This window comes from Paenibacillus lacisediminis (assembly GCF_046567315.2).
In genome coordinates, this window is the sequence record NZ_JBKIAX020000015.1 from 57,672 (window position 1) to 115,342 (window position 57,671).

General features: G+C 52.3%; 47 protein-coding genes (1 of these 47 only partly in view). 15 read left to right on the plus strand and 32 right to left on the minus strand.

Going from position 1 to position 57,671, the window contains the following annotated elements; genetic code table 11:
* Positions 1 to 64 precede the first annotated feature (64 nt).
* Both ACLD72_RS23965 and ACLD72_RS23970 read right to left on the minus strand, forming a co-directional pair.
* A complete protein-coding gene (locus tag ACLD72_RS23965; protein WP_411001872.1) occupies positions 65 to 631 on the minus strand; it encodes a TetR/AcrR family transcriptional regulator in 567 nt (188 codons plus the stop codon).
* A gap of 4 nt (positions 632 to 635) precedes the next feature.
* Positions 636 to 1,373, minus strand: a complete 738-nt coding sequence (locus ACLD72_RS23970) for an MBL fold metallo-hydrolase (protein ID WP_411001949.1) — start codon at positions 1,371 to 1,373, stop codon at positions 636 to 638.
* 150 nt (positions 1,374 to 1,523) lie between these two features.
* Here ACLD72_RS23970 and ACLD72_RS23975 point away from each other — a divergent pair, with 150 nt between their 5' ends.
* The gene (locus ACLD72_RS23975) at positions 1,524 to 2,156 is read left to right on the plus strand and encodes a LysE family transporter (protein WP_411001873.1); all 633 of its coding nucleotides are present in this window, start codon (positions 1,524 to 1,526) and stop codon (positions 2,154 to 2,156) included.
* A 36-nt stretch (positions 2,157 to 2,192) separates the two neighbouring features.
* Here ACLD72_RS23975 and ACLD72_RS23980 read toward each other — a convergent pair whose 3' ends face one another.
* Complete coding sequence (locus ACLD72_RS23980; protein ID WP_411001874.1) at positions 2,193 to 2,909, minus strand: hypothetical protein; 717 nt, start codon at positions 2,907 to 2,909, stop codon at positions 2,193 to 2,195.
* A gap of 107 nt (positions 2,910 to 3,016) precedes the next feature.
* Between ACLD72_RS23980 and ACLD72_RS23985 the strand changes: the two genes are divergently transcribed.
* The gene (locus ACLD72_RS23985; protein WP_411001875.1) at positions 3,017 to 3,292 is read left to right on the plus strand and encodes a hypothetical protein; all 276 of its coding nucleotides are present in this window, start codon (positions 3,017 to 3,019) and stop codon (positions 3,290 to 3,292) included.
* A gap of 296 nt (positions 3,293 to 3,588) precedes the next feature.
* Here ACLD72_RS23985 and ACLD72_RS23990 read toward each other — a convergent pair whose 3' ends face one another.
* Positions 3,589 to 4,974, minus strand: a complete 1,386-nt coding sequence (locus ACLD72_RS23990) for a GerAB/ArcD/ProY family transporter (RefSeq protein WP_411001876.1) — start codon at positions 4,972 to 4,974, stop codon at positions 3,589 to 3,591.
* A gap of 149 nt (positions 4,975 to 5,123) precedes the next feature.
* Here ACLD72_RS23990 and ACLD72_RS23995 point away from each other — a divergent pair, with 149 nt between their 5' ends.
* A complete protein-coding gene (locus ACLD72_RS23995) occupies positions 5,124 to 5,450 on the plus strand; it encodes a hypothetical protein (protein ID WP_251595323.1) in 327 nt (108 codons plus the stop codon).
* Between the two features lie 420 nt (positions 5,451 to 5,870).
* Complete coding sequence (locus tag ACLD72_RS24000; RefSeq protein ID WP_411001877.1) at positions 5,871 to 7,124, plus strand: MFS transporter; 1,254 nt, start codon at positions 5,871 to 5,873, stop codon at positions 7,122 to 7,124.
* Between the two features lie 115 nt (positions 7,125 to 7,239).
* Here ACLD72_RS24000 and ACLD72_RS24005 read toward each other — a convergent pair whose 3' ends face one another.
* Positions 7,240 to 8,172, minus strand: coding sequence for a manganese-dependent inorganic pyrophosphatase (locus ACLD72_RS24005; RefSeq protein ID WP_411001878.1), 933 nt, complete (start codon positions 8,170 to 8,172; stop codon positions 7,240 to 7,242).
* Between the two features lie 299 nt (positions 8,173 to 8,471).
* Between ACLD72_RS24005 and ACLD72_RS24010 the strand changes: the two genes are divergently transcribed.
* Positions 8,472 to 9,158: a response regulator transcription factor gene (locus tag ACLD72_RS24010; RefSeq protein ID WP_411001950.1), complete on the plus strand. Its 687-nt coding sequence runs from the start codon at positions 8,472 to 8,474 to the stop codon at positions 9,156 to 9,158.
* 32 nt (positions 9,159 to 9,190) lie between these two features.
* Positions 9,191 to 10,756: an ATP-binding protein gene (locus tag ACLD72_RS24015; RefSeq protein ID WP_411001879.1), complete on the plus strand. Its 1,566-nt coding sequence runs from the start codon at positions 9,191 to 9,193 to the stop codon at positions 10,754 to 10,756.
* A 1,059-nt stretch (positions 10,757 to 11,815) separates the two neighbouring features.
* On the opposite strand, the gene ltrA is transcribed toward ACLD72_RS24015, so the two are convergent.
* The 3 genes from ltrA to hflX form a co-directional block, all read right to left on the minus strand.
* Positions 11,816 to 13,129 (minus strand): group II intron reverse transcriptase/maturase, encoded by a 1,314-nt coding sequence (ltrA, locus tag ACLD72_RS24020; RefSeq protein ID WP_411001880.1) that lies wholly within the window; start codon positions 13,127 to 13,129, stop codon positions 11,816 to 11,818.
* Positions 13,130 to 13,770: 641 nt separating this feature from the next.
* On the minus strand, positions 13,771 to 14,241 hold the full coding sequence (locus ACLD72_RS24025; protein WP_411001881.1) for a GNAT family N-acetyltransferase: 471 nt from the start codon (positions 14,239 to 14,241) through the stop codon (positions 13,771 to 13,773).
* A 47-nt stretch (positions 14,242 to 14,288) separates the two neighbouring features.
* Positions 14,289 to 15,566, minus strand: coding sequence for a GTPase HflX (gene hflX / locus ACLD72_RS24030; RefSeq protein WP_411001882.1), 1,278 nt, complete (start codon positions 15,564 to 15,566; stop codon positions 14,289 to 14,291).
* A gap of 565 nt (positions 15,567 to 16,131) precedes the next feature.
* Here hflX and ACLD72_RS24035 point away from each other — a divergent pair.
* Positions 16,132 to 16,509, plus strand: coding sequence for a DUF2500 domain-containing protein (locus ACLD72_RS24035; RefSeq protein WP_411001951.1), 378 nt, complete (start codon positions 16,132 to 16,134; stop codon positions 16,507 to 16,509).
* A 373-nt stretch (positions 16,510 to 16,882) separates the two neighbouring features.
* On the opposite strand, the gene ACLD72_RS24040 is transcribed toward ACLD72_RS24035, so the two are convergent.
* A complete protein-coding gene (locus tag ACLD72_RS24040; RefSeq protein WP_458476186.1) occupies positions 16,883 to 17,770 on the minus strand; it encodes an SDR family oxidoreductase in 888 nt (295 codons plus the stop codon).
* Between the two features lie 137 nt (positions 17,771 to 17,907).
* On the opposite strand from ACLD72_RS24040, the gene ACLD72_RS24045 reads away from it, so the two are divergent.
* Complete coding sequence (locus ACLD72_RS24045; protein WP_411001884.1) at positions 17,908 to 18,876, plus strand: helix-turn-helix transcriptional regulator; 969 nt, start codon at positions 17,908 to 17,910, stop codon at positions 18,874 to 18,876.
* Between the two features lie 20 nt (positions 18,877 to 18,896).
* Here ACLD72_RS24045 and ACLD72_RS24050 read toward each other — a convergent pair whose 3' ends face one another.
* The 12 genes from ACLD72_RS24050 to ACLD72_RS24105 all read right to left on the minus strand — a co-directional run bounded on the left by ACLD72_RS24050 (position 18,897) and on the right by ACLD72_RS24105 (position 34,160).
* Positions 18,897 to 19,781 carry an MBL fold metallo-hydrolase gene (locus ACLD72_RS24050; protein ID WP_411001885.1) on the minus strand — a complete coding sequence of 295 codons (885 nt, stop codon included), beginning with the start codon at positions 19,779 to 19,781 and terminating at the stop codon, positions 18,897 to 18,899.
* A gap of 18 nt (positions 19,782 to 19,799) precedes the next feature.
* A complete protein-coding gene (locus ACLD72_RS24055; protein WP_411001886.1) occupies positions 19,800 to 21,560 on the minus strand; it encodes a glycoside hydrolase family 2 protein in 1,761 nt (586 codons plus the stop codon).
* A 39-nt stretch (positions 21,561 to 21,599) separates the two neighbouring features.
* On the minus strand, positions 21,600 to 22,406 hold the full coding sequence (locus ACLD72_RS24060) for a carbohydrate ABC transporter permease (RefSeq protein WP_411001887.1): 807 nt from the start codon (positions 22,404 to 22,406) through the stop codon (positions 21,600 to 21,602).
* A 1-nt stretch (position 22,407) separates the two neighbouring features.
* Positions 22,408 to 23,295, minus strand: a complete 888-nt coding sequence (locus tag ACLD72_RS24065; protein ID WP_411001888.1) for a carbohydrate ABC transporter permease — start codon at positions 23,293 to 23,295, stop codon at positions 22,408 to 22,410.
* 82 nt (positions 23,296 to 23,377) lie between these two features.
* The gene (locus ACLD72_RS24070; protein ID WP_411001889.1) at positions 23,378 to 24,718 is read right to left on the minus strand and encodes an ABC transporter substrate-binding protein; all 1,341 of its coding nucleotides are present in this window, start codon (positions 24,716 to 24,718) and stop codon (positions 23,378 to 23,380) included.
* Between the two features lie 568 nt (positions 24,719 to 25,286).
* Positions 25,287 to 26,228 carry an ArsR/SmtB family transcription factor gene (locus ACLD72_RS24075; RefSeq protein WP_411001890.1) on the minus strand — a complete coding sequence of 314 codons (942 nt, stop codon included), beginning with the start codon at positions 26,226 to 26,228 and terminating at the stop codon, positions 25,287 to 25,289.
* A gap of 156 nt (positions 26,229 to 26,384) precedes the next feature.
* The gene (locus ACLD72_RS24080) at positions 26,385 to 27,350 is read right to left on the minus strand and encodes a family 43 glycosylhydrolase (protein ID WP_411001891.1); all 966 of its coding nucleotides are present in this window, start codon (positions 27,348 to 27,350) and stop codon (positions 26,385 to 26,387) included.
* Positions 27,351 to 27,415: 65 nt separating this feature from the next.
* Positions 27,416 to 29,194: a sugar-binding domain-containing protein gene (locus tag ACLD72_RS24085; RefSeq protein WP_411001892.1), complete on the minus strand. Its 1,779-nt coding sequence runs from the start codon at positions 29,192 to 29,194 to the stop codon at positions 27,416 to 27,418.
* Positions 29,191 to 30,966, minus strand: a complete 1,776-nt coding sequence (locus ACLD72_RS24090; protein WP_411001893.1) for a glycoside hydrolase family 2 protein — start codon at positions 30,964 to 30,966, stop codon at positions 29,191 to 29,193. The genes ACLD72_RS24085 and ACLD72_RS24090 overlap by 4 nt, the downstream gene beginning before the upstream one ends.
* 21 nt (positions 30,967 to 30,987) lie before the next feature.
* Entirely contained in the window at positions 30,988 to 32,409 is a 1,422-nt protein-coding gene (locus tag ACLD72_RS24095) for an ABC transporter substrate-binding protein (protein WP_411001894.1), read from the minus strand.
* Positions 32,410 to 32,451: 42 nt separating this feature from the next.
* Positions 32,452 to 33,285, minus strand: a complete 834-nt coding sequence (locus tag ACLD72_RS24100) for a carbohydrate ABC transporter permease (RefSeq protein ID WP_411001895.1) — start codon at positions 33,283 to 33,285, stop codon at positions 32,452 to 32,454.
* A gap of 14 nt (positions 33,286 to 33,299) precedes the next feature.
* A complete protein-coding gene (locus ACLD72_RS24105) occupies positions 33,300 to 34,160 on the minus strand; it encodes a carbohydrate ABC transporter permease (protein WP_458476187.1) in 861 nt (286 codons plus the stop codon).
* A 395-nt stretch (positions 34,161 to 34,555) separates the two neighbouring features.
* Here ACLD72_RS24105 and ACLD72_RS24110 point away from each other — a divergent pair, with 395 nt between their 5' ends.
* Positions 34,556 to 35,599, plus strand: a complete 1,044-nt coding sequence (locus tag ACLD72_RS24110; protein ID WP_411001897.1) for a GntR family transcriptional regulator — start codon at positions 34,556 to 34,558, stop codon at positions 35,597 to 35,599.
* Positions 35,600 to 35,884: 285 nt separating this feature from the next.
* Here ACLD72_RS24110 and ACLD72_RS24115 read toward each other — a convergent pair whose 3' ends face one another.
* The 10 genes from ACLD72_RS24115 to ACLD72_RS24160 form a co-directional block, all read right to left on the minus strand.
* Positions 35,885 to 36,478, minus strand: a complete 594-nt coding sequence (locus ACLD72_RS24115) for a TVP38/TMEM64 family protein (protein ID WP_411001952.1) — start codon at positions 36,476 to 36,478, stop codon at positions 35,885 to 35,887.
* Positions 36,479 to 37,660: 1,182 nt separating this feature from the next.
* Positions 37,661 to 37,885: a hypothetical protein gene (locus ACLD72_RS24120; RefSeq protein WP_458476188.1), complete on the minus strand. Its 225-nt coding sequence runs from the start codon at positions 37,883 to 37,885 to the stop codon at positions 37,661 to 37,663.
* A 668-nt stretch (positions 37,886 to 38,553) separates the two neighbouring features.
* A complete protein-coding gene (locus ACLD72_RS24125) occupies positions 38,554 to 39,906 on the minus strand; it encodes an MFS transporter (protein ID WP_411001953.1) in 1,353 nt (450 codons plus the stop codon).
* 109 nt (positions 39,907 to 40,015) lie between these two features.
* Positions 40,016 to 41,176, minus strand: a complete 1,161-nt coding sequence (locus ACLD72_RS24130; RefSeq protein ID WP_411001900.1) for a winged helix-turn-helix domain-containing protein — start codon at positions 41,174 to 41,176, stop codon at positions 40,016 to 40,018.
* A gap of 603 nt (positions 41,177 to 41,779) precedes the next feature.
* Positions 41,780 to 43,858 carry a beta-galactosidase gene (locus ACLD72_RS24135; protein ID WP_411001901.1) on the minus strand — a complete coding sequence of 693 codons (2,079 nt, stop codon included), beginning with the start codon at positions 43,856 to 43,858 and terminating at the stop codon, positions 41,780 to 41,782.
* Between the two features lie 29 nt (positions 43,859 to 43,887).
* Complete coding sequence (locus tag ACLD72_RS24140; RefSeq protein WP_411001902.1) at positions 43,888 to 45,486, minus strand: DUF3502 domain-containing protein; 1,599 nt, start codon at positions 45,484 to 45,486, stop codon at positions 43,888 to 43,890.
* Positions 45,487 to 45,535: 49 nt separating this feature from the next.
* Positions 45,536 to 46,471: a carbohydrate ABC transporter permease gene (locus tag ACLD72_RS24145; protein WP_411001954.1), complete on the minus strand. Its 936-nt coding sequence runs from the start codon at positions 46,469 to 46,471 to the stop codon at positions 45,536 to 45,538.
* A gap of 60 nt (positions 46,472 to 46,531) precedes the next feature.
* Positions 46,532 to 47,452: an ABC transporter permease gene (locus ACLD72_RS24150; RefSeq protein WP_411001903.1), complete on the minus strand. Its 921-nt coding sequence runs from the start codon at positions 47,450 to 47,452 to the stop codon at positions 46,532 to 46,534.
* Positions 47,453 to 47,778: 326 nt separating this feature from the next.
* Entirely contained in the window at positions 47,779 to 49,353 is a 1,575-nt protein-coding gene (locus ACLD72_RS24155) for a response regulator (protein WP_411001904.1), read from the minus strand.
* Positions 49,354 to 49,492: 139 nt separating this feature from the next.
* Complete coding sequence (locus tag ACLD72_RS24160; RefSeq protein WP_411001905.1) at positions 49,493 to 51,208, minus strand: sensor histidine kinase; 1,716 nt, start codon at positions 51,206 to 51,208, stop codon at positions 49,493 to 49,495.
* A gap of 169 nt (positions 51,209 to 51,377) precedes the next feature.
* Between ACLD72_RS24160 and ACLD72_RS24165 the strand changes: the two genes are divergently transcribed.
* Genes ACLD72_RS24165 through ACLD72_RS24185 form a run of 5 tightly spaced genes read left to right on the plus strand, consistent with a single transcriptional unit; the run spans position 51,378 to position 56,726 of the window.
* A complete protein-coding gene (locus tag ACLD72_RS24165) occupies positions 51,378 to 53,303 on the plus strand; it encodes a BglG family transcription antiterminator (protein WP_411001906.1) in 1,926 nt (641 codons plus the stop codon).
* 14 nt (positions 53,304 to 53,317) lie between these two features.
* Entirely contained in the window at positions 53,318 to 53,656 is a 339-nt protein-coding gene (locus ACLD72_RS24170) for a PTS lactose/cellobiose transporter subunit IIA (protein ID WP_411001907.1), read from the plus strand.
* 2 nt (positions 53,657 to 53,658) lie between these two features.
* Entirely contained in the window at positions 53,659 to 53,952 is a 294-nt protein-coding gene (locus tag ACLD72_RS24175) for a PTS sugar transporter subunit IIB (protein ID WP_411001908.1), read from the plus strand.
* A gap of 19 nt (positions 53,953 to 53,971) precedes the next feature.
* The gene (locus ACLD72_RS24180) at positions 53,972 to 55,264 is read left to right on the plus strand and encodes a PTS sugar transporter subunit IIC (protein ID WP_458476190.1); all 1,293 of its coding nucleotides are present in this window, start codon (positions 53,972 to 53,974) and stop codon (positions 55,262 to 55,264) included.
* Complete coding sequence (locus tag ACLD72_RS24185) at positions 55,254 to 56,726, plus strand: glycoside hydrolase family 1 protein (RefSeq protein ID WP_411001910.1); 1,473 nt, start codon at positions 55,254 to 55,256, stop codon at positions 56,724 to 56,726. Before ACLD72_RS24180 ends, ACLD72_RS24185 begins: the two co-directional genes overlap by 11 nt.
* A gap of 105 nt (positions 56,727 to 56,831) precedes the next feature.
* Here ACLD72_RS24185 and ACLD72_RS24190 read toward each other — a convergent pair whose 3' ends face one another.
* Positions 56,832 to 57,005, minus strand: a complete 174-nt coding sequence (locus ACLD72_RS24190; RefSeq protein WP_251595274.1) for a hypothetical protein — start codon at positions 57,003 to 57,005, stop codon at positions 56,832 to 56,834.
* A 149-nt stretch (positions 57,006 to 57,154) separates the two neighbouring features.
* On the opposite strand from ACLD72_RS24190, the gene ACLD72_RS24195 reads away from it, so the two are divergent.
* A protein-coding gene (locus ACLD72_RS24195; protein ID WP_411001911.1) for a Uma2 family endonuclease crosses the window boundary here: on the plus strand, positions 57,155 to 57,671 show its 5' portion. It continues 77 nt past the right edge of the window; only the first 517 of its 594 coding nucleotides appear in the window; its start codon is at positions 57,155 to 57,157; its stop codon lies off the right edge, out of view.

Sequence of the window (57,671 nt, forward strand, 5' to 3'; positions counted from 1 at the left end):
GTTTATGCCTAAATTATCACCGTCCCCCGTAAGGTTGTCAATGGATGGAATGACGGAAGAATCTCTATTCCAGCCGCTCCAGTCCCCCAAGCAGCAGATCGAGATTGAAATGCAGGCTGTCCCGCACCTCCAGCGGCAATCCGAAGCCTCCCTGCCGCTTCAGCGAAGCGAAGCCGTGTATGAGGCTGCGGAGGCCACGAACGGTGTGGAGCGCCTGCTCCTCGGTCAGCGGATAGCAGCCGAGATAACGCAGCGTCAGCTCGACGAGCCGGTTGCCGGCTTCCTGCAGCTGGCGGTCCTCCGGGCCCGGGGCCATTTGCACGGCCTCGTACAGCCCAGGGTGCTCGTGCGCGAAAGCGAGGTAGGCGTCGGCAAAGCGGCGGATGGCATGTTCGCCGCTGAGGTCTCCGACCGCGCCCACGATGTGGTCGTACAGCCGTTCCAGCGCGTATCTGGCCAGCCCGGCGCGGATCTCCTCCAGCCCGCTGACGTGATTGTACAAGGAAGGCGGGCGGATCCCCAGCTTCCGGGCGACCGATGAGATGCTGACGGCAGCGGCTCCCTCGGCGTTCGCCACCTCTACGGCAGCCAGCAATACGGCGGTGCTGTCAAGACCGATTCTTGGCGACATGCCGCTACACCTCCCGCTGCCGGTGCTGCGCGCCGTCCGAAACGGCGCGCTCCGCCGCCCGGATCGCCCGCTCCATTGCGGCTCCCGGCCGCTCAAGCACATCGCCGTGCCCGGCCGCCAGCAGCGCAGGCCTCAAAGCGGCCAGCTTGCGCGCGCTGGCCAGCGCGGCCGGCTTGTTCCAGGTGGCCAGCGCCGGGAACGGGAACAGCGGGCGGACGGTGCCGCTGACCGCAATGCCGGCGCGCGTCTGGAAGGCGTCGCCCACGATCAGCGCGCCGCTGCGCGTGTCCAGCAGCGAAAACGAGCCGGGCGTATGCCCCGGCGAGGCCACGGCGAGCAGAGAACCGATCCGCTCTCCGTCCGTGAACAAGACGTCGGCGCGCGTGTTCAGCTTCTTGGGGACGCCGCCGCGGATCGGCGTTTGCGGCTCGCCTTCATCGAGCGTTACGTCGCCGCTCATGAGCCGGGCGTCCCGGGCCGAGACGTACACCGGAACGTCCGGCTGCTTCGCCTTCAGCGCGTCCAGCGCCCCCACATGATCGTCGTGAACATGCGTCAACACGATGCGGGCAAGCGGCTTGCCGGTCGATTGCACCACCCGCAAAATCCCTTCGGCACTGTAAGGCAAAGCGGCGTCGATCAGCGTGACGCCATCCTCCTCCTCAACCAAATAGCAATTGACCGGAAAAAAACGCGGCAGGAACGACAACTGCGTTAACTTTTCATATTTACGGATTCTCATCATTAATCGCCTCTTCCCAAAAACTAAAGTATTTAGTTTTAATTTAAACTAATACTATTAGTTTTTCAACCGTTTTTTTAAGTCGTACTAGCCGCGTCTTGCGAATAAGATGTACAAGCACGATAAATCACAGTCTGGAGGGAAATTGGAATGCACAGTTTCATCAGCTACGTGCTGCTGGGTATATCCCTGTCCGCACCAATCGGTCCGGTCAATGCAGCCCAACTCGACAAAGGCATCCGCGGCGGCTTTTTCCACGCCTGGCTGGTGGGAATCGGGGCGCTGGCGGCCGATATTTTATACATGTTGCTCGTTTATTTCGGCGTCGTTCATTTTTTAAACACCCCGTTTATGAAAACATTCCTGTGGCTGTTCGGCTTTTTCATCCTAACTTACACCGGTATCGAAAGTTTGAAGGAAGCGGGGAAAGTTGAGCTGAATGAAATGCGGGGCGGCGAACCGCTGATGAAATCTCTCTTGTCCGGATTTATGATGTCGGTCAGCAATCCGCTGTCCATTTTGTTCTGGCTTGGCATCTACGGCTCAGTGCTGGCCCAGGCGGCATCCACCGCCGGAAAGCCTGAATTGATTGTCAACAGCTGCGCCATCATTACCGGCCTGATCCTTTGGGATTTGACGATGGCCGGGTTTGCCAGCATGTTCCGCAGATTTCTGACCAACCGGATTCTCGTCGTCATCTCCGTATTGTCCGGCCTGTCCCTGATCGGCTTTGGGCTGTACTTCGGTTACGAAGCTGCGCTCCTGCTGGTATTAAATCGATAAAAAAAGCCAGCAATAGCTGGCCTGACGAAAGTAATTTCAATATTTTGTTTTCTTTATCAACGTACCATTAGGTTCATATGCCTCTCCTTTATAGGTTTTCCATTCAGTGATAAGGCTATATGTCACCCAATGGTGGGTTTTATATAATTGAAAACGTACCTTTTCTCCATCTTTGATTTTGGTTGTACTCTTCCAATCAAGAGTGTTCTCATGGCCTATTTCAAAGCCTATTTCAGCTTCTAACGTATCTTTTTTTACAATACCAAAAGTCCCATCCCATTTATTATAATCTTTAGTGGTTTCGGAAATTTCAAAATCATCTGGTCCGTATACATAAAACTCTTTGTATAAATCCTTTTGTTTGTCATAGTGTCCATTTCCATGATCCCAAGTTGTTATTCTCGGGTAATCTGCTTGCGGTTTAATGATATTTCCGGTGTTAGGATTTACACTATTAATATCATTGGGAATATATTCATACTCAATACTAACTGGGATTTCATCCATCCCTTCCTCTTTAGCTATTTTTTCTAATTCATTTATGTCAGTAATAGTTATTTTAGCGCTTTCGTTCAAGTTGGCTTGCTTCAATAGTTCTTCGGGAACTCTTTCTGCATTAGCATCGGTGTTTAAATCAATAACCGACTGTCCTGTAGAATTAACGATTTCTCTTGGCTCCGCATAAGAAGTCATTGGTAAGAAAGCCAGGCAAACAGACAACGACAACATTGACAACAGAAATCTTTTTTTCAATTTGCTTCCTCCTTTTATTTATATTACATTATTAGTATATAATGGAAGCTGGTTATTGTATGTGATATTTGTAATATTATGGAATAAATAACTATGGAGGAATATAAATGAAAAAAATCAAAAAATATTTACTTATATTTTATTTAATATCACTTGTCATAATCGGAGTGTTAAAGGTTCCTGCAATAAGAAAATGGGGGCCAAATGGCACAATAGATTCAATGGTATATGTACCTATTTGGAAAGTACAAGATACTACTACCATTGATGGATACGTTCCATTTTATCAAATAGACATTACCAGAGTCTTTTTAGAGGTTATTATTTTAACTCTTATTGTCTATGTTCTGTACTTGCTATTTTCTATAAACAAAGAACAATAAAAAATTGAACATCTGTTGTAATGAAAATTTTTAAAATACAAGAAAAAGAAGAGACAAAATAAATATACTTCCCGGTTTAGGCTGCTCGTATAACCATATTTTTTCGCCCTCTATAACAGGATAAATTGTATACTTCACAAGCCACGTATTTCATTTAATAAAGAACTATATAAATTGGTAGTTGACAGAGTTTTAAAGCTTGTGATGTAGTAGCACTACAAGGTCGGTTCAGTATTTTAAGGCGCTATATAAAGTGCTGAAGCTAAGAGGAACGGCCTTTTTAATCAGCACTTTAATTACGTCGTGCGCTTCGGGCGCAGCACCAGCGGTTTGCCTTGCCGGCGTCTCGCGATTTTCCGGCGCTTCCAAACGGTGAACTGCATGATTAGCGTGACCATGCCGATAACGGCGATAAAAATCAAGCTGCCCCAAAAACCGGGGCGGCTGGTACCGTGGAATAGTGTCCCGAGCACCGCAAGCACGATAAGCGCCATGCCCGTCCAGCGTTTGATCCGGCCAAACGTGCTGAACCTCAGCAGCCTGCCCGCCGTGACCAAGATGAAAAACCAGTTGTAAAGCAGCAGCAGTCCGGCGGCGGTGGTAATGTATTCGTAAATACGCCCGGGCATCACGAACGACATCACGACGGAAACGGCCAGCCCGGCGGCGGTCAGGCCGATCGCGTACAAAGGCCGTTTGCCCCAGGCTTTGCGGGCGAACAACAGGGGCGCATCCTTGTCCTTGGCGAGGGTGACCAGCATCGTCGTTACGGCATACAAGGAGGCCACCATCGTGGAAAATCCGGCGACGATCAGCACCCCGTTGAACACATGCGGAATAAACGGCAGATGATAATTTTGGAGTGCCGTAATAAACGGGCTGTGTTTGGGATCGACCGCTTTGTACGAGATCAAGGTCAGCGTCAAACCAATCGACAGCAAATAGACGATCGACAGCGCCAGCAACATCACCTTGCCCGCCTTCGGCGCATCCTTCGGTTCCCGCAGGCGTACAGCCATCATGCCCATCACTTCGATCCCCCCGAAGGCGTTAAAAGCAAAAATAAACCCCGACCATAATCCGAGGTAACCGGCAGGAAAAAAAGCGCCCACGGTATGCGGAAACGCCGGGGATTTGCCTCCTCCCGGAATCCAACCCATCAGCGCGGCCCCCGCCACAATCAAAAACATCAAGATCGCGGCGATTTTGATCACGGACAGCACATTTTCCATCGAATCGAAGACCCGGTTTCCCAAAAAAATGACGGCCAGTCCAAGTACGGCATAACCAATCGCAAAAATCCACATCGGCACCCCGGGGAACCAAAACCGTGAAAACAGGGACAATGCGGTCAACTGGCTGCCCATAGCGAGCAATTCGGAGCACCAGTACACCCAGCCACTGCCAAATCCGGCCCACCGGCCGAACGCACGTTTCGCATAAGAGCGGAAAGAGCCCTGCTCCGGCCGGTCCGCCGTCATCCGGGCCAGCACTTCGAACACTGTGTAGGTTCCGGCGGCCGCGAGGACAAACGCAAGCAGAATCGCCGGTCCCGCCATGCGAATCCCGATCCCTGAGCCGAGAAAATAACCGGTCCCGATCGTGGACGCCACCCCAAGCAAGGACAGCTGCCACCAGCGCAGGTTTCCTTTTTCTGCCTCATTCCCCCCTGCCTTCGCCATTTCAGTTCCCCCATTTCCGTTAATATCATGTTAAAATCCTGTTACTCCTTTATAGTGCAGCCTAACCCAAGGAATTATGTAACCTGCGTTTTTACGGCAAATTGCCTGTGGTATAATAAGTCACATCTCAAAGAAAAGAGGCTTGGCCCATGGCTTTTGGCGTGACACGCGAAGAACTGAACGAGTGGAAACAACGCGTCGCCCGCGGCGACATCGCCTATTTGACCCATTACTGGCTGGACCCGCGTTTTCCCGGCGCCAAAACGGTGACGAAGGTCGGCTGCTCGGATTTAAGCCGGCTCACCTCCTGGTGCCGCGAGCACGGGCTTGACCCGAAATATATCCATAACCGCTCGCCGTTTCCCCACTTCGACCTGATTGGCCCCAAACAGCGCGAAATTTTGCAAAAAGAAGGGCTGTGGACGCAGTTGGAGCGGTTTAACTTGATCGGACCGCCAGAACAAAAATCCACTTAAAAGCAGGGGAGCGCGTAAAAAGAACTATATGCCACTCCCACTCCCGCCACGTTACGATATAAGGAAGGGGGGTTGTACTCCTGCGAAATGCAAAAGTGCATGCGATTTTTGTCGAAGCTCCTCAATATGGGTAGTTCAAATGCAAATGTGCAGTTCATTTCCGCTCAAAAGTTACTTTTTTATCGGATAGCCCTAAATGAGATGTACTTTTGCATTTCAATCGCTCTAAATTGGTGATTTGCGGGAATATGGAATGCACTTTTGCAGCTGATCCCACCAGGCCATCTATAATCTTGAAAAAAACTGGAGAATATCCGATTATAATTGTTTTTTCCCTTTTCTAATGAAGAAAAAAAACTTATTATATGAAAGTTGGGTAAGCTTAACTAAACAACGAGAATCCATATTGAGGTGGTAATAATGACTAATCAAGCGCACGCTTCACCCGCCCCAAGTTTGTTTCGCAACAAGTTTTATCAGACGATTCTGATCTCCAACATTTTTTTGCAGATCGGGATCTGGGTCCGCAATTTCGCCATTTTGATGTTCGTTTCGGAAAAAACGCATAACGACCCGCTAGCCATCTCGCTGATTTCCGTTGTGGAGTTTGCGCCGATTTTTGTGTTTTCCTTTATCGGGGGCGCCTTTGCCGACCGTTGGAGGCCGAAAAAAACGATGATCTGGTGCGACTTCCTCTCCGCAGTATCGGTATTTGTAGTATTGATCACCCTGTTGTATGAATCTTGGGAAACCGTTTATTTTGCCACGTTCGTTTCAGCCATTTTGTCGCAGTTCTCTCAGCCGTCGGTGATGAAGCTGTTCAAGCAGCACGTCCATCCCGATCAGGTGCAGCAAGGCATGGCCCTGTTCCAGTCGCTGATCGCCATCTTTATGGTGCTGGGGCCGTCGCTCGGCATCTTTGCTTATCATCAGTTTGGCATTCATCTTTCGATCGGCGTGATGGGCGTGGCCTTCCTGCTGTCGGCGATTGTTCTGTTCCGCATTCCGGCCGATGAAACGCCAGAGGTAAAAACGGGCCAGCCATCGAACATCCGCCAGGAGCTGGCGGCCGGTTTCCGCTACGTCTGGCGCAGTCCGGTACTGAAAGTGCTCGGCGCGACCTTTGCGATCGCCGGTTTTTCCGTCGGTACGATTCAGACGTTGGGGTTGTTTTTAGTCACGGAAAACCTGGGGAAAAGCGAGGAATTCCTGCAATTTCTGCTGATGGTGAACGGGATCGCCATGCTGATCGGCGGAGCGGTCGTCATGACGCTGGCCAAACGCATCCCGCCGCAGATCCTGCTGGCGTTTGGGATAACGATCAGCGCGGTGTGTATCGCCGGCATGGGCTTCTCGACAAGCGTTCCGCTCACCTTGACGCTGCAATTTATTAACGGCCTGACGATGCCCTGCATCCAAATCGGCATTAACACGCTCATTCTGCAATGGACGGAGCAGGAATACGTCGGGCGCGTCAATGGGGTGCTTAGCCCGATGTTCATGGGCATGATGGTCATCATGATGTCGTTGTCCGGCGTGCTCAAAAAGTTTTTCCCGCTGGTCGGCATCTATGCGGCCTCCGGCATCATCATGCTGATCGGAGCGGCGATTTTGATTCCGATCTTCAAATATAAGCCGGCTCAGGCGCCTACTCCGGCACCCGAGCAGCCGTAGGCGGAGAACGCCTGCAGCCGTGTTAACCGCAAAAAAGTCTTGAAGCGAACCGGGCTTAAGCCCGCCGTTTCAAGACTTTTTTCAGTTCATGTTATGCCGTTCGAACTTAATTCGCTTAACGCTTGTTGAAAATGTCCGTGAGCACCGGCACGATTTGCGATTTGCGGGATACAACGCCTTTCAGCACCGCTTTGTTGCCGGCCAGCTTGACATTGTACGCCTGCTCGACCGCTTCGGCCGCTTTTCCGAGCGCCAGGCCTACGGAATCGTTGTTCAAAATGTCGGTGACGACAAACAGGAACAGGTCCAGGCCTTTGCTTTCGATAATGCCGTTTAGTGCGGCTTCGATTTCGCTTTGCCGCGACAGGACGTCGTTTACGTCCACCGCATTCACCTGGGCGATTTCCACCTTCGACCCGCCCATGTCAAACTCCTTGGCATCAAGCGTAATCAACTGTTCAATCGTTTTGTCGCTCAGATCGGCCCCGGCTTTCAGCATGTCGAGTCCGTATTCCTCTGGGTTGACACCGGCGATACCCGCCAGCTCGCGGGCCGCGGCCACATCTTGCTCAGTGCAGGTCGGCGATTTGAACAACAGCGAATCGGAAATGATTGCGGACAACATCAGCCCAGCGACATTGGCCGGAACTTCGATGCCGTTTTCTTTGTACATTTTGTTCAGAATCGTTGCCGTACAGCCTACCGGCTCAGCGCGATAGTAAAGCGGGCCGCTCGTTTCGAAATTGGCGATCCGGTGATGGTCGATGACTTCGGCGACGCGAACTTGATCGATGTCGGACACGCTTTGCTGGCGTTCATTATGGTCGACCAAAATGACCTCCTTCACTTCGCCGGCTACCGCTTCCACCAGCCGGGGCGCGGCAAAGCCAAACCGCTCCAGCGCAAACGCCGTTTCCCCGTTCACTTCCCCAAGCCGCACCGGCTCCACGTTCCAGCCCAGCTTCGATTTCAAATCAGCATAGGCGATCGCCGAGCAGATCGTATCCGTGTCCGGATTTTTATGTCCGAAAATCAATACTTTTTCCATCTCGTTACTCCCCTTTTCAAAGACTTAATGACAAAAGTATAGCTTATAATCAGATTCGCAATCAAGAGCGGTAAGGACGAACCCGGCTGAAATCATAGAACAATTTACATCGCGGCGCAAACCGGGTACGATCAGAAAGTAAGGCCAACTAGGAACGGTTAAAATACCGAGGGTCCGTTATGTACTGCGCGATCCGCCTCCACCTGCACAGTTTAAGTCGGCGTTCAGGCGGTTTTCAGCAAACGCTCAGCGTCATCGGTCATAATAGAGATGATATATTATAGGAGGCATTTTTTATGATGAATAACGCAAAGGGCGCAAAAATATTGCTGGTGGACGACGAGCCGCATATCGTGCAGTTTCTGGAGCTGGGGCTGGCGAATGAAGGCTTTGAGGTCAGAATTGCGGCGGACGGCCTGAGCGCCGTCAATCTGGCGGCGGAATTTCAGCCGCATGTCGTCGTGCTGGACGTCATGATGCCGGGCATGGACGGCTGGGAAGTATGCCGGCTGCTGCGCAAAAACGGAGACAACGTCGCGATCATCATGCTGACGGCCAAGGACGAAGTGGACGACCGGGTGAAAGGGTTGACGATCGGCGCCGACGATTACGTCGTCAAGCCGTTCAGCTTCGAAGAGCTGCTGGCCCGCATCGGAGCGCGCCTGCGCAACCAGTTTCCGGCGCTGTTCGGTGAAGTTGTCATCGGACCGTTCCGCCTTGACGACCGGAGAAAAGAGATCATTTACCAGGAGCAGCCGCTTGAGCTGTCCCCAACCGAATACGAACTGCTCAAATACCTGATCCTCAACCACGGGATCGTGTTAAGCAAAACGACAATATTGGATAAGGTATGGGGGTATGATTTCGGCGGCGAGGAAAATATCGTGGAAGTCTACATCCGCTCGCTGCGGGAAAAGTTAAACGACAAAGAGCATCGGCTGATCCGCACGCTTCGCGGCGCGGGTTATCGCGTCGATTTGCCGTGAAGCCCTTTTAATAAGGAAAGGAACTGGAACTTATGAAAAGGCCCCAACTGACCAAAAGCCATTTCGGGCAAAGATGGCGAAGCTTGTTTTTGCCGGGCTCGCTGCGGTTTCAACTGCTGTCGCGTTCCCTGTTCATTTTGGCCGCTTTGCTCGTTTTAATCGGAGCGTTCCAATACGTGATTATGAAGGATTTTATATATAAAAATCAGGCTGAGAAAATGGCTTCGCAGATGAGAGGTCCCTTGAGAGAGGTGTTCGACCGGAGCGGGCAAACTCCCGAACATTGGGGTGGCGATGTGCTAAAACCGGGGCCTGCCGGCTCTCCTCCCGGCGCCGGAGCCGGGACCGCAAACAAAAACGCTCCGGTTCCGCCCCCGCTGCTGTTTCTGCCCGATTCCTCGCTGGCCATCATCAACTCCGATTACAAATTTATCGATTTGACCTCCGAAACGGGCATTACGGCTCCCCGTCTGACAGATAGCGAATACGGGAACCTGTTTAGTCGGAACTGGGGCAAATCGGGCCCTGGCGATTACCGTGTCATGAGGGACGGGGAGGGCAACGAGCAGCTTGTCGTATTTCGCGAAGTGGTATTTCCCGGGGACAACGGGGAGAAAGCCTGGCTCGTGCAGATGGGCATTTACACCGCTCCGATGCTTAAGGTGGTGTTTCGGCAGCTGCTGACGTTTGCCGGACTTTCGCTGCTCGCGTTAGCCGGTGGTTTGGCGTTGTACTTCCCGGTGCTGCGGCGCACGCTGACTCCTTTGAACCAAATGGTCAAAACGGTGGAGGATACGAATGCGGGCAATCTCGGCAACCGTTTTCCGGCGGCTTCGGGGCAATCGGAAATCGACCGGCTTGGCGTTTCCTTCAACGGCATGATGGAGCGGCTGGAGGCCGCCTTCGAGGCGGAGCGGGAAGCCAAGGAGCAGATGCGCCGCTTCGTCGCCGACGCCTCCCATGAGCTGCGCACTCCGCTGACCTCGATCCACGGATTTCTCGAAGTGCTGCTGCGCGGAGCCGCCGACCGGCCGGAGCAGCTTCACACGGCGCTGAACAGCATGCTTGGCGAATCGGGGCGGATGAAGAAGCTGGTCGAGGACCTGCTGACATTGGCCAAATTGGACCGCACGCCGGTCGTGCAACGGACACAGGTTCAGCTGGACGAATTGATCCAGGAAATGGAGCCCCACCTCCGCATGCTGGCCGAAGATCGGGAGGTCCGGTTTGTGGTGCACCCGGGGGTTGCAGCGATGTGCGATAACGATAAAATCAAACAGGTCGTGCTGAACCTGTTCCATAACGCCGTTCAGCATACCGACCCTCAGACGGGACGGATCACGGTCACCTTGTCCGCTCAGCCTGGCCGGGCCTTGCTTCAGGTCCAGGATAACGGGCAGGGGATTGCCAAAGAGCATCTGCCCCACGTCTTCGAGCGGTTTTACCGCAGCGACGCCTCGCGGACGCGCAAACAAGGCGGCGCCGGGCTGGGGCTGGCGATCTCCCAATCGATTGTCGAAGCGCACGGCGGGCATATTTCCGCAGCCAGCGAACCGGGCGCGGGAGCAACGTTTAATGTCGTGCTGCCGGCGCTGTAGACGGTTCCATACGGATAGACGGTCCCATACGAATAAGCGCAACCTGGCCGCCGGCCAGGTTTTGTTTACTTCTACGTTAGCACAGGAAAGAAACGGATAACGAGCTATGCGAAGCCCGCCCCCACTACCACAAAATGCAAAAGGGCATGCGATTTTCGTCGAAATTCCTCGAAACAGGTGGGTCAAATGCAAAAGTGCAGTTCAATTCCGGTCAAAAACCTCTTTTTTATCGAAAGGCCCCAAATCAGATGTATTTTTGCATTTCAATCGCTCTAGAATGGAAATTTCGAGAAAATGAAATGCACTTTTGCATTTGATCCAGTCAATGACGTTGATCGCTCAGTTTCCGGTTTACTCATTATACGCACCAACAACATCCATCGATGTGTTTTGGGCCATTCGTTGTAAAACTTACAACTAGATTCAATTCAAGATACGAATTCATAGGTTTTAATTGCATTTCCTGCAATTACATCTAAACTTTTTCCTTATTCCTTCGGGCTAAACAGGATCTAATTGCAGGTTTTCAGACTGTTGAGAAAGTCCATTTTTTAAAATTTGAACACAAAATTCGGGCTCAAGTCCAAAATCAGTGTTTGACAAAATAAATGATGACGTAGATGTGGGGCTCTCCAAACCACTTTGCAAGATTATCCCTATGGTTCAGGAAGTCAGGTCACCTGCTTAAACGGGATAATCGTGCAAAGCCTCCGGATAGCTAGTCTCGCTCCAGGCCACGGTCTGTTGCCAGCTTGTCTGTCAAGCCCTGATGATTAGGTTGAACCAAAATTCGAAAGTTTTATTTAAAAACTTAGCCCTAAGATCGTTTAAATCGATTTTTCTTTGCGAAGGCAAAAGTCACCACACAAAATTTTAAATTATGGAAAAGTCTAAAGACTTTCTCAACAGTCTGAGGTTTTACACTTAAACAAGTATTTGGTTACTTATCCGGATAAGTAGTAGAGTAAAGGGCTGGGAGTGCCAGCCCCTTCTCATCAAACCGTACGTGCGGTTTTCCCGCATACGGCTTTCCGACGCTCTTCACCTTGGACAATACGGCTAACCCCAAGTCGATACGGTTTTCAGACCAGCGAGAGGTAGGAGGGCAAAGACATTAACGCGGCTAGCTTTCCGCTTTTTGTGTTTCTTGTCCCACCATAGACTCATGCGTCTACTTATGTGCCAATCCACCTTCTGCAAGAAGTGGTTCGCACCACCCGGGTCAACTTTGGCGTAATAATTCTTCCACCCTTGGATGATCGGGTTCATCCGTTGGATCAGGTCTTTGAGTGACCATCCCAAACGGGCACGAGGCGCGAGTTCTTCTTTTACTCTTGCCCTCATCTTCTTCATCGCTTTCTTAGATGGGTAACTGCGCAGAAAGAAAAAGACTTTCCCGTTCTTGCCCCAATACGGCATCCGTCGGTGGGTATGTCCCAAAAAGTCAAATCCTTCCTTGCCCTCCCACAGATTGACGAGCTTGCTTTTATTCGTGTTCATCGTCAATTCCAGTTTCTGAAATACCGACTTCAAAACATGTATTGCTTTCATCGCCTGTGCTTTGTAGCGACATAGAATCACCAGATCGTCCGCATAACGGACGATTGTGCCGACGTGCGCATATTGCTTTATCCAGATCGTGTCCAAGTAGTGGAGATACAGGTTTGCAAGCAGTGGACTAATGACCCCGCCTTGCGGACTTCCGAGGACGGTTTCATATAACTCGCCTTCTTTCATCACGCCGGCAGTCAGCCATAGCCGAATCAGCTTCAGTATCCGCCGGTCGCTAATCCGCTGCTCCACCATCTTCATCAACTTGTCGTGCGGGATGTTATCGAAGTAGCCGGTAATGTCCACATCCACGACCCATTGAATCCTGTCGCGCTCTACAGTCTCCCGGATACGGCGAATCGCATCATGTGCGCTACGTTTAGGTCGGAATCCGAACGAGCAATCCTGAAAATCCGCCTCGAAGATCGGTTCCAGTACGATCTTCGCCGCCATCTGAATCACCCGGTCGCGTACCGTAGGAATACCCAGAGGACGCATCTTGCCGTCTCCTTTGGGTATCTCATGTCGACGTACCGGGCTCGCCCGGTACGTCTTTTCGATGAGTGCCTTCCTGCATTCCTCGATGAGACGATCTTCTTCGTACTCCCGTACGATGTAGTCAATGGTTTCTTGGTCGACTCCGGCGCTTCCGCCATTGGCCTTGACCCGAATCCACGCCATCCGAGTCACATCTTCCCGGTACATCTTGTCGTATAAAGCATGAAAGCGACGCTTGGGGTTTGCCTTAGACACGAGGTAAAGGGTACGTTGGAGTTGTCGAACTTTGGCTTTGGTGTAGTTAGCAGGGGTTCCTGCATTCACTCGCTCTTATCTCCTTGGTATCCCGTGAACGAAGTAAGGGTCCTTCCCTCCACGAGGTTGTGTTGTCCTCGTTTCATCGGTACTACGACCCTCTCCGACTCCCTTCCCGCAGCTCGCCACTTCACCTAAGGGCTTATAGGTTCGCCGTTTACGGCAGCCTTCTGCCGTGCGGGGGAGGGTCTCCCTAGTTCCAGACATAACTTTCCTTGCATGCCGATCCCTTTACACCGGAGGATTCTTCCGCGCTGCGTCTCCAGGTTCTTCACGCGTTCCATGGCCTTCACCGATACAGTCGCGGCTCGGCTTCCTCTTGTCCCTTTCGGGTTGATCATTCACGATGCGGCAGGATTCACTTCATGTTACGGCCTGCAAGGTTGCTTTGCTTGCCTTTGGCAGGCTTTTCGCAGGGCTTCAGCGGCCGGACTTTCTCCGACGTCTGCCTGCTAGCTACGAGGCGGCTTGGTCCTTACCTCGACTGGACTTTCACCAGTTAGTTCTGCCTAGCTTGGCTAGGCGCGCACTGTATATTTTACAACTATTCAACGGTCTACCTACAGGTCTGAGCAGGATTCACTCGCAAGAAAAGCAAAAGCCCCATCCAACCGATGATGGATGAGGCTTCTTTGCTTCCTGTCCGCTAACTAGCGAAGCATTCCTTTATAAATCCCCGGCTCCGAGCCTTCGATTACGACCGCGCCCGCCGCTTTGGCGTAAAAGTCCTTGGGTCCCGCCCCGCCGATCACCGCGTAACCGTAACCGTCGAGACGCATCAAATCGAGGGTGTGCAGCAGCAGCATTTTGCCGATACCTCTTCCGCGCTCCTGCTCATCGACTCCGGTAGGGCCGAAGAACCCCTTGGCCGTCGTGTCATAACAAGCAAAACCGAGCAGCTTGCCGTTATCGATGGCGATGATGCAGGTGATCGGCGCCCGGGCAAAAGCCACTTCACATTCACTGACCCAAAACGGGCTGAAATGCTCGCCGATCCACTTGGTGACAACGTGTTTTTCCGGGGCGATCGCCCGCCGGATCGTCACGCCCGTACGCGCTTCATATTGCTCTACCGGTTCAAAAGACGGCAGATCGTACAATTTTACCAGCATATCCGACATCGCTTAAGTCTCCTTTGGAAAGTTCGTGTTTTGAGGGCTATTATAAGTTATTTCAACGCCTCGATCACGTATTCCTTGTATTTTCCGTAATCGCTAAGCTTGCATTCCAGGGACAGCTTTGTGCCCTCCGGCTCATAGCTCGTTTCCAGGACGTTGGCGTGCTCGTTAAAGTAAGAAACCAATGCTCCCTGATCGTAAGGGATCATCATTTGGCACTGCACATAGTCCTTGAAAATCCGGCTGCGGATCTCGGAGACCAGCTCCTGGATGCCGATCCGGGGTTTTGCGGCCATATATACGATATCTCCGTGAACCTCCGGAATGGCTTGCCCGGTCAAATCGGATTTGTTATAAGCATAAATCGTCGGGATGTCCGTAATGCCGATCTCCTTCAGCGTCCGGTTGGTGATGTCGATCAGCCGCTCGTATTCCGGGTTGGAATAATCGACGACATGGATGAGCAGGTCGGCTTCAGCCACCTCCTCCAGTGTCGAGCGGAACGCTTTGATCAGATGATGCGGCAGCTTGCTGACAAAGCCAACCGTATCGGTCAGCAAAAAAGCTTTGTTATCCTGAAGCGGAATGCTGCGGACCGACGTTTCCAGCGTGGCGAACAGCATATCCTTTTCCAGCACGAGCTTTTCCTGGGACGGGTTGTACAGCTCCATCAGCGCGTTCATGATCGTCGATTTGCCCGCATTGGTGTAGCCGACCAGCGAGACGACGGGCAGCTCGTTCTTTTTGCGCTGCTTGCGCTGCGTTTGCCGATGCGCCACGAGCAGCTCCAGTTCCTTGCTGAGCGCCGTAATTTTCTCCTCAATCCGCCGGCGGTCGAGCTCCAGGCGCGTCTCACCCGCACCGCGGTTTTTCGTGCCGACACCGCCGCTCTGGCGGCCCAGCGACTCCCGCAGCCCGACGAGGCGCGGCAGCATGTATTTGAGCTGGGCGACCTCCACCTGCAGCTGCGCTTCCCGCGTTTTGGCCCGCTGCGCAAAAATATCGAGGATCAGCACAGTCCGGTCGATCACCTTGCACTCCAGGTCGGCCTCCAGATTGCGGATTTGCGAAGGGGACAGCTCGTCGTTAAAGATGACGAGATTGCCTTCGTGCGCTTCAAGCAGCGCCCTGACCTCGGTTAATTTTCCCGTGCCGATATAATGCGACGTATTGATTTTGAGCAGATTTTGCGCAAGCATCCCTACAACTTCGATGTCGCAGGCTTCCGCCAAATTCGCCAGCTCCTCCATGGAGTATTCGAAATCTTCCTGATGATTTAAGTTCACGCCAACCAAAATGGCTTTTTGTTCGAGTTTTTTCTGTTCCATATAGTTGCTTCCTCCCTTGAGAAAAAAATAAACACAGGCGCCACACCTGTGCTTACAAGCAAACGGACCTATGGCAAAAAGCGCCCCGGCAGCAAAAAACGCCAGCCGAAAGCGGCAGGTCACAAGGCATATTCTATTCTAAAGTTCCTGCAGGTTCCCTTTATCATAGCACACCTATCCCGTTTGCCCCGCACAGGTGCGGAGCCTTTGGCACTATTCAATTAGCCGCGCAAAGTGGTAAAACGGAATTTAATGTACAACACAGGGAACCCTCCGTTCTTCTTAAGATGGTTCCAGTTTATCACAATTCGTATTCGTTCACAATCGGTGCGAAAAGCATGGTAAGATGAAACAAATCTCCCCGTTTTGCGTAAATAAGGAAGAACATCGGCGAGATTGGGCAGGTTGATCTCAGATAGCAGGACATAAGAAACATACGGAAACATAAGGAGGGCTTATCATGAGCGGTTTTAATCCGCTGTTTGGCGGTGTAGGCTTTGGAGGAGACTTTGGAGGGGGATTCGGGGGCGGCTTTGGGGGCGGCTTTGGCGGCGGTTTTGATTTTATGTTTACGCTGGTCCCGATTTTTATTGGCATTATCTTCGTTATCGTGATTGTAGGGATCATTGGCAATGGCGTCAAATACGTCAAAAATGCCCGTTCCCCCCGCGAAACCCAGTATGCCCGCATCGTGTCCAAACGAATGGACGTTCGGCATAGCTCAAGCCGCCACGGCGATAATCATATGCATTCTTCCTCGTCCCGAACGTACTATTACATTACCCTGGAATTCGATAACGGCCAACGCGTGGAGTACCTTGACGTGAAAAACCTGTACGGCCTTGTGGCTGAAGGCGATGCCGGATACGCGGCCATTCAGGGCGATTGGATCGTGGCATTCGAACGCGATATGGCGCAAAACCGGGGCGGCGGGACGTTTTAAAGGGTCAGACCTTAATCCGATGGTGAAAATATGGGGCGGACCTCAACCGGATCATGTAAATATAAGGCCCGTCGTTCTACCTCTCATTGGAAAAACTCCAATAGATTAACTCACATCGGCCGCAATTTGGAGCTCTCATTGGAAATAATCCAATAGAATTCGCCCAAACCACCCGTTCTGCGCCCTGCCGAGCCTCATCTATTGGAAATATCCAATCAAACCGCTGTATCTTCCATGAAATTTCCAATTCTATTGGATATTATCCAATCAGAACGATGTATCAGGCCGCGGGAACCTGGCGCCAGCAAGCGCGAGCGGCAGCGGGAAGGATTGCTGCCGCTCGCTTTTTCGCGTTAGCTAGCCGCCCCGAGCCTCAGTTGACCGCCAGGCCCTGCCGCCGCGCATAGTTGCCCCAATGCGGCTGGCGGCCGTCGATGTCGGAGAATCCGTACTCGTCGGATAAATCCCAACTGGTAAACGCCTTGCCGGCTTTGTCCGCAACCTGCGGGTCCGCAGCCAATGCGGCGACGGCCTGGCCTACGAAATACGGCGTTTCCGATTCCGCATAATGCGGCTCCTTCTGAATAGCGTCCCGCCAGTTGCTCTCGGCAACACCGAAATAATCCAGCATTTGTTCGGACCGCAAAAAGCCGGGGGTAACCGCCAACGCCGTCACGTTAAAGGTCCGCAGTTCCTCGGCCATGGCGCTTGCCAGGTGGATCGGCGATATTTTCGCCAGGCTGTAATACAGATTGCCGCGATAGTTGTAAGTGGAGCCGTCGGTGACCTCGATGATCAGCCCCGCCTTCCGCTTCACCATCAGCGGAGCGCCATAGTAGCTGGTGATCATGTGCGTCTTGACCACTCGCTCTTGCATCAGCAGACCGTCGGCCAGCGGTTGCTCCCAAAACGGCGTATTCCAGTGGGTCAGGTTTTCTCCGCCCCAAATGTCATTGACAAGGATATCGAGGCGGCCGTCCTGCTCCTCCTGCACCCGCGCAAACAAAGCCTGCACCTGCTCCTCCGAGGTATGGTCCGTGCGTACGGGAATGCCTTTCCCGCCGCGGGCCGTAACCATTTCGGCCGTCTCATCGATCGTCTCGCTGCGGCCGATATCCGACGCCTGTCCGCGAACGCTCCGCCCGCTGCAGTAGACGGTTGCCCCCGCAGCGCCGAGCATGACGGCGATGCCCCGCCCCGCTCCCCGCGTAGCCCCGGCAACAACCGCCACTTTCCCCTTCAGCGGTTTTTCTCTTTGCATGTCCTTCAAGTCCATCGTTTCAACATCCTCTCTGGCCATTTTTCATTTATTCTACTGCAGTGTAACAGGGCATATACGACATCTCTTGTCTTATATTCATGGTAAAATAAATAAAAACGTTGCAAGGAGAGGATCGCTTGAGAGCGGATCGATTGCTGGCCATTTTGCTGCTGCTGCAAAATCGGGGGAAAATGAGCTCCCGCCATTTGGCGAAGGAGCTTGAGGTATCGGAGCGGACGATCGGGCGGGATATGGAGGCGTTAAGCACAGCCGGCATCCCGGTTTATGCGGAAAGAGGCTCGCAAGGTGGGTGGATGCTGGCGGAAAGCTACCGGACGAACCTGACCGGCATGCGGCCGGAAGAAATCGTTTCGCTGCTGTTGACCAGCCATAACGAGTTGCTCGGCGATTTGGGAATCCAGGGGCATTTTCAAACGGCTTACCAAAAGCTGCTGGCCGCTTCCCCCGCCCCGGTCCGGCAGGACGCCGAACTGATCCGCCAGCGCATCCATATCGACGGCGCCGGCTGGCACGCTTCGGGCGAAGCCTTTCCCTGGCTGTCCGCCGTGCAGGAAGCCGTATGGGCGCAAAGGAAGCTGCGCATCCGCTACCGGAAAGATGATGTCGCCGTGGAACGCACGCTGCTCCCTTTGGGCCTTATCGCCAAACGCAGCGTCTGGTACCTGGCGGCGGCGCAGGAGGACGGCGGCGAGATGCGGACGTACCGTATCTCGCGTCTGGAAGACGCGCAGCTTCTCGCTGAAACCTTCGAGCGGCCGGCCGATTTTGATTTGGCGGAATATTGGGAACAGTCCACCGCCGATTTCAAATCCCGGTTGCCCCGTTATCCGGCGCGGGTAAACGTCAAAGAACCCCGGCTGGACCGGCTGCGCAGGGAGCGTTATACTAAAGTGCTCCATGTCGAAAAACCGGACGAACAGGGGTTTGTCAAAGCGGATATCGAATTTGAAACGCTGGAATCGGCGTGCGAGATCGTGCTCGCCTACGGCCCGGAGGTCGAGGTGCTGGAGCCTCCGGAGCTGCGCGAACGGGTAAAACGCGAGGCCGAGGCGGTCTTTCGCCTGTACTCCGAAGCAGGCGATTGACAGTCAGCGCGAGCCCGCGGTCAGTCCAACTGCAAAAACGCCTGCGGCGACACGTACACGAACCGCTCTCCCCGGGCCATGACATGGCATTTTTGCTCCGGAAACCGCTCGTACAAGTCATCCACGAAATGACCGGGCTTCTCCGCGTTGACGGCAAACAGGTCATAATGCAGCGGGATGACGGTGTCGGCGCCGATGGCTGCCGCCAGCTCTGCGGCTTCCCGGTAGTCCATGTTGCCGACGATGCCGCGCTGCCCGCGGAAATAGTCGCGGCCATTGATCGGCAGCAGGGCAACGTCCGGCCGGACCTCCCGCAACCGCTCGATCAGTTCGGGATACACCAGCGTATCCCCGGCATGGTACAACGTGACGCCGTTCAGTTCGATCACGTAACCAACGTAACGGGGTTTTCCTGCCTCATCCCGTTCCAACTGTTCGTGAGCGGCGGGAATAACCGTAAGGCGGAGCTTGGAGAACAGCTCCAACTGCCGGCGGTCATCGGCCTCCCAAATTTGCGGGGCCGCAATCCCCATCTCCTGCAAAGCCGGCTTGCAGCAGGCCGGGGCCACGATCGGCGCCGCCGGGTTCTGACGGTGAAAATAGGGGAGCGTACCCGCATCCATATGATCGCCATGCACATGCGTGATCAGGCATAAATCCGCCCCCAGAATATCCCCCGGTTCGATCGGAGCTGGAAAAGTCCGTCTCCAGTCTCCGGAATCGAGGTCGCCCGAGACGTATGGGTCTACATAAATCGTAATTCCGTCTCCTTTAATAATTACGCTCTCCTGCCCCAGAAACCACAGCGCGAGCGTTCCGTAAGGAACCTCGGTGCGGATGACTTCGTTGATCAGGGCGGCGCCTTTGCGGGTCAAGCCGGCGCTTTTTCGGGTTGAATCAGACATTTTGCTCTCCTCTGGCTCTTAGGTTCCCGCAACAATCGAACGGATGGTTTCCAGCGGAATTTTCGGCTTCCGGTCATAGGTCAACAGGCCGTTGATTTCCTGTTCCACATCCGTAAATTGGGTGTAGCAAAAGCCCTGCACCACCGGCGATTGCAAAACGGGTTCAATTACATTCTGCAAACGCGCCGCAAAATCCTGCTCATTTTCGGCCCCGGAATAACCCCATCCGTCCCAATCGCCGGCTTTGAAGGAAATGCCGCCAAACTCCGTGACCAGGATCGGCTGGCCTTCGTCCGGGAACCCGGGCACGAGAATCCAGCGGTTGCCCGGCTGAGCGGCCAAAGCAGTTGCCCGCGCGGCATAACGCTCCGCCAGCACCTCCCGCCGCCATTCATAATCGTGAATGGTGAGCAAGTCGGTGGCGACCAGCTCCCATCCGTCATTGGAGATGACGGGGCGCGTCCGGTCCAGCGATTTCGTTAAATGATAGAGAGACAAAGCGTGCTGCTGCTGCTGGCGGTCCACCAAAATGTTGGTGACGCCCCAGCTTTCGTTCAGCGGCACCCAAACCACAAGACACGGGTGATTGAAATCCCGCTCCACGGCCTGAATCCACTCCCGGGTCATCCGGCCCGCGTAAGTTTCGGAGAAGCGGAAAGCATTGGCCATCTCCCCCCACACCAGGAGGCCCAGCCGGTCGGCCCAATACAAATACCGGGGATCTTCGATTTTTTGATGCTTTCGCGCTCCATTAAAGCCCATCGCTTTGGTAAGTTCCACGTCTCTGCGCAAGTCGTCGTCGCTTGGGGCGGTCAGCAGCCCTTCCGGAAAATACCCTTGATCCAACACCATTTTCATATAATAAGGCCGATTGTTGAGCAGCAGCTTGCCGTCTTCAATGGAGATTTTCCGCATGCCGAAATAGCTTTTCGCCGAATCCACCGCTTTCCCGTCCACGAGCAGTGTCAGCTCCAGATCGTAAAGGTGCGGGTTTTCCGGTGTCCACCACCGCCCCAGGCCGTGATCGTTAAAATCCTCCAGGTGGATGGAGCGGCGGGCCGAAATATGGTTCAAGGCAAAGCAGTCTTCGGTGACGAGCTCGCCCTTGAAGGAAATAACGGCTTTAACGCTGACCTGTGCGCCAGGCCGGCAGCCCGACAGGAACACCTCGAGATCGAGATCGTTTTTGTCGATGTCCGGAATCATCCGGATGCGCTCCACATACGTTTCCGGCACCGGCTCCAGCCATACGCTTTGCCAAATCCCGGTCGTGCGCGTGTAGAATATTCCCGCCGACTGATCCTCCCAGAACTGCTTGCCGCGCGGCAAGGAGACGTCGCGGCTGTAGTCGGTCGCCTTCACGACAACGGTGTTGCCGCCCTTGGCGAGAACGTCCGTGATGTCGGCATGAAATGGCGTATGTCCGCCTTCATGAACCGCCACCAGCTTGCCGTTGACCCACACTTTGGCCTCGTAATCGACGGCGCCGAAATGCAGCAGCACTCTGCCCGCGTTGTATTCATCCGGAACGGTGAATCGTTTGCGATACCAAACCTGGTCATGAACCGATGTGTCTCCGATACCGCTAAGCCGGCTTTGAAAACAGAACGGAACCGTGATTTTTTGGCTAAACTGTCCCTTTTCCTGTTCATACCAGGCTTCCCGTTCACCTATCCCGTCATCGTCAAAAGCGAATTCCCATTCTCCGTTCAGGCTCGCCCACTTCTCGCGGACGAACTGGGGCCGCGGATATTCACCACGCGTAAGTTGGTTTGTCATAGTCTCTGCTCCTTCTCTATCTATCGTAAGTTGAAGTAGTTACCCTTTAATCCCCGAAAGGCTGACGCCCTTGATGATCTGCCGTTCGAAAATCAGGAACAGCACCATGATCGGCAGGGACGCCACCGTGTTGATGACCATCGGCTTGACGTAATCTTCGGTATATTGATTCATTAACGTCGGGATTCCCATCGGCAAAGTAAACAGGTTGTCATCGGTGACGGACAGGAACGGCCACAGGAAGTTGTTCCAGGAGCCGATAAACGTCAGAATCGCGATCGACACCAGCGCAGGACGGGTAAGCGGAAGCATGATGTTGAAGAAAATCCGCCAGATGCCGCCGCCGTCCATCTGCACGCTTTCCAGCAGGTCGTTCGGAATGCCGTCGAAAAAGCTTTTCAGCACAATGATGGCAAACGGCGAAGCCAAAACGGGAAAAATCAGGCCCATATAAGTGTTGAGAATCCCCATGTCCTTGGCGACCTGATACAGCGGAATCAAAATCGCTTCACCGGGAATCAGCAGCCCCGCCAAAATGAAGAAAAACATAAACGTCCGGTACCGGAACGGAATCTTGGACATGGCGAAACCGGACATCGCGGCGATGATCAACGTAAACACGGTGACGCAGACGGCGATGAAAAAGCTGTTCCAGGACCAGGTCAACAGTTTGGTGCCGGTAATGACTTCGTTGTAAACCGCCAGCGAATAAGGGGGCGTAAACCAGTCGACGACAGTAATGATTTTCATGCCTTCCTTTTTGACCGAAACGACCAGCATCCAAATTAACGGAAAAGCGAACAGCAGCGCCATGAACAGGGAAAAAATCCGGTAAAACCACTTCATGCTATTTCGCCTCCTTCCGGTTGTTCATCCAATACTGCAGCCCGGACAACACCAGCAAAATGACAAACAGCATGTAGGACATGGCCGAGGCGTAACCGAGGTCGTTTTTGCGGAAGCCCGTCTGCCAGATGTACTGGATGACGGGGCGGGTTTGATCCAAAGGGCCGCCGCCGGTCATGACGTAAATCTGCATAAATACTTTAAATGAAGCGATAATTTGCAGCATGGTGATCGTCTTGGTGATCGGGCTCAGCAGCGGGAGGGTGATTTTCCAAAAAACCTGGGAATCGGTGGCCCCGTCCAGGCGCGCCGCTTCGTAAACTTCATCCGGGATATCCTGCATCGCCGACAAATATAAAATGAAGTTAAAGCCGACCGTCCACCAAAGCGTGAGCAGCGAAACGGCGATCCAGGCCAGCCCCGTTTCCGACAGCCAGAAAATTTCCGCGTCTTCCGGAAGCATCCTAAGCAGGTGAAGCAATGAGTTCACCAGTCCCGTATAAGGCTGGAACAGAAACAATCCCAGGTAGGCAGCGACCGCCACGGACAAAATACTCGGGATAAAAAACACGCTGCGGTAAAACCGCTGCAGTCTGGAGTTCCGGTTGGCGATCAACGCCAGCACGACGGCAAGGGCAAGCATCAACGGCGTCGTGATAATGACGAAAATCGCCGAGTGCCCAATCGCCGCCCAAAATTCGTGATCCTGAAACATCCGCTCGTAATTGCCCATGCCGAGATATTTCATTTTTTTGATCAGCGTCCATTTATAGAAGCTCATTTCCACGCCCTTGATCATCGGCCAGATCGTAAACAGGAAATAAACGACCAAGAAGGGGAGCAGGAACAGCAATGCCTGCACGTCCGCTCTCAGTTTGTTCATCTTCATCGTTTCAAGCCTCCCCATAAGCCGGCCGGCCTTGTGACTTTTCAAGTTTGCCTCAAAGCCGGCCTGAGTCATGATCTAACCGCTATTCGTTTAACACCTTTTGGACTTCCTCGGTCATTTTGGCGATGCCGTCCGCCGGCGTCATTTTATTGGCCCATACTTCATTCAAATATTTGAACATGGCCAAATCGCGGATTTGCCAGTTTTTCGTGGACGGTTTGCTGAACTTCACGGTCGAAGCCACGGATACGTAATCGCTCCGGTAAGGCAGATCCTTAAACTCCTGTTTTTCAAACACGGACGGTTTGGATGGGATATGGCCGGCTTTCGCCCATACCTGGCCGTTGTCGGCCAGCCAGTTGGCGAACGTGATCGCCGCTTTCCGCTTGGCCGGGTCTTCATCTTTGGTCACCGGAAGAATCACGGTATGGGAATCGCCCCAGGTCGCTTCCTGATCGAAGATTTTCGGGATCGGCATCGCGCCGAAATCCAGCCCTTCGGTGGACTCCCAGGTGCCCGTGGCCCAAACCCCGGTCATCATAATGGCGGCCGTACCGCTTTGGAAATTTTTGTAGAAGTCCGGGTCGTTCAGTTTAATGACTTTATATTTATGGAAAAGATCTTGAACATATTGAGCCGCCTGAACCGCTTTGTCCGTATCTACCTGGGCGTTGGCCAAGTCGTCGGATACAACGTCATTGCCCCCGAGCTGGGAATACAGCGCCCACCACAAACGGAACGGATCGTCATTCGTGTTGGACAAGGCAAACGGAGTCACTTTTGCCGGCAGCTTTTCTTTCAGCGTGTTCAGGAAAGCAACGAAACCGTCGGCCGATTGCTCCATGACCGGTTTGCCGTCTTCGCCAAGCAGCCCGGCGTCTTTCAGCAGTTTCTTGTTGTAATACATAATAAACGGGTGCGTATCGATCGGCACCGCATAGTGCGCGCCATCCACCACGGAAGCGTCAAGGATATTTTGGTTGAAGGAAGACCAGTCCACTCCGGCTTCGGCGGCCACATCGTCAAGCTCGGTGACGACCCCCTGGTCGATCAAATCGGGCAGCCGGGAAATATGGGAGATGCCGACATCCGGTCCGTTGCCGTTGCCAACCGCGGTAATCAGCTTGGTGTAATACTCTCCCCATTCCAGCTTTGTATTTTTCACTTGAATGTCGGGATGTTCCTTGTTGAAGGCATCGATCATCGCCTGCATATTGTCGCCGTCTCCGCCAGAGAACAGCGTCCAGAACGATAATTGGATTTTCTCGCCACCACTATTTGAAGCGCTTTCATTACCTTGCCCGTTTGTTCCTTCGTTACCGGATGGCGCCGCAGCGTTGTTTCCGCCGCCACCACCACATGCGCTTAACGCAAAAGAGATTGACAGCAACAAAACGAGCAGCATTGCAAAGCTTTTTTTCATGTTGGCCTCCCCTTTACACTTTGGTGAAATATGGAACAGAATTTATGTTTTATTACACAAATCCCGAACCTTTGTACCTAATATAATGATAGAAGGTTGTTTTGTCAACGGTTTCATACTGATTTATTGTAATATTTTTATTTGTTACAATTATTATGCAATAAATAGTGTTGGGTGTAGCGGCTGCTTATAACAAAAGGACAAGCCATACTTTAGGTGGAGATGGAATGGGGGCGGGGTAGCCTCTGCTACCACCTCTGCCGAAAAATAGAGGTAATTTGGGGCGCTATTTTTGAAATTTTACCTCTCCTGTGGAAAATAACGGAACTTTTTGTCCCTATTTGAAGTCGAAGCCTGGAAAAAGGGCTTTTTGCCCCCAGCTTTCAAAATATAACGGTAAAAAAATCCTCTATTCCCCATTTCCCCCTTTTGGGGCGAAAATAAGAACCTTTTTTACCGCTATTTCCGCGGTGGCCGACTTCCAACATCCAAGGCCCTCCTCTGACATATCTACAATTTAGCAAAAACCATCCCCCGCAAATGGAAGATGGTTTTTCATTTCTATCATTTATTCCGCTGGATCATCGAGGGTATACGCAACCTGCATGATCATATCCTGTTCATAATCCCCGAACTGCTTACCGAACAGATTGACGCCTCCTTTATGGACGGCGTCCGGCTTCACGCCAATCCGCACCCGCAGGCTAGGACGCTGGTCAAGGCCCAGACGCCCCAGCGTCACGTCGGACACTTTCTGCATATCCAAAGTGGTCCGCTCGTGGTCAACCCGCCATGTCTTCAGCAGACCGTATTGCGTCGACCAATCTTCCCACCATGGCGGATTCAGCGCTCCGCGCCGGTCGCCGAAATCGCCGGGACTCGTCCACATGCCAATCTCCACGCTGTTGATCCACACGGAAATATCCGATGGCCAATCATTGTCGTAATTCGGCGCTTCCGAGCACATTTCCATAGACAACTCGATCGACTGGATTCGCGCGTTTTGCGGAATCTCCAGCGGAAACTGGTACTCCACATAACCTTTGCGGAACCATAAGATCTGCGCCGCCACATGCTTGGGATGATAGAAGCTCGCCGGCTCGTCTTCCCGCACCAGCATTCCTTCGCTTGACGCCATGCCGCAGGTCGGATGCACCTCGCAATCGCTGTAATGGCCGATCGGCATCTCGACCTCGTAATATTTCATCCCGTCCTTCGAGGTCCGGATACTTGAATTCAGCGAGATCAGAATATCGTCATAATTCCGGCTGCATACCTTCATCGCTCCGCGTACCGCCGGAAGCAGTTCCGTATTGATCAGCCTGGCGGCCTCCAGCACCTTCACGTTGTTCGCCACCGTCGACACCGGAAGCTGAAGGGCCTCGGCAAGTTCAATAATATTCATGCTTCGCGTGTTGAGCAGGCGAAGCATGTCGACCCGAGAGCGCGTCGAGAGCGCGTGAGCGACCTGAACCAGTTTATCTGGTTCATGTATACCGACTTCCAGCATATGAACCTCCGTAACCGTATTCCCAAAAATTGTTCTATATTTATTGACTTTACTATAAAAAGCCGCAATAAAGCAACGTTATTCATTTCACGATCAGGAAGTTCATTTCACCGGCCGTATATCAAAAAAATCGAGCTCAACATTGAAGATGTTTTTTTATTCTCCCGAAGGGCGGGGTACAGGAATGTCGATTCCTAGCGGAACGCCGAGGTCCGGCATACCATCTTCTTTCCAGCCGAATTTTTGCAGGCGCGTGCTGCGGGGAGTTCCCGATGAACGCGGCTGCTCCGCCTCGGAATAGGAGTAGGCATGGTAAGCGATCCAATCCTCGGAGCCGTCCGGCGACACGGTGAAGCTGTTATGTCCTGGAGCATAGACCCCCGATTCCGGATTTTTAGCAAAAACCGGGCCTTCATGTTTGATCCAGGCTTTCGCGTCCAGAAGATCCCCGGACTCCGCGATCCTCGTCATTCCCAGGCAGTAGTCGTCCGACCAGGTGGCGCTCGCCGAAAACACGAGAAAAATCCAGCCGCCCCGCCGCAAAAACACCGGCCCTTCGTTAATCGCCATCCCTCCCTGCTTCTCCCAGCCTTGCGTCGGCGCCGTAATCAGCACATTCGGCCCGGTCAGGGTCCAGGGATTGGCCATGCGGGCGGCATAAATGGCCGATCCGTAATCGGGAAAATAGCCGTACCCGGAGTAAAAGAAATACAGCTCCCCCCGGTGCGGCAATACCGTCCCATCCAGCCCCGGGAATTCCGTATTGACGGCTCCTTTAAAACGCCACTCGCCGTTCAGCGGATCATCCCCCGTCAGCTCAAGCACGCACACTCTCCTCGTGTCATCCCCGCCGCCATCGTTCGCCGTGTAGTAAATGTACCAGCGATTTTCGATACAGTGGAGCTCCGGCGCCCATAAATTGCGGGAATACGGCCCGGACGTTTCGGGAACCCAAACCGTCTTTGGCCGGGCCTCGGCCAGTCCGGTCAGGGTCTCGCTGCGCCAAAGCGCGATGCGGTCCCCCAGCGTCACCAACATGTAATAACTCCCGTCACTATGCCGGATAATCCAGGGGTCGGCCCCATTCGCCAAAATCGGATTACGGAACGAATGTTGGGTCATGTTTTGCCTCCTTTATAAATTGAGTCTGGCAAGTAAAATAAAATATTAGTTTACGCAATTTTCTATTAAAAGTCGGCGTATCCTTCGTTAATTCTACGGATGACTTCCACCGGAATCTTTGGCTCCCGATTCCACGTCAATAAGCCGCAGATTTCGGTTTCCGTGTCGGTTAATTGCGTATAACAGTAGCCTTGGATAAGCTCCGAAACCACGAAAGGATGAATCACGTCCACCAGTTGCGACACAAACTGCTCGCCGTTCTCCGCTTTGGGCTCAACGACAGGAGAACCCGGCTCGACATGGTAGTTTACCCCGCCGAATTCCGTGCAAAGCACCGGCTCGCCTTGATAGGAGAAACCCGGGTTGTAGATAAACTTTCTTCCTTCCAGGCCGGGCATATCGGCGATGATATTTTCGATGTTCGAGTAGCGCCGGTTCAGAATTTCAGGGTCTCTGCAGTAATCATGCACCGTGCATAAATCCGATTTGCAATGCTCCCAGCCATCATTGGATATGACCAGTCTGGTTGAGTCGACCGATTTGGTGATATGGTAAAGGGATTGCGCGTGATGCTGCTGCTTCTCGTTATAATAAATATCCGCAACTCCCCAGCTTTCGTTCAGCGGAACCCAAACGACGATGGAAGGGTGGTTGTAGTCGCGGTCGATGACCTCCTTCCATTCTTCGATCATGCGATAGGCATATTGTTCGTTATATACGTAGGCAGCCGCCATCTCTCCCCAAACCAACACGCCAAGCTTGTCGCACCAATATAAATATCGCGGGTCCGCTACCATCATATGCTTGCGCATTCCGTTGAACCCCATCTCTTTGCACAATTCGACATCGCGGCGAAGCGCTTCCTCCGTTGGGGCCGTCAGCAGGCTTTGCGGAAAATAACCTTGATCCAGCACGAGCTTCATACGGTATGGGCGGTTATTCAGACACAGTTTCCCATCGTCGGCGGATATTTTGCGCATCCCGAAGTAACTGCCAATTTGATCGACGGGCACTCCATCGACTTTAAGTTGAAAGCTGACGTCGTACAAATTTGGGGCTTCCGGCGACCACCAGCGTCCCAGGCCATGATCGTTAAAGTCCCGCAAATTCACGCGCCAAGCCTCCGTGCCCGCCAGGATTCTCCTGCTTTCCTCCGCGACGACATCTCCGGCAAATTCGATACGCGTATCCAGCTCTATCCGATGCCGGTCATCCCAACCGTCGATAAACGCCTGAATTTCGATTTCATTCGTATCCAAATGCGGTGTGAACCGCACCTTTTCCATATAAATTTCGTCAACGAATTCAAGCCACACAGACTGCCAGATACCAGTCATGTTCGTAAACCACATGACTTCCCCCTTAGCCTTCCAGTATTGCTTGCCCCGGGGAATCGTTAAATCCCGTAAATAATCCCGGGCCATTACGGTAATCCGGTTGTCCTTCCCGGCGATCAGATCGCTAATCTCGAACGAAAAAGAGGCAAACCCGCCGCGGTGTTTCCCGGCCGGCAAACCGTTCACCCACACGCTGCATTCGTAATCCACCGCCCCGAAATGCAGGATCACCCGTTTGTCGGCATATTCATCGGGGATCGCAAAGGTTTTTTCGTACCACACGCACTCATGCACCTGGTTGTCTTCGATCCCGCTCAGTTCGCTCTGATAACAAAAAGGTACCGTGATTTCCAGCGGAAAATTCGCCTTTCCTTGATACCATTTTTCCTTAACCCCGACGTTCCGGTCATCAAACGCAAAAGACCATGTCCCGTTCAGACTGCGCCAACTATTTCTGACGAATTGCGGACGCGGATATTCCGCTCTTGGTATTGCCGTTGTTGTCATAGGTCCTCCTCCGGTTCAAATTTGCCCTCGTTAAATCGCCGTATCGTTTCCAGAGGAATTTTCGATTCGCGGTCAAAGGTCAGCAGCCCGTTGATTTCTTGCTCGACATCGGTTAATTGCGTATAACAGTAACCTTGGATCAGCGGTGAATCATGCATCGCCTTGATCACCGCCCGCACGCGCACCTCGAAGTCCGCAGCGTCGATCGCCCCCGAGTAGCCCCAGCCGCTCTGGTCTCCGGACTGGAAGGAAATCCCTCCAAATTCCGTCATTAAAACCGGTTGTCCCTCATACCGATACCCTTTCACATACATATCCCGATTTTGCGGTGCATCCAGCGCTGTTTCGATCCGGCTGTATTTTTGGGTTAGTTCGCCGTAATCCCACCGGTAGTCGTGGATCGTGCACAAGTCCGATTGCGCGTGCTCCCAGCCGTCGTTGGAAATAACCAACCTTGTCGGATCCAGTGATCTTGTGAAATGATACATTGCGATGGCGTGCTGCCGCTGCTGCTCGTCCACCTTCACGTTCGGAATGCCCCAGCTTTCATTCAGCGGAACCCAGGTGATGATCGACGGGTTGTTGAAGTCGCGATCCACCGCTTCGGCCCATTCCGCCGTAAATTTCTTCACGTAGCTCTCGCTAAAAGCATAGGCATTCGCGGCCTCCCCCCAAACGACGAGTCCCAGTTTATCGCACCAGTACAGAAAACGCGGATCTTCAATTTTTTGATGTTTTCTGACACCGTTGAATCCCATGCGTTTGGTCAGTTCCACATCCCGTCTTAAATCCTCATCCGCCGGGGCTGTCATGATGCCGTCAGGAAAATAGCCTTGATCCAGGATAGCCTTCATGTAAAACGGACGGTTGTTCAAGCACAGTTTGCCGCTGTCCACGGACACTTTGCGCATCCCAAAGTAGCTGCGGACCGTATCCAGCAGAACCCCTCCGGCATACAGCTGGTATTCCACATCGTACAGATACGGATGCTCCGGGCTCCACCAGCGCCCCATCCCGTGATCGTTAAAATCATGCAGCTCGATCCGGCGCTTTTGCCGGGATGCCGTCATTTTACACTCATCGACCGCGAGCGTTTCCCCTTCAAAAGAGATCTGGGTCCGGATCGTAATTTCCGTATCTTCCGCCCAGCCTTCCACTACGTATTGAATGCCGATTTCATTCCGGTCAATATCGGGGTAATAGTAAACCCGGCGTAAATGAATCGGCTCTACCGCCTCGATCCACACGGGCTGCCAGATTCCCGTTGTCGAAGTATAAAAGATCAGTTCGGATTTTTCCCTCCAATATTGCTTGCCCCGCGGCAAGGTAACGTCCTGGTTGAAGTCCTGCGCACGCAGCGTAATTTCGTTCGGGCCGTTCTCCTTCAGCGCATCCGTAATGTCCGCGGCAAACGGGGTATGCCCTCCCTCGTGAGCAGCGACCATTTGGCCGTTCACCCAAACCCGGGAAGCGTAATCAACCGCTCCGAAATGCAAGATAATCCGCTTACCCTTCATCTCCTCGGGAATGTCGACCGTTCTCTTGTACCAGACCGTATCGTGAAACTCCGTAACTCCGATTCCGCTCAATTTGCTTTGGTAACAAAAAGGCACGCGGATTTTTTGCTCCAGAACCTTATCCTTAAACCATTGTTCGGCAACCCCGACTTGTTTATCGTCGAACTGAAATTGCCACTCTCCGTTCAAATTTAACCACAAACTCCGTTCAAACTGTGGACGCGGATACTCTCCGCGTGTATGCATGCCGCTCATGCTGTCCCCAACTCCCCTCAACTATTGACTTAAACCGGCAAATTTAATTTCTTTTTCGAACTCTTGCTGCATCTCGTCAAGCGCCGCTTGCGGAGTAAGAAAATCCCTCAGAACGGCCTGAACCGCATTTTCCATAATATCGTTCAGTTTTGACGATACAAACGGCACGTCCGGATCCACCAAAATTTTCGCCGCGGACAAGGAGTCGAGCAGTGCCGGATACATCGGATTGGAAGCCATCACTTCCGGACGTTCGTAATTGGAAGTACGTGTCGGGTCCATGGTATAATCGATTTTTAGCAATTCCCCGTCCTTCGAAGTGACATACTCCAAAAATTTATAAGTAGCCTCGGGATATTTCGTCGTGCTCGTCATCGCGATCGCCCAACCGCCCATCGTAGGCGATCCGCCTGGAGTAACACCAAAGCCAACCTTGCCTTTCACCTTCGATTGATCCCCTTCAATGGTGCTATAAAGCCCCGGCCATTGTTCCATCATGGCAACTTCACCGCTGGCGAACAGCGCATTCGCCTCGTCCCAGCCCAATTGCAGCCACTCGGAAGGGGCATATTTCCGCAATTCCACCATCGTTTCCATCGCTTTCAGCCCCGCTTCATTGTTAAACGCCGGCTTGAAATTTTCATCCACATCTTTCCCGCCGAAAGCCGCCAAACGGTTTTGCCAAAGCAACCGGCTGTTGGTTTTGGAAGCCATAGAGCTGTACCCGTATTTGGTCGGAGATTCCGGATTGAACTTCTGCGTGAAAAATTCGGCCGTCGTCAAGAAATCTTCAACCGTGGTTGGAACCGCCAGGTCTTTGCCCGTTTTCGCTTTATACTGCTCTTTGATTTTCGGATCCTCAAACAGATCCTTGCGGTAGAAGAACAACTGCGAATCCGGTTTGTACGGGAAAGCAACCAGCTTCCCTTTATACTTGCCATAGCTTTGCAATAGGCTTGGAATAAAATCATCCAAAGCCAAATTCGGGCTTGCAATGGAATCAACGTACGGCTGCAAGTCCTGGATAAGTCCTCCCTCCGCATAGCCGTGTACATTGGCCACTGGCATCAACACCGCGTCAAAGTGATGTCCCGTATTCAAATCCAATTGAATCTTCTCAACATCGGTACCTGCCGGAAAGCTTTGTACCTCCACAGTCGCTCCCGAAGCCTGCTCAAAGTAATTCGCGGCATTTTTCAACGCGTCCGCAAAGTCCCCCGTTCTTGTCGCCACTACGATTTTTTGCCCCGCATACTGTCCGCCGAGCGTTCCTCCCCCGTTCAGATCGTTCAATTTAATGCCGAGCACATCCGGGGCCTGTACCGTAATTTCCTTAAATTCGCCTTCCGGAGCCGAAGGTTCGGCCTTTTTGGAACCACATGCGCTGAGGATCAGCGTCGTTGCCAGCAGGCATGTCATCGTAAGCTGCAATTTTTTTCCCATATCTGAAACCCCCTGAACAAAAATTTTTGTTGTTATGGTTGTTTATCCTTTGACCGCTCCGGCAGTAATCCCGGCTTGTACATACTTTTGCGTGGTCAACGCCAGAATGAGCGCCGGAATGAAGGCGATGGTGCCGGCGGCGGCCAATGTGCCAAACGGCGTATCCTTCTGCAGTTGAATCATGCCGCTGATACCGAGCGGAAGCGTTTTGTTCTGGTCCGTAAACACAAGAACGAGAGAAAGGCTGAACTCGTTATATGCCGCCAGAAACACGAGTATGGAAGCTACAACAATCCCTGGCACGATCAGTGGCAATGCAATTCGCCAGTAAATGCCGAACTCGCTGGAGCCGTCGATTTTGGCCGCCTCGAACATCTCTGCCGGCAACTCGTCGAAGAATCCCATAAACAGCCAGATAGCCAACGGAAGAGAGGCGGTAATGTAAACGATAATAAGCCCGAAAAGCGTATCAAGAATGCCTAGCTTTTGGAAAATAATATAGTAGGGAATGATGAATACCAGCCCCGGAACCATACGCATCACAATGATGGCATACTGCCAGAAAGCTTTCCCGCTGAACTTGAAACGCGAAAAGCCGTATCCGGCAAAAGTAGCCGCAAGGCAAGTGCACAACGTAGTAACAACGGCAACGATCAGGCTGTTGAGAAAATACGTTCCGATCTGATGCTCCGTAAACACCTCTACATAGTTCTGCAAAACCCACTTGGAGGGAAAAAATTCCGGAGGTACCTTCATAATCTGGCCGACAGACTTGAATGAAGTCGTTACCGCCCAATAAATCGGAAACAAGAACAGGACGATAAAAAGAAGAAGCAGCAAATAAAGCGCGCTTTTTTCGGTATAATATTTTTTCATGTTCTCCCCCCTTCCTATTGCCGATCGTTACGAAGCACTTTCAGGAACACAAGCGTGACGACGACGATAATCGCGAAAAAAATGATCGCTCCCGCGGAACCGGCCCCAACGTTCATATAACGAAAGGCCGTCTTGTAGATCATCGTTCCCATCGTTTCGGTCGTATCCCCGGGGCCGCCATCCGTCAAAATCATAATCGAATCGAATATTTTCAAAGCATCCATCACGCGCAGCGAAACGACGAGCGCTATAAAATTTCGAATCAGCGGCAGCGTAATCTTGAAGAACGTTTTTACCCGGTTTGCTCCGTCGATATATGCACTTTCATAAATATCTTTTGGCACCGTTTGCAAAGCCGCGATCAGGATGAGCATGCAAAAGGGCGTTGAACCCCACACATCGATCATGATAACGGCGATCTTTGCCGGCAGCGTCTCCCCCGTCCAGGCCACCGCTTTCAGTCCGAGGGATTCGATAATATAATTGATAGGCCCGTAAATGGCGCCAAACATAATTTTCCACATCGTTGTAGAAACGACGGGGGCCAGCATCATCGGAAGAATAAACAAGCTTTTGAATATCCGCGCCTGTCTGCTGATTTTCTCGTTATTTAAAATAAGCGCCAGGACCATCCCCAACGTTACGTTCAAGGATACCGTAAAGAAAGTGAAGACCAGCGTCCATACGATGGACTTCATAAACGGACCGTTGCTGAACATATACCGGTAGTTTTCCAGCCCGGCAAACTTGATCATCGTGCTTGGCAGAGACAAGTTATAGTTCAACATGCTGATATATACGGAGTAAAACAAAGGTACGATAGCCAATAAAGTGATAAGTATTATGGCAGGTCCAATAAAGATATAGGGCAGCATTCTCTCTGAAAACTTCTTAGACCGCCCCGTATCCGCTTTCACAATCATTTCCTCACCCCTTCTGGATGCGCTTTCAAATGCTTGAAATTTTCATTTACAGTTTTTCTTGCACTGCAGCTTCAGTACTCCGCCACCTCCCGGCTATAGACATTGGCAAGATATACTATGACGCGGTTCCATCTGCAAAATCTATATTAGTATATACCATCCAAATAATATATACTAAATATAGTATAAAGTTATAAACTTATATGTATTTCCCTTGTATAACTTCGTCTAAACAATACTACATAATATATTTAATTGGTATTTCCAATTTCTGTAGACACTTCTTCACACAAAATATATAATCAACTTAGTATAATACAATCCTATTTAGATGTGGGAGCGAATCTATGAAAGAACTGCCGCTTTATAAACAAATCCAGGAGAGCATCAAAGAACAGATTAAACTTGGCGTGCTTCGCCCGGGAGATCGGGTCGAATCGGAGAAGGAATTGTCGAGCTTATACCGCGTTAGTCAAATCACGACCAAGAACGCGCTCATTGGCCTCGCCGAGGAAGGGTGGGTCGAAAGAATCCAGGGAAAAGGGACCTTCGTCTCCCGCCAGTCCGCGCAATTGCGGCCTGTTTCGAACTCTCCGGTGATGATCGGCGTCGTTTTCCCAAGCATGAAAACCCGAATAGATCAACAGCTGCTCAACTATATTGAGAAATACGCCAGCGAGGAAGGATTCCAAATTATGCTGCGGATCACGCGGGAGTCCGCCGAAGGGGAAACCTTGGCGATTCGTCAGTTATTGGATTTTGGGGTTAAAGGATTGATCATTTTTCCGACCGAAGCGGAAAACTATAACGAGACCATTATTCAACTGGCGTTCGACAAGTTTCCGGTCGTATTGGTAGACCGTTTTTTTAAAAATATTCGTATGGCCAGCGTAACCTCGGATAATATGCAAGGAACTTTTGAAGCTATCGGGTATTTGCTGTCCAGGGGACACCGGCATATCACCTATATTTCTCCGGAAATTACGAATTCGGTCACGGAAGACCGGGCCGCCGGTTATGAAAAAGCCTATTTGAAACACCAGTTCCCTATTGATAAAACTTTATGGTGCATGCTTGAATTGCAATCGCTTCAGCAAAATCAGGCGAAACGGGAAATCACCGATTTTTTAAAGGACAGGGAGCACATTACCGCTGTTTTTACCGTCAATGTTCAATTGGCCCATTACGTGTACGATTATTTGAGCGAGCAGCATTTGCTAGACAGGATCGAGCTCATGACTTTTGACAATCCCGAATTGCCCGGTGTGTCCTATGTTGCGCAAAATATTGAGGAGATCAGCCGAAAAACCGTTGAATTGCTCAAAGGCCAACTGCACGGGCAGGATGCCCCGCAGCAGCATCTCGAACCGGTTACGCTCTGTTTGAAATAAAGGCCGCGCGGAAGTCGGGGGTACTTTGATTCGGGGGGGGGGGGGATTTCATGCACCTACTCCCACTTGAAAAAGCGAACTGAAGCGCTGGTACAAACGATCGTGAGGCGGAACCAGGGCGCAATCGCCCGGCAGCCCAGCGAAGCCGCCTTTAGCAGCCTAATGCCCTGAGTCGGCGGCATTAGAAGCCGCGCCCTATTCGGATGGATTCCGCTGCTGCGCGCGATTCTTCCGTTTTGCCGATCTTCATAACGCCAAACCACCCCCAGTCTTGTTATCCCATGTTTACTCGGCGGGCTCGGCCGCAGCCGCCGTGAAGTAGCTCTGCAGCTTCCGGTTCAACCATAAGGAAGCCGCAATGAACGCCGCGACGCCAAGGAGCTTGGCCGGCTGCGCGGCAAAGTCGGACAGATGCGTGCCGATATAGGACACGCAGAAGACCATGACGGCTTTGCCCAAGGCCACCGCCGTGCCGAAGGAAACGGCCGGCATCCGCGTCAGCCCCGCGGCCATGTTAATTACAACGAACGGGCCTACCGGCAGCATGCTGAGCAGAAATACGAAGCTGAATCCGTTCCTGCGCGCCCATATCATCGCTTTCCGCACCTTGGGCTTGGCCGCCCAGCGGCGCATGAAGGGAGTCTCGGCCGCTTTTCGGATCAGCAAAAAGGTCAGCAAACTCCCGCTCACAAGTCCGATCCAGGAGTATAAAAAGCCCAGCCACATCCCGTAAATCGCGGCATTGGCTCCCACGATCACAATCGTCGGCAGCGGCGGAACGAACGATTTCAGAAAGGTCAGCAGGATGCCGGGCAGCGGCCCCAGGGAGCGGAAGCGCTCCAGGAAGAACTCTATATTTTGTTCCGTAAAATAATCCATCATGCTAAGTTCTGCGCCTGACAATAAACTTCACCTCTCCTATCCGGGTGCCCCCATTATACTATAGCCGGGCCCGGATTTCCGGCCTGAATAATCAACAATATGATGGAGATTACAAGAAAAAATCGCCGCTGGCGAGGTCCCTTGCCCCTGCATTCCCATACCTTGGATGCACGGGAGGGAATGGGTGGGGGTTCCACCCCATACCCATTCCCTCTTCGGTTCGACTACGAAAAACCTTCCCCTTCTTTCATGAGCCGAAGCACCGAGTACTTCAGCTCTCTCAAATCCGTGAACGCTTCTCTAACGGACTCCAGCGACCTTATCCGCCCATTTCCCGGGTATTTCCCAGCCTAACGGACCCACATGACTCTAATTGGCTCAAAACTAGTTCATCCGGGCCAATTTGAGGTAAATAGGGTCATCTGTGTCCGTTACATTGTTCAAACCTCCGTTTTTCCGCAGATAACGGCTCTGGTGTCCCTTAGCCTCCGGATTCCGCTTCTCCTCCCCTCACTTCCTACGCATCGTCCTCTACCCTGCCGGAAATTTTATAACTCAACTTTTGCAGAGCAAAAATCAGCTTGAGTCCTTGATCTGAAGGTTTTCAAAGAATTAAGATAGGCGGCTGGCAAAATAGAAAAACACCGCTTCGTTTGGTAAAGCGAAAGTGACGAGCTTCTACGATCAGACAGAAGAGGTGTCTTTCATTGTTGTAGACCATCAGCCCGACCTAAATCAACTGCCAAACGAATTAAAGTATTCTTTGCTTGGGGTGGGCGGCAGATCAACACTCACTGTCCGGACGCTTTGCACGATTATCCCGTTAGATCAGGGTAGCAGAGAAACAGACAAGCTCGGGAGAAGAAAAATTTGGTGGAGAAGCAGATAGGTTCGAGATCATTTAGACGGGCTTAGGAGAAGAAATCGGGTTTAGGGAAGGTGAAACAGACCGGACAAGAGATAAAGACAAAGAGACAGGATATCTAGACAGGAGATCAAGGACAAGACGTGAGGGAAACGAAAAGTCCGTGATTTTGCTGTAGCCTGAACCCTTCCGTCTGCAGCAACGCCCACACCATTCATGCTAACCCACACCAAGCAAGTTGATCCACATTAAGATAACCCCTACGCATTAAGTTGATCTTCGTCAAACTCCCCCCCACCGTTCCAACGTCACAATCAGGCCGCAGCGGCAAGGGGCTGGTTCGGTTGACGTGCGATCAGCCGGCGGTAAGGGATCGCCGGAATCGCCACACACATGCGCAGCAATTTCTGCCGCATCGTTTCTTCCGCTCCGGACAGACGCAGCCGGCGGCGTCCAGTGTACTCGTTCAGGTACGCCTGCAGATGCTTCAGTCCCAAGGCTATATATGTACTCTTCAGCGATTCCAACGCCTCTCTCACCACTTTCCGCAGAGGCGCATACAGCCGATAGGCTAGAGGGAACGACTGCCCTGCTCGCTGTTATAACGTCTGCTGAATGGTTGAAGTTCCGTTCCCGTATTGACCTCCATATTCGCTCGCCCCCGAATCAAGAAATTACGAACACACGTTCGATTTACTTCATTATACCAAACGTACGTTCCTTTATCAAGTCGAAAATCTCACCTGAACCGCCTCGTTTTTTTCCTCATCTTTTTATTTTTTTCTTCTCTCTTTTGTTTGAAACCTTGCTCTAGCCCCCCTGCTCTCTGAACGAAAGGGATAATCGTGCAAAGGCTGCAGGCAGGGACACCGAGACACCGAGACACCAAGACACCAAGACACGAACCCTTTGACGGCCCCCTCACCTGGCGTCGATTTGGGACACTGCTCGAGGGCGGCTACGGTGCAAAAGGTAGATGCGCTGACCTCGGCGAATCGTGACGCCCTCTTCATCGTTGACGCTTCCAAGCTTCCATGCATCCATTCAACGAAGTAGCCCAAAAAGCCGGGAAGACACTGTCCGCCTCTAATTCAGCGTCAACTCCGGCAATGGATTGCTGCTTTACCCAGCCAAATCAAGGCTTGTCTGCCGATTTTTTGCTGCGAAAGTTGAGTTATATTTCTAGCATCTAATAAAGCTGGAACGGTCACGCCCCGCCGGGATAAGAACGCTCTGCTGCAGGTGGCCGACTAGTTTCTTCCCGCTCCGGCGGCGAAGCGGGCCATAAGACCGTGCGAAACAGCACGCCCGCCGTCCCGATTGCGGCAAGCAGCAGGCCGATCAGCAGAAACGCGGTGCCTGCCGAAACCAGCCGGATCAAGACGCCCCCGGCCAGCGGAGCGGTCAGCATGATCGCGCTGGAGAGCGTATTTTGAATGCCGAATACGCGGCCGATTGCCTGCTCAGGCGTTTCCTTCTGCAGGATGTAATTTTGCGTCACCATATACGCACCGTTGCCGATACCGATCAGCAGACCGAATCCGAGCAGCCATGCCAGCCCCGTTCCGGGAGGACAAAGGCCCAGCAGGGCGATTCCCGCGCCGATCAGAGCGCAGCCGCCGCCAAGCCCCAAGCCCCCGCTAACCCGGCGGAACCGGTTAAGCAGCAGAAGGACCAGCACGGCTCCGGCTCCGATCGCGGATACGAGCCAGCCGATCAGCGATTCGTTGTTGGGGGCGATCCCGCGCAACAGCGCAGCAAACTGATAATCGATCATCATCAAAACGATCAGCGCTATGAGTCCAAACAGCAGCGTATTTCTAAGCAGTTTCGCTTGCGCGAGCAGCAGCCAGCCTTCCCGCCATTCGCCAAGGAGTCCGCTCAGCAGATGCGGGCGCCGGCCGCCGGGAACGTGTATGCGTTCCGCAGCGCCATTCGGCAGTCGGCCAAGAGGATACAGCAGCGCTGCGGACAGGAGCCTTGCGCCGATATTAATCGCGATGCACGCTTTGGGGCCAAACGCTGCCAGCGCCGCGGCTCCCAGCAGCGGCCCGGCCACCTTGGAGCCTTGCCCGACCAGTCCATTGAGCGCGGTTGCCTGCAGCAACTGGCCGGGCGGCACAACCTGACGCGTCAGCGCCTGCTGGGCCGGCACGTGAAATACGCCCGCCGCTGCACGAAAGGCGAGCAGCGGCAGCAGCCAATACAGGTTCGGCGCAGCCAATATGGCCGCAGTCAGCACCGCGGTCACGAGATCGCACAGAAGCATGAGCTTCGCTTTGTGCAGCCGATCGGCCAGCGCACCAGCAAAAGAGCCCAGCAGGACCCCCGGCAGCGCCATGGTGACCGGAATCAGCGCCAGCAAAAGCGGGTCGGCTCCCCAGCGGTAAGCGACGATCACCTGGATCGCCAAGGCGTCAAACCAATCGCCAAATGTTGCCAGGGCATAGGCGGCAAACATATGCCGGAAGCTGCGGTTCGACCGCAGGGATGGACAGGATTCGTTATTTTGATTTTGCACCGGACAGTCCTCCGTTTCACGTTCAACTAACAGCCACATCATAACGGAGCAATGTCAGAGGAAAATCAGACGGAATCCGTCTCACTCCGGAGGGAGAGTCGGCTGAATTCAAGATTCGACATCGAATCCGCTTCATAAACCCGCTTGGTCATGGAAAGATGGTTTTTTGAACAACCTCTTTTAGATCGGCCCGATAGCGGGATAAGCCAAACTCCTTATCCAAGGCATCGTAAACGGCGCGGTATTTTTGTTCAAGCCGAGGGTCATCCGGCAGACGTTCCTGCAAGAATAAAACGATTTGGCAAACCGATCCCAGCAGCATCGGCACATGCATGGACGCTTGCAGCACTTCCAGCCCTTCGTCGATCAAATCGGCCCCGGCCTGCCGCTGCCCCTGGGTGAGCAGGTGCAGACCTTTGACAATATGGTAACGTCCGATCTCCCGAAGATAAGGCGAGTTTTGCAAAAGCCGCTCGATCCGGCCGGAGGCGCGTTCCGCTTCGGAGCTCTGGCCGGCAACGACCTGAACGTACATTTCCATAATCGCAACAGGGATGACAAAGCCGGACAGTCCGTCAGATTCGACCGTTTGCCGCGTTTTTTCGAATCTGCTTATCGCATCCTCAGGTTGTCCGGCATCGGCATACACGTCCAGAATGTTTAAAATCTCCATTTCCCGGTGCTGCCGGTCCGGAAGAATGCGCAGCTCCAGCACTCTCTCGCATAATTGCAGAAATGAAAGAACTTCCTCCCGCCGCAGCGCCATTCCCCGATATATGATCAGCATCCAATACAATTTTTCCCCGAGGGGGATTCCGTTCTCTTCCATAAACCAGGGAATATCGCCTTGAATGAAATGAACGTATAGCGTATAAAATTCATCCACTTCAAACCCCAGCACGTCCTGCCGATCGGCCAAGGCAAGCAGCGATTTGCCCTGCCCCAGCAGGTGGTATTTTTTGAACAACTCCCTCATCGCCTCTTGCACTTCCGGATCTTGCACCGAAGGATTGCCGACCGCTCTCCTGTCCCGAAGCGTAAGGCTGTATCCGTATCCCCGCACCGTATTGATGGCGATATGCCGCCATTGGCGGAGCTTCCTCCGCAAGCGGTATATATGGTCGTCCACCGTCCGCTCGACCGGATATTCCAGCAGCCATACCCGGTCTAGCAGTTGCTCCCGTGTGAACGCCTGATTGCGGTGATCATACAGAAATTGCAGAAGCGCGAACTCCTTCGCCAGCAAGCCGATGGACTCCGAACCACATGTTACTGTATAGCTGGCGGGATCAAAGATCAATGAGGACATTCGTGCATTCATCCTTTCCTTTCGCGGTGTTGAGTAAGCGTTGCTTCTCATTTTACTTCTTTTTCCGGCAAGTAAAAAGCCGCTGAACGAGTCAGCGGCTGTCGTGCTGCAGTTAATGTATTGCGGTTATTGACTGCGGTTATTGTACTGCGGTTATTGTACTGCGGTTATTGTACTGCGGTTGCCAGTATTGCCCTTGTTGCAGTGCGGTTGCTGTGATGCAGTCTCTGTGTTGCAGTCGCTGTGCTGCGGTTATTGCAGTGCGCTTTGTAGTGCGCTAGCTGCAATCGGGTGAGCCTGGCGCATAGCGGAATTTTATGGCGTTATCTCCCTCATTCCGTGCCATTTCACCGCAATAGCGACATTTTTGGGCCCTATTTTTGTGGAACCCGCTTATTTTCACCTGTTTTTATCCAGCCGGAGGAAAATAAGTGCTTTTTATTCCGCTATTTGCTCATCCCCCGGTTACCGCAGAATATAGCGACATTTTTGTCCCTTATTCTTACCATAAGACGCGAGGAGGCTGACTCCCCAGTTGCGAGTTGGAACTTTCCAGCTACAATTCCGTTTCGGAAGTCCTGTTGCCGGAGCGCCTCCCTTTCCCTACACCTGCGCCGTACGCTTCAAAATGGCGATGCCGTTCATCGGCAGCTCCAGCGGGCCGAAGACCGCTTCGCCGCTTTCGGCATCCGTATAGCCGCGCCCGTCCAGCTCGACGCGGGCCGCTTGGCCGGAGAAGTTCTGCACGAACACGTAATCGTGTTCCCCGTCCGTGCGCAGCTGCGCGGTTACTCCCGCCGGTAGCGCGGCATCGAGCGCGCGGCGCACGCCGGCGTCCTCGGTGAGCTTGCCGTACAGCGCTTCGTAAAACGCCGGGTCGCTGACGCGGGCCGCCAAATAATAGGCTTTGCCTTCACCCAACGTATTCATCGTGAAAGCCGGTTTGCCGGCATAAAAATCATCGCTGTAGACGCCCAGCACCCGGGAGCCTTCGGCATGGATATGCTCACATAGCTCGTGAATTTCAAACGTGCCGTTAAGGCCAAGCTCGTTCCCGCTCGCCAGCACCAGGCCGTTCCGGTCATGGTCGTGCAGCCCGTCGATTTCCTCCGCCCATACGCCCAGCGTCTTCCGCAAAGGTCCGGGAAAGCCGGTCAGATGGCACAGATCGTTTTCGTCAACGATCCCCGACCAATAGGTGACGAACAGCGTGCCACCGTTTTCGACGAACCGCTCCATCTTTTTCCCGGTTTCTTCACGGAGCAGATACGCCATCGGCACGACCAGCAGCTTATATTCGGAAAAATCGTCGAAAGAACCGATGATGTCGGCCGGCACACCCAATTCCCACAAAGCGCGGTAATGCTGCATAACGGTGTCCTCATAGTGGATTCCTTTGTTCCGCGGCCCTTGCGCGTCGTTGACCGCCCAGCGGTTATCCCAGTCGAACAGGATCGCCGTTTCCGCCGGAACCGTTGTGCCAAGCACCTCCGTCAGTCCGGCCAAAGTCCCACCGAGCGAAGCCACGTCCTCGAACACGCGGGTACGCTCATGCCCGACGTGGTCGATGACCGCGCCATGGAACTTTTCGCTGGAGCCGCGGCTTTTCCGCCATTGAAAATACTGCACCGTGTCGGAGCCGTGGGCCACCGCCTGCAGTGAGGACAGCCGATGCATGCCCGGACGCTTCAGCTTGCTGACCGGCTGCCAGTTCGTTAAAGATGGCGTGCTTTCCATCAGCATAAACGGCTTTTTCTTCAGCGAGCGGAACAAGTCGTGGTTGAAGGCGAACCAGGACGCCACGCCGGCGTCCGATTCCGCTTCGTGCCAGGTCGGATAGGCGTCCCAGGAAATAACGTCCACCGCCTTGGCAAATTCGCGGTAATCCAGCCCGTAAAACAGGTCCATCATGTTGACCGTGCACGGCAGATCGGGATTCACCGCCTTGAGCGGGGCGATTTCATGCTTGTAGAAATCGATCGTCTGATCGGAGACGAAGCGGCGCCAGTCGAGGTTTTGCCCGTGCACCATCGTCTCGCCGTGCGGCGCCGGAGATTCCACCTGCGACCAGGACGTATACGTATGGCTCCAGAATGCCGTCCACCAGGCGCGGTTCAGCGCATCCAGCGATCCGTATTTGCGCTTCAGCCAGCCGCGGAACGCTTCCTGGCAATAGTCGCAATGGCATTCTCCGCCGTATTCGTTGGACACATGCCAGCCGAGAACCGCCGGGTGGCTGGAATAGCGCTGCGCCAGGCGCGTGTTCATTTGCGTCACCTTCGCGCGGTAGGCCGGCGACGTGAAGCAATGATTATGCCGCATACCGTGGAGATTGCGTTGACGATTGCCGCCTACGCGCAGCACCTCCGGATATTTCTCCGACATCCAGGCCGGGCGTGCGCCGCTGGGGGTGGCCAGCCAGGCGTAGATGCCGTTTTCCGCAAAGGTGTCCAGCACGCGGTCCAGCCATTCGAAGCGGTACACGCCCTCTTCCGGCTCCAGCGCAGCCCAGGAGAAAATCCCCACGGCCATCACGTTGCAATGGGCCAGCTTCATCATCCGGATGTCTTCGGCCAACACCTGCGGGTCATGCAGCCATTGATCGGGATTGTAATCGGCGCCGTGCATAAATGCCGGCAGCTTAGCGCTGATTGGGGGGGATTTTTTACTTTGTGTACTCATGGTATCGTCCTCTCCTTCAAATGAAAGACTTATTTCGGCCCTGCAGCCAGGAAAACGTCGATTTGGCTTTGCAGCTCTTGCTGGATTTTGTCCAGATCGGCGGCTTGCAGTTGCTTGATCAAATCGGCCTGGCCTTTATCGAGATCGTTAATCAGCCCGTATTCGAGCGGAATCGCATAACGCAGCATCACGTTGCCGACGTTGGCGATTTCGTTCTTCACCTTCGTATCGTCAAAAACGAACGTTTCCAGCGGGAAATGGTACACCTTGGACTGCCAGTCGTCCAGCATTTTCGTGCCTTCTTCCGGATAAGAAGCATCGGTGCGGTTCAGCAGCGAGTTCCAGCCCCAAACGGAAAAACCTGACAAGTTATAGTTCGTAAAGCTTGGTCCCGGGTTGTATTTGTCATCGCCCACCGGTTCATAATGCTTACCGGCGATGCCGTACATCGTAAGGTCGTGGATTTCCTTGTCGTTTTGCAGCAGGTCGATCAGCATCAGCGAGCGCTCCACGTTTTTGGAGGAAACATGGATCGCCAGGCCGTTTTGCGTCGAAATTGCCCCGATCTTTTTCTTGTCCGGCGTCAGATCGGCAACCGTGACTTCCATCTCCGGCTTGTCGCGGCGGATTTCGCCGACATTGCTTGAGATCGTCCCCAGATTTTGCGCGTAGGAGGATGTTTTTCCCGCTTTGATGTCCTGGAATACGTCGTTTTTGTTGCTGACGATGTTTTTGGACCAGCCTTTGTTGTCGGCCAAATCTTTGTAGTACGCAATCAGGCTTTTGAATTCGGGCGTATCGTAGACATTAAACAATTTACCGGCCGGATCGTCGATTTTATAGGCGAGCGGGAAGTTGTAATCGACCAGGTTCCATTCGTTTTGCTGCTCCAGCAAAATTTGGTCCAGCTCATGCCATTTCCAGCCATCGGCCGGTTTGGCGCCAAACGGGCTGATGCCTTTTTCGTTTGCGCCGATCGCCTTCAAATAGGCGGCGTAGGTTACCGGACTGTTCACCGGCTCAAGGTTGTATTTTTTGCGCAGGTCTTCGCGAACCAGCACCACTTTGTCGGTCACTTCCTGGTTGTTGTTCGGCACCATGTACAGCTTGCCGCCCACTTTGGCTTGGTCCCAGGAGCTTTGCGGCATCGCCGCCCAGGTTTGCGGCGCGTACTTCTGCAGCATTTCATCCGTCAGCTCCAGGAAGCCGCCCTTTTGCACCTGGTCGTTGTAGAACGCCCAGTTTGCGGTGTAAGCGATATCAAAATTTTCATCGGCAGCGAATTTCAGCGGATACTTCTGCGTCCAGTCCGACCAGTCGAGAAACTCGGCTTCTACGGTGGCGTTGATTTTCTCTTTCAGCAGCTCGTTCAGCTTGCCGAACACTTCATCATAATCGGTCGGTTTGCCGCCGATGAGCAGCATTTTGAGCTTCACTTCCTGAGACAAGTCCGCAGAGCCGTCTGCCGCTGTAGCTGCATTCGCAGCGGTATTGTTTGAGGCTCCCGCGCCGGAGGTATTTTCGCTGGCCGCTTTATTGCCTCCTCCTCCGCCGCAAGCAGCCAGCAATGTCGTCAGCGCCAATACCATGGCCAACAGAAACGTTGCTTTCTTTCTCACCTTTTTCATACTGGAGTTCCCCCTAAATGCTATATTGATAACCAGGTTTCCCCTGAGGTCATCCTTTAACTGCCCCGATCGTCAGGCCTTGCACGAAATAGCGTTGAATAAACGGATATGCGATCATAATCGGGCCGGTGGCGACGATTGTCATCGCCATTTTCAAGCTTTCGGTCGGAATGTCCACGCTCATGACGGCACCTGCGGCCATCATCGCTTTGCGCATGCCGTCCATATTGCCGAGCAGCCGGTATAAGTAGTATTGCAGCGGCATCAGATCAGAATTGGAAATGAAGAGCAGCGCATTGTACCAGTCGTTCCAGTAGCCCAAGGCGATAAACAAGCCAATCGTGGCCAAAGCCGGTTTTGATAAAGGCAGAACGAACCGGATAAAAATCTGAAAGTCGCTGGCCCCGTCGATTTTCGCCGATTCGATGATCGCCTCGGGGATGCTGCTCATAAACGATTTCATCACGATGATATAGAACACGTTCATCAGCATCGGCAGGATCAGCACGATTAACGTGTCTTTCAGGTTCAGGTAGTTGACGATCAGCAAATACCACGGGACAAGTCCGCCGCTGAACAGCGTCGTAAAAAAGAAGAAAAACGAAAAGTGGTTCCGCCATTTAAAATCTTTTCTCGACAGTACGTATGCGGTCATCGAGGTCAAAAACAGGCCGAAAAAGGTGCCGAGTAACGTGACCGATATCGTGATGCCGTAAGCTTTTAGCATCTCTTGTGGATATTTGAACAAAATGCCGTAGGCTTCCAGGGAAAAAGCCGTCGGAATGAGCTGGAACCCGTCTTCGATAATTTTGCTCTCCTCGGTGAGTGAGGAAGAGATGACAAGAATAAACGGAAAGATGCAAAATAAGGCGAACAACGTTAATGCGGTATACCCGATGATTTGCAGCAGCATGCGGTCAGCGGACCTGCGTTTTTTCTCTCCCGGCTTCACCGCCGGGTCCAGATTGCTGTACTTCGGAGCCATCGTACTCATATCTTTAACCTCCTGTATAAGTCGTTCGAGTTCATTGAGCCGTCCCGGCCGTTAGAACAAAGCGCGATCCTTGTCGTATTTGCGCACCGCGTAGTTCGCCAGCATAATCGTGGCAAAACCCAGAATCGACTGGTAGAAGCCGGCGGCGGCGGACATGCCGATTTCGTTCGACGTTGTCAGCGACCGGAACACGAAAGTATCGATGACGTCCGTAGCCGAGAACAGGAGGCCGTTGTTGCCGACCATATTGTAGAACATCCCGAAATCGCCGCGGAAGATGTTCCCGATGGCGAGCAGGACCAAAATGATGAGGGTAGGATACAAATTCGGAATCGTAATTTTGAAAATCCGTTGAAACACGTTGGCGCCGTCGATTTCCGCCGCTTCGTACATTTCCGTATCGATGCTCGTAATCGCCGCCAGGTACATGATCGTTCCGTACCCGAGCGTTTTCCAGGCCGACACGACGATGAGGATTACCGGCCAATAGGCCGCGGTATTGTAGATGTCGATCGATTCCAGGCCGACGGCGTTCAGCAGCGCGTTGATCGTTCCGTAATCGTAGTTGAACAGGTTGTACGCAATCGCGCCGACAACAACCCAGGAGATGAAATAGGGCAGAAAAAGCGCGGTTTGGGTGATTTTGCGGAACCAGTTCCCGGCCACCTCAAACAGCAAAACCGCCGCAAAAATTTGCACGACGTTGTTGACGACGATAAACGCTAAGTTGTACAGCGCGGTGTTTCTCGTAACCCGCCAGGCGTCCCCGGAGTCGAAGAAAAAGCGAAAATTGTCGAGTCCGTTCCACGGGCTCCCGAACACCCCGCCGGTATAGTTGTACTGTTTGAAGGCCAATACGATGCCCGCCATCGGTATGTAAGCAAACAACAGAAAAAACAAAACGGCCGGCGCCAGCATCAGCAGCAGCACTTTATATTTTTTCACATCGCTCCAAAAGCCGGGTCCTTTCATCTGATCCATCCCCTCTTGGTTGTCTCTATATGAGGTAGTTCAAAAAGTCGTCTTTTGATCACGAAGCAGGTCAGGAAGCAGGCTCGACGTCGAATCTTGAATTCAGCCGGGCCTTCCGTTGCTCACGTACCCAAAACGTACGCTCCGCTACTCAGTCCCAGTCTTCATCCAACCTTCTCGGTGCTGAAAAGCCGACTTGTTGAACACGCACTATATGTCTCATTATAGAAGGGAGCGTTTTCAAAGGGGATTCAGCAAAGCAACAAAAAGTAATACTAATTCCACGAAACCTGAAAAACACTTCATAGTGCGTGTTCAACTACCTCTTATATTTTGTGCGTTTTGCGGTATTCGCCCGGGGTCATCCCGGTGGCCTGCTTGAATTGGCGGTTAAAATAAATGATATTTTTATAGCCCATCTGCTCGGCGATTTCGTAGATTTTTAAGGTCGGATCGGTCAGCAGCTCGCACACGCGTTTCGTCTTCAGGTCGTTCAAATATTCGCTGAAATGCACACCGGTCTCTTCTTTAAACAGATAACCCAAATAATTCGGGGTAAAGTCAAAAAACGCAGCCACCTCTTTCAATGTGATTTTTTGCTCCAAATTGTTCTCCACGTACTCCATAATGTCCCGGATCAGCTTGCGCTTTTGCTTCTGCTTTTTGGCGTAAAGCAGCTCCGACAGCTCAAAAAACCGTCTGCGCAGCCATGACATAATGTCATGGATCGTTTCAAACTGGAACAGCAGCACCGGCTGATGCGAATCCCATTTCAGCAGCTCGTACAAGTTTTCGCCCATTTCCCGCAAATCGGCATGGAGTTTGGTCGTAATTCGGATGATCAGGTCGTAAACATCGTTTTTCTGGGCGAGGGGCGCCCCTTGATAAAAAAGCTCCAGCAGGCAGTCGTCGATCGTGACCAGGTCATAGTGCAGAATCGCCTTCAGCATCCGCTCGAGGATTTCATCCGTCCGCTTGGACGCAAACCGGCTTTCCGGTGAAAACACACCGGCCTCCCGGATCAGCCGATCTTTGCCGACCAGCCATTTCGCGCTCAGCGCCGCTTGGGCCTGGCGGTAGGACTCGCGCAGCTGCTGCCCGTCATAGGCAAACCCGCCGACGCCGACGGAAACGGAAAACGGAGAAATCTGCCGAACGGCACGGATCAGCTCTTCGAGCATTTCCAGAAACGTCGTTTCCGGAACGGCCGACAGCAGGACGAACCTCGTCGGATGATTGACGAGAAAAGTGCCCATCTTCATTTCCAGCGAAAAATGCTGAACAAAATCCATCACCTTATGGATTTGCCGGCGCCGTTCGTCCTCGGCCATTGCCCCCGACTTCCATTCGAGATCATCGATTTCGACCAAAGCGGCCGCCGTTCCCGTTTTCAAGAGCGTGTCCAAAAACCCGCGGATATGGCCCTCCACCTGCTCCGGGGAAATGTCGTTCAGCCAGCGCAGCAGCAGTTCCTCATTCACCAAGGTCAGCGCTTCCGCAAACGTTCGGTCCTGGTCGCGTTCGCGCTCGATTTCGGCGCAAAGCTCGCCGAGCATTTTGTACAATTCCTGGTCCTCCACCGGTTTCAGCAAATAGTTTGAAACGCTGATTCTAATCGCTTCTTTGGCGTATTCGAAATCATCATGGCCGCTGATGAATACAATTTTGACTTGCGGATTAATTTCTTTCGCTTTGCGGGCAAATTCGATCCCCGACATAATCGGCATGCGGATATCGGACAGGATCAAGTCAATGCGCTCCTGCTCCATCGCTTTTAACGCATTGAAGCCATTGTTGGCCGTAGCCATCACCTGGAGATTCAATCCACCGGCCAGCACCCTGCGGCGCAGCCACTCAAGGTCAACCGCTTCATCATCAACCAGCAGTACATTGATTTTCATAACTGTCATCCTCCGCTCCATATATTTCGAGCATACTTGCAGGTACCTGCCAAGAATATAGCGGTTTTCAACGAAAACCTATACAAATTCACCGATTTCAAGAGATTTGGTGATGATTCCCATCCGATAAATTACCGGGTTACTCCAAAGCGGGCTGGTCCTCCGTGTTGGCTGGTAGCATGATGCGCACCGTCGTTCCCCCGCCGTAAACACTGGCGATGCGAATCCCGTATTTATCGCCGTACCGCAGCTTGATTCGTTCGTTTACGTTTTTGACGCCGTAGCCTCCGGTTTGGCTTGGTCCGATCCATAACCGGCTCTTCGTCTCCGGCCGCATGCCGATGCCGTTGTCGATCACCTTCAACTCGATCTGATCGCCTATTCTTTGCCCTTTGATGATGATGGCGATCGTTTCACCGAACCAGGCGTGCTTAAAGCTGTTTTCCACAAAAGGCTGCAAAATGAGCTTCATTACCTGGACCTGCAAAATGGAGGGGGCCACATCGATATGGACCGTAAACGCCCCGGCGTATTTGACGCGTTGTATGTCCAGGTACGTCTCGACCTGCTTTAATTCGTTTTCGAGCGGCGTAAACACGTTGCCCTGGTTCAAGGTCAGGCGGTAAAAACGGGATAAGCCCTGCACCATTTGGGTCACTTTTTCCGCTTCTCCCAAATTGGCCAGGCTGCTGATCGTGGACAGCGTATTGTATAGAAAATGCGGGTTGATCTGCGCCTGCAGCGCCTCCAGCTCAGCCTGTTTTTTCTGGATGCCCTGCACGTAAACGCTGTTGATCAACGTCTGGATATTGGCGGCCATGACGTTAAACGCATCGGCGATGTGGACGAATTCATCGTTCCCGGAGAAGCGGATCCGCTTCTGAAAATTGCCGTCCTGAAACGAGCGCACCAGTGTAACGATACGCTTCATCTTGCGGCCGGACAAGCGGGCGACGATATAGCCAATGGCCGCCATGCAGGCAAAGCTGATCGTGCAGACGGTAAAGATCACCCGCTGCAGCCGGCCGGCGTCCTTCGTTAAATAAGCTTTGGGCACCAGCGCTTCGATCACGAAATCCGTTCCTGGAATCGGTTCCTTCAGACTTAAGTAGGAATTGCCGTCATAGCTTTGCGCTGCGCTGCCCCGCTGGTACAGCAGCTCCCCGGATGAAGCCGTATCGATCAGGCGGATGGTGATGCCCTCCTCAACGGGAAAAGTGGAGAAATCGCCGAACAGGTCGTCCAACGACGCCGTGATGCGCACATAGCCGATGACGGTCATATTTCCGCTGTACGACACCAGCCTGCGGATGTGCGAAATATTCCCGAGCCGCTGGTCCGTATCGATTTGCAGCCAGATGTTGTCCCGCTCCGAATCCTTGAACTCTTTGTACCAGGCGCTGTCTTTAATGTCATCGAAGGGCAGAATATAATAATCGCTGTCCTTGATCGGCTCCTCCAGGTTGTCGCCCGATACGAAATACAGCTCATCATTGAGCGTATATAACATTAACCGGATATCGTTTCCGAATAACTTCAGCGGCGCGGTGATTTCAGGGACGATCTTATCCAGCATGGCCAAGTAGATATCGTAGGCTTCCCCTTTGGTCTGCAGCGCCCGCTGAAAAGCAAGGTTGCTGAACAACGTGTCCGACATCCGCTGGATTTCGTCCATTTGATAACGGATGTTGCTTCGGGCCTGCTCCATGCCTGTCCGAATGTTCGACTCCGCCATTTCCGTTCTCGACTGGATCAGCATCGAATAAGAAGTGTAGCCGATAATGGCATCCGTCAGCAGGACAAGCAGCAGGTAAGGAATTAGCATTTTGTAGGTAAAAGGGATATATTTTCTCATACATCCATCATATCGGCGGGAAGCGCCAAAGGGAACAGCGAATCCTAACAATCCTTGCCGTTTCAAATTGCAAAAAATGCTATGTTCTTTTGAGAACGCTTCCCCTATGCTTAAGCCATAACCGGTTGTATTGCTTAAAGATACTAGTATCAAAAAAAGAGGGAACGGCATGCGAGAATACACCATACTGCATATTTTGTACACCAAAAGGCTTCCGGTCAGGATGAGCGAGTTGATTGCGGAAGTGGGGCTTGGCGAAAGGACGGTTAGGGGAGTCATTCGTTCCCTGGATCGGACGGGAGCCAAACACGGATTTGGCATCAAGACCATCCGGAATCAGGGATTCCTGCTTGAAATCGAGGAAGAAAACCGGTTTGCCGCCTATTTGGAGCATGTACGCCGACTCAGGAGCATGGTAGATTCGGATAATGCGGCTTCCCGCCAGCAATATATTATTTATTACTTGCTTCAGAGCGATGCCTTTAAGTCCATGGACCAGGTTGCGGAAGAGATGGGCATCAGCCGCACGACGCTGACTTCCGATTTGAAGGAGGTCGAGCTGAAAATCGCCCCCTTTCAGCTCGAGCTGCTCCGGCGCTCCCATTACGGGGTGAAAATTGAAGGGGAAGAAAAAAATATCCGCAAAGCTTTTTCGCATTTTATTCTTCAGAATCATCAGGCGATTGAGCAAAACGAGGACTTCAACAAATTCAGCCGCAAGTTTGACGCGCATAAGGATCAATTGAAAGCCTATTTGCTGCAGGTGCTGAAGGAAAAAGAACTGCGGATTTCCGATGTGTTTCTAAACAATATCGTCACGCATCTGTTTATCCTGCTCTACCGCATCTCCAAAAGCAACTATATTGTCAGCGGACAAGCCATGCTCAAAACGCCCGAACCCCTGTACCGCGATATTGCCGGAAAAATTGCGGACTTTGTGGAACAACATTACGAAATGACGCTTCCGCCCGACGAAATGGACTACCTTGCGCTGCATATTTCGGGCAAAACGATTGTGGAGCATATTGGCGAGGACACGAAACAGGAGCTGCAGCAGGGTATCAGCGTTATTTTAAGGCGGCTTGATCAAGAGTTCCTGACGGGCTTCAGCCTGGATGAAGACCTCCAGCAATCGCTGCTGATGCATATGTTCCCGCTGTTGAACCGGTTGTATTACAACCTGCAGCTCGACAATCCGCTGGTGGAAGACGTGTACAGCGAATATGCCAACGTGTTTGTCATCTCATTCCGCTTTGCCGAAATTATTGAGGAGCAGTACGGATTTAAAATGTCCCGGGATGAGGTCGGCTACGTCGCCCTGCATTTTGCCACTCATCTGGAGCGCAAAAAGCAGCAAAATCTGGAGCAGTTCAAACGAATCGCGGTCATTTGTTCGACGGGAGCGGGCAGCGCGCATTTAATCCGTCTGAAACTGGAAGCGGTTTTTCCGAAAGCCTCCGTAATTACGGCCTCAATTTCCGAAATGGAAGACATGCTGAACCGGCCGGTGGATTTGATTCTGACTACGGTGCCTTTGGCAACCGATTTCAAGGAAAAGTCGGTCATTCATATCAAAAGCCTGCTGGATGACCAGGAAATACAGCGCATTCGCGAGCTGCTTTCCCTTAGAATCGATCCATCGCGCCCATCCTATAAGCTGAGCGATTTCAAGGATTTATTCCGGCGAGAATTGTTCCATCTGTCCGGTCCCGAAGATTATATGAAACTGCTGGAGGAGCGCTGCCAAGAAATCGTCGGCAAGCAGTACGCGGCAGAAGACTTCCCCCGCCAGGTTTTACTGCGGGAGCGGAAATTTACGACGATTTACAAAAACGGCGTAGCCGGACCCCATCCCATGCGGATGAGCGCAATCAAGGACTGCATTAATGTGACGCTGTTGAAAAAACCGGCCCTGTTTGAAGACAAACTGGTCCAATGCATTTTTATCATCAATTTGCAGCCCGGCCAGTTGTTTTTGCACAAAGAAATCAGCAAGCTGCTGCTTACGCTGATGGAAAAAGACGATGTGCGCAGCAGAATTTTGGCCGTAACCAGCTTCGAGCAATTTATGAAAGAAATCGAGAATTTACTATAGGAGTGGGAAACCATATGGAATTTGAACAAATCGTCATGCAAATTATCGCCAGCAGCGGAGAAGCCAGAAGCTTGTGCCTGAAAGCCGTGCGCATTGCCAGAGAAGGCCGGCTGGAAGAAGCAAGCGAGCTGTTGAAGCAGGCTAAAGAGCAATTGGGAAAAGCGCACAAAGTGCAAACCGGACTGATCCAAGCTGAAGGACGCGGTGAAAAAACGGAGGTCACCATTCTGATGATTCACGCCCAGGACCATTTAATGAATGCTTTGACGGTACGGGAATTGATCGTAGAGCTGATTGAGGAGATTCGACAACGCCAGACGCTTGAACAGAAATTGAAAGGATTGGTGGACTGAATATGAAGAAGATACTGCTCGTGTGCTCATCGGGAATGTCTACAAGCATGCTGGTCGAGAAAATGAAGGAGGCTGCGGCTGCCGAAGGAATCGAGGTCTTCATCGATGCTACAGCAGAGAGTGAGATGGAGAAGTTCACGGATATAGATGTTGTGCTGCTGGGGCCGCAAATAGGACATATGGAAGCCGAGATGAAGCGGACTCTTCCGATTCCGGTCATGACGATTAATATGATGGACTATGGCATGATGGACGGCGAGAAGGTGCTGAAAAGCGCCTTAAGTCTGCTCAATTAAGGGAGGCCCTCTAGTGAGCATGAACTTTGATAAGTTGAAATTATCCGTAATCGGAACTGCAAGCAAAATCAGCAAGAATAAGTACCTGTCGTCCATATCCGAAGCCCTGACCTCCATTATGCCTGTATTGATGCTGGGCTCATTCGCGACCCTGTTTGCCAATCTCAACATAGAGGGCTATCAGAATTTTATCCAGAAGACCGGACTAAAACCGATTTTTCAAATACCGGCAAACGTACTGATTACACTCCTGTCCGTGTATGCCGTATTCTTCGTGGCCTATCGTCTCGTGAGCAACCTCAATCCGAAGGTCGACAATGCCGGGGCTGGTTTGATCAGTTTAATGTCATTCTTCATTCTGACACCGATCACCAAGGTTAATGAAGCCAACGCATTCACCTTTCAATTTCTAGGTGCGCAGGGATTGTTCGTGGCCATTATCGTAGGTCTGATCGTCGGAAAATTATATGTTACGATCGTGGAGAGAAACTGGATCATTAAAATGCCGAAGGGAGTTCCTCCCACCGTAGCCAAAACTTTCGCCAACCTGATTCCGGGTACGGTCATTGTTATCTTGTTTACATTGATCAGTTACTTATCGTCATTAACGGAATTTGGAAGCTTGCATCAGATGATTTATACATTCATTCAGGCGCCGCTGCATAATATCGGCGGAGGCTACTGGTCACTTGTCATTTTTGTATTCGTTGTCCAAATTTTATGGTTCTTTGGTATTCATGGCTTCATGGTGGTCAGCCCAATTTTCTACAGTGTATGGCTGCCTATGGGCCTGGAAAATCTGGAGTCCATCAGCCGCGGTGAAGCGCACCATAATATTTTGAGCGGCGGCTTCTACAACTCCTTTGTGGTGGTCGGCGGCTCCGGAGCAACGCTCGGCTTGGCCATTCTGCTGGCTTTCTTCTCGCGCAGCAAGCGTTACAAGACGCTGGGCAAGCTCGCTTTCCCGGCCTCGATTTTCAGTATTAATGAGCCCATCATCTTTGGCGCGCCGATTGTACTCAACCCGTTCATGCTGATTCCTTTTGTATTCGGGCCGATCATTGTATCCAGCGTAGCTTATTGGTCGATGGCGCTCGGCATTGTTCCCATCGCCAACGGAACTCATTTTCCGGCGGGGACACCTATTATCCTTAATTCATTCGTCAACGGCGGTATCCCGCTGGTTATTTTGCAGTTTGTTTGTATAGCGCTGCAAATTCTAATATACTATCCATTCTTCCGCCTCATTGATAAACGATCTTTGGAGGATGAGAGAAATGCACTGGAGCAGGAGGCAGCACATGGAGCATAGTAAAAAAGGATTTCCGGAAGGTTTTTTGTGGGGAGGAGCCATCGCCGCTTGTCAGGCCGAGGGAGGATTTGGAGAGGATCATAAAGGAATCTCTGTATCGGACATCTCCTTTTACGACCCTGATTCAGACCGCAGGGACTTGTCCAAGCATCTGAATATTACCTCATCCGTTATTGAAAAAGCCCTGCGTGAGACGGGCACGAAGGGGTACCCCAAACGGGAAGGAATCGATTTCTATCATCGCTACGAAGAGGATATCCGCTTATGCGCCGAGATGGGGTTCAAGGTATTCAGGTTCTCCATCGCTTGGAGCCGGATCTTCCCCAAAGGAGATGAGCTTCTTCCCAATGAAAAGGGACTTGAATTCTATGACCGGGTACTTACTGAACTTGAAAAATACAATATTGAACCCTTGGTCACCCTTTCTCATTTCGAAATGCCTTTGCACATCGTGAATGAATACGGCGGCTGGAAGAACCGTAAGGTCATTGAAATGTTTATCCGTTTCGCCGAGCTTTTGTTCCGACGCTATAAGGACCGGGTCCGCTACTGGATCACATTCAACGAGATCAATGCAGGCCGCTTCTCCACCTTTAAATCAACCGGACTGGTTGAGGATCGCTCCGAGCATTACCTTCAGGATTGCTATCAGGCGATACATCATCAGTTTGTGGCCAGTGCCTTGGCGGTCGAGAAGTGCCGTCGGTTTGCGCCGAACAGCCAAATCGGATGTATGATTGCCAGACTGACTACTTATCCGGCCACCTGTCATCCGGATGATGTCTTGCAGGCTATGCTGGATGATCAGTATCATAATTTCTTTTACATGGATGTCCAGGCGCGTGGAGCTTATCCTGCCTATATGAATCGTTTTTTTGAAGACAACGGGATTGAGATTGTCATGGAGCCAGGGGATACCGAGATTCTTCAGAACAACATCATCGACTTCATCAGCTTCAGCTACTACGTATCCGCCATAACCAGTAACAGTAAAGAGAGACTGGCCCAGCTGGATGAAACGGAGGGGAACCTGACGAGGGGGATACGTAATCCGTATCTGGTAGCATCGGACTGGGGCTGGCAGATTGACCCCGTAGGCATCCGCTATTCCTTGAATACCATTTTTGACCGATATCAGAAGCCGCTTTTTATTGTAGAAAACGGACTGGGGGCGGAAGACAAGCTGGAGGACAATAAGATTCACGATCACTATCGAATCAGCTACCTGCGTGAGCATATTGCCCAAATGAAAGAAGCGATTAGGGATGGAGTCGAGTTAATAGGCTACACCCCGTGGTCTGCCATAGATATTGTGTCTTCCGGAACCTCTGAGATGTCCAAACGCTATGGATTCATTTATGTAGATAAAGACGATCAGGGTAATGGGACGCAAAAAAGGTATAAAAAAGACAGCTTCTACTGGTACAAGCAGGTGATCGCCTCCAACGGCGCTGACCTTTAGTACACTTGCTGAAAATCAGCTTGAAGGCAAAAACTCACCTGCCTGCTAAAATAATTTAATCAGAAGGCTGTCCCAATAATGGACAGCCCCTTATTATTATCCCGTTTATAAACCTTCGGCATTTTTTACGGCGTGTTCCCAGCTGGGAAAATAAAACAAAGCGTTGCGCATCAACTCCGGATCATGTTGCTTGATCTGCTTTTTACTTAGCGAACTGCCTTCCGTTTGCAATTGCTTGATTCTGCGGACAACCTCATCAGCTCCAAGAGTAGCATCCATTAGCTTTGCTCCTTCCGTATAGAGTTGTCTCTATTATTGCTAATATTTACCTGAATATACCTGCAGCCGGCAAGTGTCGTCGATCCTTCAAACGCCGGGCCAAGGGCTGTATGGTATAATTTAAGCAGATCGTTCTTAAGGGGGACCCTATGAAAGCCCGAGATGATAAGCAAAAACCTATCATTAAAGAGCAGCCTGCCACCTACGACGATTATGCCCGGCTGCCCGACGACGGTAAGCGCTATGAGTTGGCGGACGGTGTACTGGAGCTGATGACGCCTGCGCCGACGCCCAAACACCAAGTGATAAGCTCGCAAATTCACCATTTACTGATGAACAGCTGCCAGCAAGAATATATCATTTTCGCCTCTCCCGTCGATCTCATTTTGTCTCAAACGGAGGTCCGTCAGCCGGATTTGGTCATGGTGCACCGCAGCAGGATCGAAATTATCACCCGCCGGGGAATCGAAGGGATTCCCGATCTGGTCGCGGAAATCCTCTCGCCCCATTCCGTCAAACGGGACAAGCACAGCAAGCTGAAAGCGTACGCCGCCTATCAAATTCCGGAGTATTGGATCATCGATCCGGCCCACGAGTCGCTGGAGCAGTATGTGCTGAAGGACGGCAAATACGAGCTGCTGGAAGTGTTTGACCGCGAGGAGACGG

Bases quoted from the DNA above. Each gene is read 5' to 3' on its own strand.
- ACLD72_RS23965 (WP_411001872.1), bottom strand. From the start codon at position 631: ATGTCGCCAAGAATCGGTCTTGACAGCACCGCCGTATTGCTGGCTGCC.
- ACLD72_RS23970 (WP_411001949.1), bottom strand. From the start codon at position 1,373: ATGAGAATCCGTAAATATGAAAAGTTAACGCAGTTGTCGTTCCTGCCG.
- ACLD72_RS23975 (WP_411001873.1), top strand. From the start codon at position 1,524: ATGCACAGTTTCATCAGCTACGTGCTGCTGGGTATATCCCTGTCCGCA.
- ACLD72_RS23985 (WP_411001875.1), top strand. From the start codon at position 3,017: ATGAAAAAAATCAAAAAATATTTACTTATATTTTATTTAATATCACTT.
- ACLD72_RS23990 (WP_411001876.1), bottom strand. From the start codon at position 4,974: ATGGCGAAGGCAGGGGGGAATGAGGCAGAAAAAGGAAACCTGCGCTGG.
- ACLD72_RS23995 (WP_251595323.1), top strand. From the start codon at position 5,124: ATGGCTTTTGGCGTGACACGCGAAGAACTGAACGAGTGGAAACAACGC.
- ACLD72_RS24000 (WP_411001877.1), top strand. From the start codon at position 5,871: ATGACTAATCAAGCGCACGCTTCACCCGCCCCAAGTTTGTTTCGCAAC.
- ACLD72_RS24005 (WP_411001878.1), bottom strand. From the start codon at position 8,172: ATGGAAAAAGTATTGATTTTCGGACATAAAAATCCGGACACGGATACG.
- ACLD72_RS24010 (WP_411001950.1), top strand. From the start codon at position 8,472: ATGAATAACGCAAAGGGCGCAAAAATATTGCTGGTGGACGACGAGCCG.
- ACLD72_RS24015 (WP_411001879.1), top strand. From the start codon at position 9,191: ATGAAAAGGCCCCAACTGACCAAAAGCCATTTCGGGCAAAGATGGCGA.
- ACLD72_RS24025 (WP_411001881.1), bottom strand. From the start codon at position 14,241: ATGTCGGATATGCTGGTAAAATTGTACGATCTGCCGTCTTTTGAACCG.
- hflX (WP_411001882.1), bottom strand. From the start codon at position 15,566: ATGGAACAGAAAAAACTCGAACAAAAAGCCATTTTGGTTGGCGTGAAC.
- ACLD72_RS24035 (WP_411001951.1), top strand. From the start codon at position 16,132: ATGTTTACGCTGGTCCCGATTTTTATTGGCATTATCTTCGTTATCGTG.
- ACLD72_RS24040 (WP_458476186.1), bottom strand. From the start codon at position 17,770: ATGCAAAGAGAAAAACCGCTGAAGGGGAAAGTGGCGGTTGTTGCCGGG.
- ACLD72_RS24050 (WP_411001885.1), bottom strand. From the start codon at position 19,781: ATGTCTGATTCAACCCGAAAAAGCGCCGGCTTGACCCGCAAAGGCGCC.
- ACLD72_RS24055 (WP_411001886.1), bottom strand. From the start codon at position 21,560: ATGACAAACCAACTTACGCGTGGTGAATATCCGCGGCCCCAGTTCGTC.
- ACLD72_RS24060 (WP_411001887.1), bottom strand. From the start codon at position 22,406: ATGAAGTGGTTTTACCGGATTTTTTCCCTGTTCATGGCGCTGCTGTTC.
- ACLD72_RS24065 (WP_411001888.1), bottom strand. From the start codon at position 23,295: ATGAAGATGAACAAACTGAGAGCGGACGTGCAGGCATTGCTGTTCCTG.
- ACLD72_RS24070 (WP_411001889.1), bottom strand. From the start codon at position 24,718: ATGAAAAAAAGCTTTGCAATGCTGCTCGTTTTGTTGCTGTCAATCTCT.
- ACLD72_RS24075 (WP_411001890.1), bottom strand. From the start codon at position 26,228: ATGCTGGAAGTCGGTATACATGAACCAGATAAACTGGTTCAGGTCGCT.
- ACLD72_RS24080 (WP_411001891.1), bottom strand. From the start codon at position 27,350: ATGACCCAACATTCGTTCCGTAATCCGATTTTGGCGAATGGGGCCGAC.
- ACLD72_RS24085 (WP_411001892.1), bottom strand. From the start codon at position 29,194: ATGACAACAACGGCAATACCAAGAGCGGAATATCCGCGTCCGCAATTC.
- ACLD72_RS24090 (WP_411001893.1), bottom strand. From the start codon at position 30,966: ATGAGCGGCATGCATACACGCGGAGAGTATCCGCGTCCACAGTTTGAA.
- ACLD72_RS24095 (WP_411001894.1), bottom strand. From the start codon at position 32,409: ATGGGAAAAAAATTGCAGCTTACGATGACATGCCTGCTGGCAACGACG.
- ACLD72_RS24100 (WP_411001895.1), bottom strand. From the start codon at position 33,285: ATGAAAAAATATTATACCGAAAAAAGCGCGCTTTATTTGCTGCTTCTT.
- ACLD72_RS24105 (WP_458476187.1), bottom strand. From the start codon at position 34,160: ATGCTGCCCTATATCTTTATTGGACCTGCCATAATACTTATCACTTTA.
- ACLD72_RS24110 (WP_411001897.1), top strand. From the start codon at position 34,556: ATGAAAGAACTGCCGCTTTATAAACAAATCCAGGAGAGCATCAAAGAA.
- ACLD72_RS24115 (WP_411001952.1), bottom strand. From the start codon at position 36,478: ATGGATTATTTTACGGAACAAAATATAGAGTTCTTCCTGGAGCGCTTC.
- ACLD72_RS24125 (WP_411001953.1), bottom strand. From the start codon at position 39,906: ATGTGGCTGTTAGTTGAACGTGAAACGGAGGACTGTCCGGTGCAAAAT.
- ACLD72_RS24130 (WP_411001900.1), bottom strand. From the start codon at position 41,176: ATGTCCTCATTGATCTTTGATCCCGCCAGCTATACAGTAACATGTGGT.
- ACLD72_RS24135 (WP_411001901.1), bottom strand. From the start codon at position 43,858: ATGAGTACACAAAGTAAAAAATCCCCCCCAATCAGCGCTAAGCTGCCG.
- ACLD72_RS24140 (WP_411001902.1), bottom strand. From the start codon at position 45,486: ATGAAAAAGGTGAGAAAGAAAGCAACGTTTCTGTTGGCCATGGTATTG.
- ACLD72_RS24145 (WP_411001954.1), bottom strand. From the start codon at position 46,471: ATGGCTCCGAAGTACAGCAATCTGGACCCGGCGGTGAAGCCGGGAGAG.
- ACLD72_RS24150 (WP_411001903.1), bottom strand. From the start codon at position 47,452: ATGAAAGGACCCGGCTTTTGGAGCGATGTGAAAAAATATAAAGTGCTG.
- ACLD72_RS24155 (WP_411001904.1), bottom strand. From the start codon at position 49,353: ATGAAAATCAATGTACTGCTGGTTGATGATGAAGCGGTTGACCTTGAG.
- ACLD72_RS24160 (WP_411001905.1), bottom strand. From the start codon at position 51,208: ATGAGAAAATATATCCCTTTTACCTACAAAATGCTAATTCCTTACCTG.
- ACLD72_RS24165 (WP_411001906.1), top strand. From the start codon at position 51,378: ATGCGAGAATACACCATACTGCATATTTTGTACACCAAAAGGCTTCCG.
- ACLD72_RS24170 (WP_411001907.1), top strand. From the start codon at position 53,318: ATGGAATTTGAACAAATCGTCATGCAAATTATCGCCAGCAGCGGAGAA.
- ACLD72_RS24175 (WP_411001908.1), top strand. From the start codon at position 53,659: ATGAAGAAGATACTGCTCGTGTGCTCATCGGGAATGTCTACAAGCATG.
- ACLD72_RS24180 (WP_458476190.1), top strand. From the start codon at position 53,972: ATGAACTTTGATAAGTTGAAATTATCCGTAATCGGAACTGCAAGCAAA.
- ACLD72_RS24185 (WP_411001910.1), top strand. From the start codon at position 55,254: ATGGAGCATAGTAAAAAAGGATTTCCGGAAGGTTTTTTGTGGGGAGGA.
- ACLD72_RS24190 (WP_251595274.1), bottom strand. From the start codon at position 57,005: ATGGATGCTACTCTTGGAGCTGATGAGGTTGTCCGCAGAATCAAGCAA.